Source organism: Streptomyces sp. NPDC002793, from assembly GCF_040295485.1.
Taxonomy (GTDB): Bacteria; Actinomycetota; Actinomycetes; order Streptomycetales; family Streptomycetaceae; genus Streptomyces.
This window is the reverse complement of the sequence record NZ_JBEOVL010000009.1, coordinates 173015-230685: the sequence shown is the minus strand read 5'-3', so window position 1 is coordinate 230685 and position 57671 is coordinate 173015. Positions and strand designations below refer to the sequence as shown.

General features: G+C 69.6%; 51 protein-coding genes, 1 tRNA gene and 5 pseudogenes (2 of these 57 running past the window's edge). 46 read left to right on the top strand and 11 right to left on the bottom strand.

The genetic code is table 11. The features are described 5' to 3' along the window. Positions 1–14 carry the start of a hypothetical protein gene (locus ABT001_RS11820; protein WP_351275605.1) on the bottom strand. Its footprint begins 1651 nt before the window's first position, so only the first 14 of its 1665 coding nucleotides appear in the window; its start codon is at positions 12–14; its stop codon lies beyond the left edge, outside the window. Between the two features lie 325 nt (positions 15–339). On the opposite strand from ABT001_RS11820, the gene glyA (ABT001_RS11815) reads away from it, so the two are divergent. From glyA (ABT001_RS11815) to ABT001_RS11795, 5 genes are all read left to right on the top strand, one after another. After that, positions 340–1620 carry a serine hydroxymethyltransferase gene (glyA, locus tag ABT001_RS11815; protein WP_351275603.1) on the top strand — a complete coding sequence of 427 codons (1281 nt, stop codon included), beginning with the start codon at positions 340–342 and terminating at the stop codon, positions 1618–1620. A 157-nt stretch (positions 1621–1777) separates the two neighbouring features. After that, the gene (locus ABT001_RS11810; RefSeq protein ID WP_351275601.1) at positions 1778–2995 is read left to right on the top strand and encodes an NERD domain-containing protein; all 1218 of its coding nucleotides are present in this window, start codon (positions 1778–1780) and stop codon (positions 2993–2995) included. A gap of 61 nt (positions 2996–3056) precedes the next feature. Further along, positions 3057–4016: a D-2-hydroxyacid dehydrogenase family protein gene (locus ABT001_RS11805; RefSeq protein WP_351275599.1), complete on the top strand. Its 960-nt coding sequence runs from the start codon at positions 3057–3059 to the stop codon at positions 4014–4016. A gap of 22 nt (positions 4017–4038) precedes the next feature. After that, positions 4039–4788 (top strand): formylglycine-generating enzyme family protein, encoded by a 750-nt coding sequence (locus ABT001_RS11800; protein WP_351275597.1) that lies wholly within the window; start codon positions 4039–4041, stop codon positions 4786–4788. Positions 4789–4832: 44 nt separating this feature from the next. Further along, positions 4833–5564: a DUF7873 family protein gene (locus tag ABT001_RS11795; RefSeq protein WP_351275595.1), complete on the top strand. Its 732-nt coding sequence runs from the start codon at positions 4833–4835 to the stop codon at positions 5562–5564. A 490-nt stretch (positions 5565–6054) separates the two neighbouring features. Here ABT001_RS11795 and ABT001_RS11790 read toward each other — a convergent pair whose 3' ends face one another. After that, a complete protein-coding gene (locus ABT001_RS11790) occupies positions 6055–6684 on the bottom strand; it encodes a hypothetical protein (RefSeq protein WP_351275593.1) in 630 nt (209 codons plus the stop codon). 123 nt (positions 6685–6807) lie between these two features. Next, positions 6808–7014, bottom strand: a complete 207-nt coding sequence (locus ABT001_RS11785; RefSeq protein WP_351275591.1) for a hypothetical protein — start codon at positions 7012–7014, stop codon at positions 6808–6810. A 21-nt stretch (positions 7015–7035) separates the two neighbouring features. Between ABT001_RS11785 and ABT001_RS11780 the strand changes: the two genes are divergently transcribed. The 13 genes and pseudogenes from ABT001_RS11780 (at position 7036) to ABT001_RS11715 (ending at position 20438) form a co-directional block, all read left to right on the top strand. After that, positions 7036–10521, top strand: coding sequence for an MrfA Zn-binding domain-containing protein (locus tag ABT001_RS11780; RefSeq protein WP_351275590.1), 3486 nt, complete (start codon positions 7036–7038; stop codon positions 10519–10521). Further along, positions 10518–12884, top strand: a complete 2367-nt coding sequence (locus ABT001_RS11775) for a UvrD-helicase domain-containing protein (protein WP_351275588.1) — start codon at positions 10518–10520, stop codon at positions 12882–12884. Before ABT001_RS11780 ends, ABT001_RS11775 begins: the two co-directional genes overlap by 4 nt. A gap of 424 nt (positions 12885–13308) precedes the next feature. Further along, positions 13309–14208, top strand: coding sequence for a MarR family transcriptional regulator (locus ABT001_RS11770; RefSeq protein ID WP_351275586.1), 900 nt, complete (start codon positions 13309–13311; stop codon positions 14206–14208). A gap of 61 nt (positions 14209–14269) precedes the next feature. After that, positions 14270–14671 (top strand): WXG100 family type VII secretion target, encoded by a 402-nt coding sequence (locus ABT001_RS11765; RefSeq protein WP_351275584.1) that lies wholly within the window; start codon positions 14270–14272, stop codon positions 14669–14671. A gap of 12 nt (positions 14672–14683) precedes the next feature. Then, positions 14684–15027 (top strand): annotated as a pseudogene (locus tag ABT001_RS36065) (WXG100 family type VII secretion target). Continuing rightward, positions 15027–16703: an RNase A-like domain-containing protein gene (locus tag ABT001_RS11750; protein WP_351275580.1), complete on the top strand. Its 1677-nt coding sequence runs from the start codon at positions 15027–15029 to the stop codon at positions 16701–16703. Before ABT001_RS36065 ends, ABT001_RS11750 begins: the two are co-directional and overlap by 1 nt. A gap of 31 nt (positions 16704–16734) precedes the next feature. Beyond that, on the top strand, positions 16735–17292 hold the full coding sequence (locus ABT001_RS11745; protein ID WP_351275578.1) for a hypothetical protein: 558 nt from the start codon (positions 16735–16737) through the stop codon (positions 17290–17292). Between the two features lie 9 nt (positions 17293–17301). Continuing rightward, entirely contained in the window at positions 17302–17601 is a 300-nt protein-coding gene (locus tag ABT001_RS11740) for an RNase A-like domain-containing protein (RefSeq protein WP_277331940.1), read from the top strand. A gap of 10 nt (positions 17602–17611) precedes the next feature. Continuing rightward, the gene (locus ABT001_RS11735; protein ID WP_351275576.1) at positions 17612–18289 is read left to right on the top strand and encodes a contact-dependent growth inhibition system immunity protein; all 678 of its coding nucleotides are present in this window, start codon (positions 17612–17614) and stop codon (positions 18287–18289) included. 12 nt (positions 18290–18301) lie between these two features. Then, positions 18302–18623: pseudogene (locus ABT001_RS11730) on the top strand (DNA/RNA non-specific endonuclease); the annotation flags it as partial. A 22-nt stretch (positions 18624–18645) separates the two neighbouring features. Continuing rightward, a pseudogene (locus ABT001_RS11725) lies at positions 18646–18813 on the top strand (SMI1/KNR4 family protein); the annotation flags it as partial. A 238-nt stretch (positions 18814–19051) separates the two neighbouring features. Then, complete coding sequence (locus ABT001_RS11720) at positions 19052–19192, top strand: hypothetical protein (protein ID WP_351275574.1); 141 nt, start codon at positions 19052–19054, stop codon at positions 19190–19192. 256 nt (positions 19193–19448) lie between these two features. Further along, a complete protein-coding gene (locus tag ABT001_RS11715; RefSeq protein WP_351275572.1) occupies positions 19449–20438 on the top strand; it encodes a TauD/TfdA dioxygenase family protein in 990 nt (329 codons plus the stop codon). 70 nt (positions 20439–20508) lie between these two features. Here ABT001_RS11715 and ABT001_RS36060 read toward each other — a convergent pair. The 3 genes and pseudogenes from ABT001_RS36060 to ABT001_RS11705 all read right to left on the bottom strand — a co-directional run. Then, positions 20509–21231: pseudogene (locus tag ABT001_RS36060) on the bottom strand (glycine betaine ABC transporter substrate-binding protein); the annotation flags it as partial. Between the two features lie 276 nt (positions 21232–21507). Next, positions 21508–22014 (bottom strand): annotated as a pseudogene (locus ABT001_RS36055) (ABC transporter permease); the annotation flags it as partial. 690 nt (positions 22015–22704) lie between these two features. Further along, a tRNA-Arg gene (locus ABT001_RS11705) sits at positions 22705–22776 on the bottom strand. 173 nt (positions 22777–22949) lie between these two features. On the opposite strand from ABT001_RS11705, the gene ABT001_RS11700 reads away from it, so the two are divergent. From ABT001_RS11700 to ABT001_RS11570, 27 genes are all read left to right on the top strand, one after another. Then, positions 22950–23384, top strand: coding sequence for a response regulator (locus ABT001_RS11700; protein WP_351275568.1), 435 nt, complete (start codon positions 22950–22952; stop codon positions 23382–23384). A 112-nt stretch (positions 23385–23496) separates the two neighbouring features. Next, positions 23497–24561, top strand: coding sequence for an ArgS-related anticodon-binding protein NrtL (nrtL, locus tag ABT001_RS11695; protein ID WP_351275566.1), 1065 nt, complete (start codon positions 23497–23499; stop codon positions 24559–24561). A 24-nt stretch (positions 24562–24585) separates the two neighbouring features. Next, the gene (gene lysA / locus ABT001_RS11690) at positions 24586–25977 is read left to right on the top strand and encodes a diaminopimelate decarboxylase (protein WP_351275564.1); all 1392 of its coding nucleotides are present in this window, start codon (positions 24586–24588) and stop codon (positions 25975–25977) included. Positions 25978–26072: 95 nt separating this feature from the next. Then, positions 26073–27428, top strand: a complete 1356-nt coding sequence (locus ABT001_RS11685; protein WP_351275562.1) for a homoserine dehydrogenase — start codon at positions 26073–26075, stop codon at positions 27426–27428. Between the two features lie 6 nt (positions 27429–27434). Next, positions 27435–28505 (top strand): threonine synthase, encoded by a 1071-nt coding sequence (thrC, locus tag ABT001_RS11680; protein WP_351275560.1) that lies wholly within the window; start codon positions 27435–27437, stop codon positions 28503–28505. Between the two features lie 251 nt (positions 28506–28756). Further along, on the top strand, positions 28757–29674 hold the full coding sequence (thrB, locus tag ABT001_RS11675; RefSeq protein WP_351275558.1) for a homoserine kinase: 918 nt from the start codon (positions 28757–28759) through the stop codon (positions 29672–29674). A gap of 388 nt (positions 29675–30062) precedes the next feature. Further along, positions 30063–32135, top strand: coding sequence for a transcription termination factor Rho (gene rho / locus ABT001_RS11670; protein WP_351275556.1), 2073 nt, complete (start codon positions 30063–30065; stop codon positions 32133–32135). A gap of 208 nt (positions 32136–32343) precedes the next feature. Continuing rightward, positions 32344–34116: a trypsin-like serine protease gene (locus tag ABT001_RS11665; RefSeq protein ID WP_351275554.1), complete on the top strand. Its 1773-nt coding sequence runs from the start codon at positions 32344–32346 to the stop codon at positions 34114–34116. A gap of 320 nt (positions 34117–34436) precedes the next feature. Continuing rightward, positions 34437–35540 carry an LCP family protein gene (locus tag ABT001_RS11660; RefSeq protein ID WP_351275552.1) on the top strand — a complete coding sequence of 368 codons (1104 nt, stop codon included), beginning with the start codon at positions 34437–34439 and terminating at the stop codon, positions 35538–35540. Between the two features lie 193 nt (positions 35541–35733). Beyond that, a complete protein-coding gene (gene rpmE, locus ABT001_RS11655; RefSeq protein WP_351275551.1) occupies positions 35734–35958 on the top strand; it encodes a 50S ribosomal protein L31 in 225 nt (74 codons plus the stop codon). Between the two features lie 155 nt (positions 35959–36113). Continuing rightward, complete coding sequence (prfA, locus tag ABT001_RS11650; RefSeq protein ID WP_351275549.1) at positions 36114–37190, top strand: peptide chain release factor 1; 1077 nt, start codon at positions 36114–36116, stop codon at positions 37188–37190. 60 nt (positions 37191–37250) lie between these two features. Beyond that, complete coding sequence (gene prmC, locus ABT001_RS11645) at positions 37251–38096, top strand: peptide chain release factor N(5)-glutamine methyltransferase (protein ID WP_351275547.1); 846 nt, start codon at positions 37251–37253, stop codon at positions 38094–38096. 67 nt (positions 38097–38163) lie between these two features. After that, positions 38164–38811, top strand: coding sequence for an L-threonylcarbamoyladenylate synthase (locus tag ABT001_RS11640; protein WP_351275545.1), 648 nt, complete (start codon positions 38164–38166; stop codon positions 38809–38811). Further along, positions 38808–39449, top strand: a complete 642-nt coding sequence (locus tag ABT001_RS11635; RefSeq protein ID WP_351275543.1) for an arsenate reductase/protein-tyrosine-phosphatase family protein — start codon at positions 38808–38810, stop codon at positions 39447–39449. The genes ABT001_RS11640 and ABT001_RS11635 overlap by 4 nt, the downstream gene beginning before the upstream one ends. 134 nt (positions 39450–39583) lie before the next feature. After that, a complete protein-coding gene (glyA, locus tag ABT001_RS11630) occupies positions 39584–40873 on the top strand; it encodes a serine hydroxymethyltransferase (protein WP_351275541.1) in 1290 nt (429 codons plus the stop codon). Positions 40874–40966: 93 nt separating this feature from the next. Further along, the gene (locus tag ABT001_RS11625) at positions 40967–42334 is read left to right on the top strand and encodes an MraY family glycosyltransferase (RefSeq protein ID WP_351275539.1); all 1368 of its coding nucleotides are present in this window, start codon (positions 40967–40969) and stop codon (positions 42332–42334) included. A gap of 277 nt (positions 42335–42611) precedes the next feature. Continuing rightward, complete coding sequence (locus ABT001_RS11620) at positions 42612–43043, top strand: Cg1360 family ATP-synthase-associated protein (RefSeq protein ID WP_351275537.1); 432 nt, start codon at positions 42612–42614, stop codon at positions 43041–43043. Between the two features lie 249 nt (positions 43044–43292). Further along, positions 43293–44120, top strand: coding sequence for a F0F1 ATP synthase subunit A (gene atpB / locus ABT001_RS11615; RefSeq protein WP_351275625.1), 828 nt, complete (start codon positions 43293–43295; stop codon positions 44118–44120). 82 nt (positions 44121–44202) lie between these two features. Beyond that, the gene (gene atpE, locus ABT001_RS11610) at positions 44203–44436 is read left to right on the top strand and encodes an ATP synthase F0 subunit C (RefSeq protein ID WP_351275535.1); all 234 of its coding nucleotides are present in this window, start codon (positions 44203–44205) and stop codon (positions 44434–44436) included. 37 nt (positions 44437–44473) lie between these two features. Next, positions 44474–45010 carry a F0F1 ATP synthase subunit B gene (locus ABT001_RS11605; RefSeq protein WP_351275533.1) on the top strand — a complete coding sequence of 179 codons (537 nt, stop codon included), beginning with the start codon at positions 44474–44476 and terminating at the stop codon, positions 45008–45010. Next, positions 45007–45822 (top strand): F0F1 ATP synthase subunit delta, encoded by an 816-nt coding sequence (locus ABT001_RS11600; RefSeq protein WP_351275531.1) that lies wholly within the window; start codon positions 45007–45009, stop codon positions 45820–45822. Before ABT001_RS11605 ends, ABT001_RS11600 begins: the two co-directional genes overlap by 4 nt. 143 nt (positions 45823–45965) lie before the next feature. Continuing rightward, positions 45966–47537 carry a F0F1 ATP synthase subunit alpha gene (gene atpA, locus ABT001_RS11595; RefSeq protein ID WP_351275529.1) on the top strand — a complete coding sequence of 524 codons (1572 nt, stop codon included), beginning with the start codon at positions 45966–45968 and terminating at the stop codon, positions 47535–47537. A 3-nt stretch (positions 47538–47540) separates the two neighbouring features. Then, on the top strand, positions 47541–48470 hold the full coding sequence (locus ABT001_RS11590; protein ID WP_351275527.1) for a F0F1 ATP synthase subunit gamma: 930 nt from the start codon (positions 47541–47543) through the stop codon (positions 48468–48470). Next, the gene (gene atpD / locus ABT001_RS11585; protein ID WP_351275525.1) at positions 48470–49912 is read left to right on the top strand and encodes a F0F1 ATP synthase subunit beta; all 1443 of its coding nucleotides are present in this window, start codon (positions 48470–48472) and stop codon (positions 49910–49912) included. Before ABT001_RS11590 ends, atpD begins: the two co-directional genes overlap by 1 nt. 109 nt (positions 49913–50021) lie before the next feature. Next, on the top strand, positions 50022–50396 hold the full coding sequence (locus ABT001_RS11580) for a F0F1 ATP synthase subunit epsilon (protein ID WP_351275523.1): 375 nt from the start codon (positions 50022–50024) through the stop codon (positions 50394–50396). 142 nt (positions 50397–50538) lie between these two features. After that, positions 50539–50985, top strand: coding sequence for a DUF2550 domain-containing protein (locus tag ABT001_RS11575; protein WP_014154045.1), 447 nt, complete (start codon positions 50539–50541; stop codon positions 50983–50985). Between the two features lie 145 nt (positions 50986–51130). After that, complete coding sequence (locus ABT001_RS11570) at positions 51131–52180, top strand: LLM class flavin-dependent oxidoreductase (protein WP_351275521.1); 1050 nt, start codon at positions 51131–51133, stop codon at positions 52178–52180. 100 nt (positions 52181–52280) lie between these two features. Here the strand turns inward: ABT001_RS11570 and ABT001_RS11565 are convergent, their stop codons facing one another. The 3 genes from ABT001_RS11565 to ABT001_RS11555 all read right to left on the bottom strand — a co-directional run bounded on the left by ABT001_RS11565 (position 52281) and on the right by ABT001_RS11555 (position 56176). After that, on the bottom strand, positions 52281–54164 hold the full coding sequence (locus ABT001_RS11565; RefSeq protein ID WP_351275519.1) for a glycosyl hydrolase family 18 protein: 1884 nt from the start codon (positions 54162–54164) through the stop codon (positions 52281–52283). 168 nt (positions 54165–54332) lie between these two features. Next, entirely contained in the window at positions 54333–54983 is a 651-nt protein-coding gene (locus tag ABT001_RS11560; RefSeq protein ID WP_351275517.1) for a response regulator, read from the bottom strand. After that, positions 54980–56176: a sensor histidine kinase gene (locus ABT001_RS11555; RefSeq protein ID WP_351275515.1), complete on the bottom strand. Its 1197-nt coding sequence runs from the start codon at positions 56174–56176 to the stop codon at positions 54980–54982. The genes ABT001_RS11560 and ABT001_RS11555 overlap by 4 nt, the downstream gene beginning before the upstream one ends. Before the next feature lie 151 nt (positions 56177–56327). Between ABT001_RS11555 and ABT001_RS11550 the strand changes: the two genes are divergently transcribed. Next, complete coding sequence (locus ABT001_RS11550; RefSeq protein ID WP_351275513.1) at positions 56328–56885, top strand: hypothetical protein; 558 nt, start codon at positions 56328–56330, stop codon at positions 56883–56885. Here the strand turns inward: ABT001_RS11550 and ABT001_RS11545 are convergent, their stop codons facing one another. Together ABT001_RS11545 and ABT001_RS11540 are read right to left on the bottom strand one after the other, a co-directional pair. Next, positions 56886–57458, bottom strand: coding sequence for a cob(I)yrinic acid a,c-diamide adenosyltransferase (locus ABT001_RS11545; RefSeq protein ID WP_351275511.1), 573 nt, complete (start codon positions 57456–57458; stop codon positions 56886–56888). 13 nt (positions 57459–57471) lie between these two features. After that, on the bottom strand, positions 57472–57671 hold the 3' portion of the coding sequence (locus ABT001_RS11540) for an ABC transporter permease (RefSeq protein ID WP_351275509.1). 550 nt of this gene lie beyond the right edge of the window; 200 of the gene's 750 nt are visible here — the last part of the coding sequence; its start codon lies beyond the right edge, outside the window; its stop codon occupies positions 57472–57474.

The window sequence follows — 57671 nt, the reverse complement described above, 5'->3', positions numbered from 1 at the left end:
TCACGTGAATCCATCACGGCCCCCCACCGCCGAACCTCATCAGGTCCGGGGGAAACTGCCCTGTTTCATGCCTGTTCAACCGCCCTGAGGAGGTCCCGGTCGGAATGGCGTGAATATGCGCTGCGCCGCCCTTACGGGCCGCGCGTGCTGTCGGACCGCCCCGCAGCGCAGTAGAGTGCCGGACGCCGCGACTGGCGCGCGCCCGGCAGGGCGCTCCGTGGAAACGACCACGAGGGAGCGGCGCACCCCGGGCACGTCCCGGGGCGTCAACGCCGGAGGCCGTCCGCCTGGGCAGTCCGGGTCCATGTCGCCCCGTGCGACCGACCCGGGAGGAACCCCGTGGCCGTACATCCGTCAGACACCCGCCGTCCCGCTCTGGCAGCGGCCGATCCGGAGCTCGCCGCCCTGGTGCACGCCGAGGAGCGGCTCCAGGCGGACACCCTGCGCCTGATCCCCAGTGAGAACTACGTGTCCGCCGCCGTGCTGGAGGCCTCCGGCACCGTCCTGCAGAACAAGTACTCCGAGGGATACCCGGGCAAGCGGTACTACGAGGGCCAGCAGGTCATCGACCAGGTGGAGACGCTCGCCGTGGAGCGCGCCAAGGCGCTGTTCCGGATGGAGCACGCCAACGTCCAGCCGTACTCCGGCTCCCCGGCCAACCTCGCCGTCTACCTGGCGTTCCTGGAGCCCGGTGACACCGTCCTCGGGATGTCGCTGCCGATGGGCGGGCACCTCACCCACGGCTGGGGCGTCTCGGCCACCGGCACGTGGTTCCGTGGCGTGCGGTACGGAGTACGGCGCGACACCGGGCGCATCGACCTCGACGAGGTGCGCGACCTGGCGCGTGCCGAAAGGCCCAAGCTGATCTTCTGCGGCGGCACAGCCGTACCCCGTGTGATCGACTTCGCCGGCTTCGCGGAGATCGCCCGGGAGGTGGGGGCGGTGCTCGTGGCCGATGTCGCCCACATCGCCGGGCTGATCGCCGGCGGCGCACACCCCTCGCCGGCCCCGCACGCCGACGTGGTGTCCACGACCACCCACAAGACCCTGCGCGGCCCACGCGGGGCGATGCTGCTGACCCGGGCCGAGCACGCCAGGACCGTCGACCGCGCCGTCTTCCCCGGGCTCCAGGGCGGCCCGCACAACCAGACCACCGCCGCCATCGCGGTCGCGCTGAAGGAGGCGGCCGGGGCCGACTTCGCCGGGTACGCCCACCAGGTCGTCGCCAACGCCCGCGCGCTGGGGGAGGAGCTGGCGGCACGCGGTTTCGACCTCGTGTCCGGCGGCACCGACAACCACCTGCTGCTGGCCGACCTCACGGGCAAGGGCGTCTCCGGAAAGGTCGCGGCCAAGGCGCTCGACCGGGCCGGGATCGTCGTCAACTACAACACCGTCCCGTACGACCCCCGTAAGCCCTTCGACCCGTCAGGCATCCGTATCGGCACCCCCGCCCTGACCTCCCGGGGCATCCCCGCCTCCGAGATGGGGGCGGTCGCGCAGTGGATCGATCGCGTGGTCGATGCCGCTCGTACAGGTGATGAATCGACCGTTTCCAAGGTCAGGGACGACGTGCGGACCATGATGGATGCCTATCCGGCGCCGGGTCTCCCTCTGGTCTGACCGGGGTACGGAGCAGCCCGGGGCACACAGGGCCCCGGGCTGCTCCGAACGCCGTGTCCCCGACTCCGCGCGCCCGCTCTGCGCCCCTGTGCGGGGGCCGACCGCGGTGCAGGCTGGGAGAAAGGCTGGATGCCGGAGGGTGAACAGAGGGGGCACGATGCACGATCTCAAGGTCACGTCATGGCAGCTCTTCGGGCACGACCGGCTCTACGTGAACCTGCCGGACGGCACCGCGATCGGCTGGGCGGACCGGGGCAGCGGCACGATCACGGTCCTGCACCCGCGCTACCGCGACGCCGTGACCGACGCGCTCGCACGGCAGGTCCCGGACCTGCCGGCGCTCGTCGGCGAGGACGACGCCCCGGCCGGACCGCCGGACCGGCGGACCCCGCCGCAGGTCCCGCGGATCCCGCCCATGAGGGGGATGCGCAAACGGGGTTCCCCCGCGCGGGAGTCGGCCCCCGGGCAGGAGTCGGCACCCGAACCGGCGGAGGCCTCCGCAGCGGTGGAGGCTCCCGCACCGGCTAAGGCCCCTGAGCTGGTGGAGGCCCCCGCACCTGCGGAGCTCACGCCACCGGTCACGGAGGCCGTACCGGTCACGGAGCCCGAACCCGCCACGGAGGCCGTACCGGTCACGGAGCCCGAACCCGCCACGGAGGCCGTACCGGTCACGGAGCCCGAACCCGCCACGGAGGCCGCACCGGTCGTGGAGCCCGTACCGGAGCCGCGGCGGCGCCCGGCCGTCCTCCCCGCCCTGACCCCCGCGAGCGACCTCTCGTCACGGCGGCCGGGTGCCGGGCTCCGGGAGCAGCTCGGCGAGTCCGGGACCGGGGCGCTCGTACGGGCGGCCACCGGGGCGCTGCGGCGGCAGAAGGACGTGGACCCGCGGCGCGGCGCGCTCGCGGGCGAGCGGAGGGTCGGGGCCGAGCTCAAGCGGCTGACCCGGCACGGCTGGCGGGTCCTGCACTCCGTGCCCCTGCCGGACGGCACCGAGATCGGGCATCTGCTCATCGGGCCCGGCGGCGTGTTCGCCGTGACCACCGAGCACAAGCCGGGCGCATCGGTACGGGTCGGGGACGGCACGCTGCGGGTCGACGACGCCGACCCTCAGCCCTACGAGCTCGACGCCCACCCCGCTGCCCGACGGGCCCGGTCGGCGCTGGAGGCGTACTGCACCTTCGAGGTGGACGTGCAGACCGTGCTGGTGTTCACCGGCGTCACCGCGCTGGAGGTGGTCGCCACCCCGGCCGGCGTCCGCGTCTGCCGGGAGCGTCAGGTGGCCACCCTCGCCCCGCTGACCGGAGTCCTCACCGCCACCCAGGTGGAGCGGGTCTACGACGTCGCGCGCAACGGGGAGGCCTGGCTGGATGCGTGAGCCCCCGGGCGCGGCGGTAGATTCCCCGGTGCTGCCGCCGCGCCGTCGAAGGGGAAGACGCATGAAACTCCGCTGTGCCGTGCTCGACGACTACCAGTCCGTGGCGGCCACCGCCGCCGACTGGTCGCCCGTCGCCGATGACGTCGACGTGGTCAGCTTCGCCGAGCACTGCGCCACCGAGAACGAACTGGCCGAGCGTCTGGCCGAGTTCGACATCGTCGTCACCCTTCGGGAGCGGGTTCCGTTCCCCGCCACGCTGATCGAGCGGCTGCCCCGGCTCCGGCTCCTCGTGGCCTCCGGCATGCGCAACACGTCCATCGACTACGCCGCGGCCGAGCGGCACGGCGTCACCGTCTGCGGCACCGCCAGCACGCCCACCCCGCCGGTCGAGCTCACCTGGGCGCTGCTGCTCGGTCTGGCCCGCTCCATCGTGACCGAGACCGACGCCCTGCGCACCGGCGGCCCCTGGCAGTCCACCGTCGGGGCCGACCTGCACGGGCGCAGGCTCGGCATCCTCGGGCTGGGCAAGATCGGCAGCAGGGTCGCCCAGGTCGGCCGCGCCTTCGGCATGGACGTGGTGGCCTGGAGCCGGAACCTGACCCCGGAGCGGGCGGAGGAGGTCGGCGTGGGTCTCGCCGCGTCCAAGGAAGAGCTGCTCCGCACCAGCGACTTCGTCTCCGTGCACCTGGTGCTGAGTGAGCGCACACGTGGACTGCTGGGCGCGAAGGAGCTCGGGATGATGCGGCCGGGCAGCTATCTGGTCAACACCTCGCGCGCCGCGATCATCGACCAGGACGCGCTGCTCGACGTACTGCACCGGGGGGCCATCGCGGGCGCCGGCGTCGATGTGTTCGACATCGAGCCCCTCCCGGCCGACCACCCGATGCGCAGCGCGCCCCGCCTCCTGGCCACACCGCATCTGGGCTACGTCTCGCAGGCCAACTACGCGGCGTACTACGGGGACGCGGTCGAGGACATCCGCGCCCACCTCGACGGCGAGCCGATCCGCCGGCTCGGGTGAGCACCGAAGTAGCGTTCACACAATGGCACTTCTCCCCGAACCGACTGGACAGGCCCACCGCGTGCACTCGCTCACCGACGACTGCACGGCCTCCCGCATGCTCCCGATACCGGCCGGCACCGTCCACCTCCGCGACGACCGGCGCGGCGCCCGCTGGCAGGAGGAGATCGAACCCTTCCTGCTCGCCCGCCACCCCGTCACCGTAGGAGAGCACCGTGCCGTCACCGGGACGGACCCCGACCCGGCCGTGCCCGGTGCTCTGCCCCTGACGAACATCAGCTGGCTCGACGCCATCGACCTGTGCAACCGGTTCTCGGCCCACGCCGGCCTCGACCCGGTCTACTCCCGCGACCCACACGGCGACGAGGTGACCCGCGACCCGGCGTCCGACGGCTACCGCCTGCCCACGGAGGCGGAGTGGCAGTACGCCTGCAAGGCGGGAACCACCGGTTACCGCTACGGCGAGATCGACACCATCGCCTGGTACGAGGGCAACTCCGGCGGGCGGGTCCACGAGCCCGGCGGCAGGACACCCAACGCGTGGGGCCTGCACGACATGCTGGGCAACGTCTGGGAGTGGTGCTGGGACCTCTACGACGAGGAGGTCTACGGCGCCTACCGCACCTTCCGCGGCGGCGGCTGGGCCGAGTCGGAACGCGGCTGCGGCGCCACCGTACGCCGCCGCAGCCACCCCACCTTCGCGATCGACGACCTCGGCCTCCGGCTGGCCCGCAGTCGACCGGGGCGGGGTGACGGAAAACCACAGGGCTGATCGAAAGCGGGTGCGGTACGTTTCTGTCACTCGAAGGGGGCGAAGTGACCAAGCTCAACCAGATCATCGCCGTGGAGAAGGGTGTCAAGAGCAAGTCGCTCCAGGACATCACCGCGGCCCACCACAAGGTGCAGAAGACGGCACTGCTGGCAGGCATCTCGCGCACGTACCAGCCGAAGGACGAAGAGGGCGAGCAGCTTCCGCCCGAGTCCGCGCGGGTGCAGGTCAAGGCCGAGGAGGCGCTGCGTGAGATGTCCGCGTCGCTGACCCGCCTGTTCGACGTGACCGCGACGAAGGACTGGGCCAACTGCTCGGCGCGCGCGGACGTCACCGTCGACGGGCGCACGGTCGTCGCCGAAGTCCCGGTCAGCTACCTGCTCTTCCTGGAGAAGCAGCTCACCGACCTCCACACCTTCGTGAAGAAGCTCCCCGTCCTGGACGCGTCCGAGTCCTGGTCGCTGGACCCCTCGACGGACTGGTGGAAGACCGACCCGGTCCGCACGATCCGCACGAAGAAGGTCCCGCGCAACCACGTCAAGGCCGAGGCGACCGACAAGCACCCGGCGCAGGTCGACGTCTACTACGAGGACGTGCCCATCGGGTACTGGACGACCGTGAAGTTCTCCGGAGCGCTGCCGGCGCGACGGGTGAACGAGCTGCTGGAGCGGGTCGAGAAGCTGCAGCACGCGGTGAAGTTCGCCCGCGAGGAGGCCAACAGTGCCGAGGTCACCGACCAGCGGGTCGGAGACGCGGTGTTCGGCTACCTGTTCGGCTGACCTCGGACACGAGGCGGCACCCCCAGAACGCCCCCGCGCGCATGGCGTGGGGGTCGCGCACCCCGCACGGGACGGAATCGAGTTCCGCCCCCGTGTGACGAGCGCAAGCTGAAACTGAACGTTCAGCCTGAAGACGCGGTAACGGTGGAGGTTCGAGTCCTCCCCCCGGCACCACACGCCGGGGTGGCCCAACATGGCAGAGGCAGCCGCGATCAATCTCAGACTCTCGCTCCAGATTCAGTATCGCCGCCGATTGCCAGATCGACCGAGTACGGACGAACACCGTTGAATGCTGGTTCGAATCCGGCCTGCGCCTCTACGCGGCGCGGTAGTTCAATGGCAGAACGCGACGGTATGACGACTGATCCGCACTCTTAAACGCGCTGGCAAGCGCAATTGGGTGGCAACCCCAGGGGCCCGGGAGCTGGATACGACTCCCGGGCTCCGCCACGTCCGGCCGTCACCCGCTGCCGCTGGGAGCGGTGGCAACTTACGGAACCTTGCTCGCAGGAGGGGGCGTCACGGGCGGTTCGATGGTCGACCGGACGTAGATCCGCGTGGTGCCGGATGTGAACTCGTGGGCGAAGAGGTCGACGCAGCGTTGGAAGTACTTGCCTTCCGGGGGCGCGAGGTCGTCCGGGCACAGGCTGGTCTTCCGCAGGCTCCGGACGAACGTCTCCGGTTCGGGCAGTCCGAGGGGATCGAAGGCAGCCGCAGGACGGTAGTTTTTCGCCTTGGGACGGGAGTTGTCGATCATCTCGGTGCCGTCCTGAATCAGCCGGCTGGTGTACGTCTCCGCATCGTCGGCCGGGAGGACGAAGGACAGCAGACCGGTGCCATAACGCTCCCCGACCTTGTGACCCGCCCGACGGTCCGATGCCACCTCCGGGATGCGGATGCCTATCTGGCCGCTCATCCAGGCAGGCGTGGCTCCGCCTTCCCAGCAGCAGGTCATCTCCTTGTCCGACGAGTCCGAGGCGACTTCCTCCGCGGCGCAGGAGACCACACCGATAGCGGCAGCGGCGCAGGCGAGAAGCACCGACGCGACGATTACGGCGACAGGCAGGCGACGGCGGCGTACGAACGGCTCGCCGGACGCAATCTTGCTGCAGCTCTTCATCAGTTTTTCAGACCTCGCTGATGGACGTGCGCCAAAGAGTTGGCTGAAGTCGGTGACGGCGCAGGTGGGGTCGCGTGCTGTCGCGGATGGGAGCCTTCAGCGGCCGCCGCCGGTCAGAGCCGGTCAGTTGCGCGGGTCCAGTGACCGCATGAGTTCCAGGAGCCCCTGCACAGGTCGCAGCTGGTCCTCCGTGATCGGATCCGGGCTGAAGTGCATCAGACTGTTGCGGAAGGTGCGGCATTCCTCGAGTGCGGTCAGGAAGAGCTGCTGGTCGATGGCCCAGCCCAGTGAGGCCCAGTTCTCCTGCACCTTGAGCAGATAGCCGTACACCCCCAGGGTGAGGTCCGCACCGTGTCCCTCGCGGACACCAGTCCGCGAGCCCTCTACCACCTCGCCGAACCCCGCGACCTGATCGACGGCCCCATCCTGCCGCCCGGCTGCTTCCTTTCGGCAGGAGAACTGCTGAGCCGCCAGTACACGGCGCATCTGCTCGACCTCGCGGCACGCGGCGACCTCCCGGGTGTCCAACCGCTCCCGGACCGGGCCACCCAGCTCACCGGCCGGACCGGCTGGCTGCTGACCACAGCCGCCGCGGTCAGGGGACGGGACGACCTCGCCGAGAGATTCCTGCGGATGTTCGTCCCGATCGAGGGCGTACCCGACTCCGGCGTCTCCGAGGACGTACGCGCGGTCCTGCTCCAGCACGCCCGGACCGGACTCGCGGACAGACTGACCGAGGCGGAGAAGGCATGGGAGGCCGAGCGGGCCTCACTCGTCGACCGACGCGCCATGATGAACGCCGCCGCCGACGCGCTTCAGGACAACATCGAGGACGAGGCCCGCGAGAAGCGCAGCCTGCAGCGTGACGCCAAGGGGGTCATGAAGCGCCTCCAGGAGATCGCCAACGCCGGAGCCCAGGCGTTCCTCGTGGAGCAGGGCCTGCTGCCGAACTACACGCTCGTCGAGGACGGCGTACGGCTGGAAGCCATGCTCACGTACAAGGAACCCGACCGCAGGCGCCGCACCAGGGGACAGGACGGTGCGGGACAGCCCGGCCCCGACCGCTGGCAGAACGAACCGCGCGTCTACGACCGGCCGGCCGAGTCAGCCCTCACCGAGCTCGCCCCCGGTAACTCCTACTACGTGCGCGGCTACCGCCACGTGGTCGACGGCTTCGACCTCGGCCCGCGCCCCAAGGAAGCGGACGGGGACATCCCCGCGGCACTGCGGGTCTGGCGCGTCTGCAAGGAGTGCGGCCACGTCCGCACCGAGAACGCCGAGCAGGACACCTCCGCCTGCCTGCGCTGCGGCGGACGCGACATCGGCGGGCGCACCGCCCTCCACCACGTGATCGTCCCGGCCAAGGTCACCGCACGTGACAAGCGGGACGACGCCCGCATCATCGACGACAGCGAGAACCGGACCACCACGAACTACACCGTCGTCACAGCCGTGGACATCGACCCGCACGACATCAAGGAGAGCTGGCGTCACAAGGGGGCCACCTTCGGCGTGGACCACGTGCGCAAGGCGGTCATCCGCAGCTTCAACCTCGGCAAGGCCAAGCACGGGCGGCGCAAGGACACCACATTCGCGGGCGAAGAAGTGGCCATCACGGGCTTCACCCTCTGCCCGCTGTGCGGAGGCGCCACCGAGCGGGAGATGGGCAACGCCCCCGCAGCGGACACCGTCCCGGCCTCGGTCATGGGCAAACCCGAACTCGCCCACCACCGCCCCTGGTGCGCCACCCGCCGCCGGGCACGGGCCGCCCGGCCCCAGGACCAGCAGATCATCACCGCGACCGAACACACCACCGAAGCCCTGCGCATCCTGCTCCCCGCGGCCACCCTCAACGTCCCCGAGCGGCTCGCCTCCTTCTCCGCCGCCCTCCATCTCGGTCTCGCCCTCCGCTACGGCGGCGACCCCGACCACATCCGCTCCACCCCCGCCACCGAGCCGGACCGGGAGAGCGGGCTCACCCGCAACTACCTGGTGCTGTACGACTCCCTGCCCGGCGGTACCGGCTACCTCCAGCGGCTCGTCGTCGGCGACGGCGCCGAGTTCCGGGAGGTACTCGCAGCCGCGCAGAAGGCGCTCGGCGCGTGTGTCTGCAAGGACGGACCACGCCGCGCCTGCCACCGCTGCCTCCTCGCCCACGCCAAGCAGCGCGAATACCCGCTGGTCGACCGGCGGGAGGCGCTGTGGATGCTGGACGGGCTCCTCGGCAAGGACGGACACAGCGACTGGGACGTGACGAAGGACCAGGCAGGCGCCGAACTGCGCTTCGCCGAACAGGCCGAGAGCGACCTGGAGCGCCGCTTCATCGACTGCCTCGACCGATGGCTCGCCCAGCCGGGGAACGACGTCGCCCACGACCACGGCGACACCCCCAGCGGACGCCTCGGCAAGCAGATCCGGCTGCGTCGGCGGGACGGCACACCCAGCAATTGGGAACTCGTCGCGCAGAAGGACCTCACGGAGTACCGCACCCGGCCGGACCTGCTCCTGCGGCCCCTGGCCGAGGAGACGGACACCCCCCTGCCGCCGCCGGTCGCCGTCTACCTCGACGGATACCGCTGGCACGCCTCGTCCCGGACCAACCGGATCGCCGACGACGCCGCGAAGCGAGCCTGGCTGCGGGCCGACGGCATACTGGTGTGGCAGATCACCTGGGACGACGTGGCCGCGTGGGACCGCACCCTGAACGACTCCCAGCGACGCGAGGACACGGACGGCGCGGACCTGCCCGCCGACCCGCTCGCGCCGGTCCTCGCCGGGCCCGCCGCAGAAGCCGCCTGGCCGCCGTACGACGTGAAGAGCCCGACAGGGCCCGGCGGGCGGGCACGCGCCGGCTGGCAGAAGAAGGGGCGCGATCCGTCCGAGGTGGACGCTCTCCTTTACGCGGGAGCCGTGCCCTCGCTGCTGGGCTTCCTACGCGACCCGGACCTCGGACTCTGGCAGGGCCTGGCCGTTCTCGGTGTCGGGAGCATCCTCTCCCTTCACGGGCGTCAGGACCTGCTGGCGGCGGACGCCGCATCCGCCGTCCCGTGGATCGAAGCGACCGTGCGCGGTGAGCGGGCTCCCGAGGTCGACGGGCATGGTCTCAACCTGCTTGCGGCGAAGGATGGTTCGGGCCTGCCCCTCACCTTGCTGATCGACCGGCGTGGCGGCGGGCAGCGGTGGAGCGCGCTCGCCGTACTCGACGACCGGGCCGAGGCCGTGCACGGCGACCGGCCCGACCACCGCAGGCGCTGGAAAGCGTGGTTGTGCTGGGGCAACATCGTCCAGTTCCTCAACCCGACCGGCAGCGGCCGCGCCGACGGACTGCTGCTTGCGCGAACGGCGCTCGACTCGTTCGACGCGTCCCTTCTGGCTGCCGCGTCGGGCGCCCCCGGAGGAATGCTCACGGCCCTGCGGCAGGACCAGCCGGGCACGGGCCTGGCCGCCCCCTCCACGGAGACCGGCCCCTCGGCCGTACCCACCGCCGTCACGCCGGTGCGGCGGTCGGCCTGGGACGCGGTGCTGAGGGAGCTCTCCTACGTGGGAGACGCGGACATCGACCGCCTGGCCCGTGATCTGGCCGACCGGGGCGACGTGTCCGCCGGCACAGCGGGCTGGGAGGTCCAGGGCGTGGCGCGCACCATCGAGCTCGCCTGGCCCGAGCTGAGAGTCGGCGTCGTGCTGGCAGAGGACGTGGCCGACGAGGAGTACATGGCCCAGTGCGCAGCCGCCGGCTGGCACGTGCGGGCTCCGGGATCGTGGAGCCCTGCTGAGCTCGCCGAACTGCTGGCCGTCCAGAGGGACGCATCCGACTCCGGGGGAGGAGAGCGCCGGTGAGCGCAGCGGGACAGATCAGAACCAGGGTGGCCGTCGCACCGCAGGCCCACGAGGACATGCGGCGCCTGGGCGGGGGAGCCAAGGACGCGGTCGGTGACTTCGTCCACCGGCTGCGGGCCGACCGGACCAACCGGGCCCTGCGCATCAAGCAGCTGAGAACAGCTGGGGACAACGGGCAGTTGTCCCTCGCCGTCCTGGGCGGGCAGCACATGGCACTCCTCCTGGAGACGGAGGAGAACCGCTTCACCCTTCTCGCCGTCAGACACGGAGAGCGGGCCCCCGACCGACTGGCACGACTCACCGTGGCCATCAATACGGTCTCCGGCGCGATCGAGGTCGTCGACCAGAGCGAGGTCAGCGCCAACGTCGTGGCGCTGCGTGAGCCGTCATCCGCGGCCGGAACCGCCACCACCGGTGAAGGACCGACAGGATCTGCCCGGGATACGCCGACACCGGTGCCGCTCTTCGGTGGTCACGACGACGCGGCACTCATCCGCCTCGGCGTCGTACCCACGCTGCTCCCCGCCCTGCGGAAGATCACCACCGACGCACAGCTCGCCGCCTTCCTGAGCCACAACCTGCCCGAGCTGACCCGGGACGTTCTGCTCGCCCTGCACGGCGGCGCCGAGCGGGAGCAGGTCCGCCGGAACATCACCGAGCAGTGGGAGGCCGACGACATCGACGTCGTCGACCCCCAGGACTGGGTGCGCGCCGCTCGCCGGCCCGTCTCCCAGGTCAGTACCGAAGACGATGCCGTCCTCGGCGCACTCGGCGAGGGCTTCGACGCGTGGCGCCTCTTCCTCCACCCCGAGCAACGACGCCTGGCCACCACCGGCTTCAAGGGCTCTGCCAAGGTCACCGGAGGGCCGGGCACCGGCAAGACCGTCGTAGCCCTGCACCGGGTCCGGCACCTCGTCGACCGTCTGCCGCCCGGTCATGACAGGCCCGTCCTGCTCACGACGTACAACACCAACCTGGCGGAGGACCTCCGCCACCGGCTGTCGCAGCTGGGAGGCGAGGCGCTGCTGCGCAGAGTGGACATCAAGTCCGTCGACCGGCTCGCCCGCGAGGTCGTCGAGCAGGCGCCCGGGACCGATCTGGGGCGGCCGCTGGACGACGAGGCGGCGATGAACCTGTGGCACACCGTCCGTACGGAGACAGGCCTCCTCCAGTACGACGCGGACTTCCTGGACGCCGAGTTCAAGCACGTCATCCTTGCTCAGGGCTGCGGAACGCGGCATCTGTACATGCGCTTGTCCGACCGCAGAGGGCGCCCGCGCATCACCAGGGCGGAGCGCGCCGACGTCTGGACCCTGGTCGAGGCCTACCGTGACCACCTGTCCGTGTCCCGTCGCACCACGTACGCGATGATCGCGGACCAGGCAGCGCGTATCGAGCAGAGCCACGCTGCCCGCGTCGAGGAACAGGCCCACTACAAGGAGGAGATGGGCGGCCTCGACCTGATCCATCGCGAGGCGAGCCGGGGCATGTGGCTCACACCGCGCTACCGCCATGTCGTCGTGGACGAGGCGCAGGACCTGTCCGCCTCGCACTGGAGGATGCTGCGGGCCATGGTCCCGAGCGGCCCCGACGACATCTTCCTCGTCGGCGACGCCCACCAGCGCATCTACGCCCATCACGTCATCCTCGGCAGGCTGGGCATCGAGACACGGGGACGCGCCGCGCGCCGGCTCACCCTCAACTACCGGACCACACGTGAGATCCTCCGCAGTGCGGGCGGGCTTGTCACAGGTGAGACCTTCGACGACCTCGACGGAGGCGACGACAGCCTTCAAGGCTACCGATCGGTGCTGACGGGCCTGGCTCCCCAATTCTGGCGGGCTCCGGACTGGCAGACCGAGATGCGGGCAGTCGCCAGCCTGATCCAGGAGCGTCACGACACCTACGGCACGCCCTACCGGGCCATGGCGATCAGCGTGCCCGACGGCACGGCGGCCGCCCAGATGGCGGGCATTCTGGCCCGTGCCCCGTTCGGCATCCCGGCCGTGGAACTCGGCAGGGACGGTGTGCGCGGTGATCGGGACGCCGTACGCATCGGCACCATGTACCGCTTCAAGGGCCTGGAGTTCCAGCGCGTCTTCCTCACGTCGGTGAGCGACGGCCAGATCCCCCACCAGCGCATCGAGCAGCACCGCTTCGCCAACCCGGACAGGTACCGGCAGGAGGAGCAGCGGGCTCGTTCCCTCGTTTTCGTGGCCGCCACCCGCGCCCGCGATGAACTGGTCATCACTTGGAACGGCCGCCCGAGCCGCTTCCTCCCCGAGGACGCCGCACGCACAGCCCGCAATGCCACGACGCTCGTCTCACCCGACGGTCCGCCGTCAGGGTCGGCGGCAGCCTGAAACGGGGCCGTCTCCAAGAACGTCGCCGGATACCGCGGCACCGAGATCGCTGCGATCCCGCACGGGGTCCTGTGGTCGCCGCTCGGAACTCGGGTCTCGGGGTTCGAGTGCCGTGAAGTCCTCCCTCACTCGTTCGGGGGACCGGGCGGGGGTCCCGGGCTGACGCTTGAGCTTCGGGTTCCGAGGGTCGAGGTCCGGGCTCCGGGATTCGAGCCGTGTTGTTCATCCGGGGGGTAGGTAAGGGCTTTTGGGGAAACCTCCCCTTCCCCACCCCGCCACGGCCAGCAAGTATGACTAATGGTGATCAGGTTGCAGCGGAGAGTCGCGGCTGCTTACGGTGCCCACAACGAGACGACCCCGACGCGGTGTTAGGCGCACCGGCCGGGGTCTGACCCAAGATCGCACACCCAAGAAGGACGATCTCGTGGCTATCCAGCAGCCTAGCTCCGCCCCGCCCGCCCCCGCAGCCTCGCGCCCGTACCGCAAGGCCCGCACCGGCTACGGCAAGCACTCCATCCGTGCCCAAGGTCCCTCCGGCGCAAGCGCCTTCGCTCTCCTGCCGGAGCGCGAACGCTATGTCGCCGGGTATGTCGACCGCCTGCCCGACGGTGCCGCCATGGACATCAAGTCGCTGGCCAAGGACCTCCCCCTCTACGGCCAGATGGCCATCGGCACCGCGCTGCGCGCCCTCGCCGTGGCCGGGCATCTGCGTCGCGTGCGCTGCCGGGTGGAAGGGGACGGCCAGTGCCGATGGGTGACGCTCACCTACTGGTCACGCACCGCCCATGACAACGAGTGGTGGGCCGAAAGGCTCGCGGGCGAAGCCGCCGCACCGGAGCGCGCATCCGTACCCGCCGAACCGGTCGTACCCCGCCAGCGCACCGCGCAGCCGCCCCCGGACCGGCCGCTGGAACCAGGAACCACGGCGGTCCCTGACCCGAACCCGCTGGTCACCCCGGCGCCGGAATGCCGACCGGTCGCAGCCGCCCCTTCGGTTGCTGCGGCTCCTTCCCCGGCCTATATCGCCCTCGCCGAACTCGGCCGCCGCGAACCCCGCCTGGCGCTCTCCGCCGCCGACTGCGCCGCCCTGGAACCGCTTGCCGCTGCCTGGTTCGCGCGAGGCGTCAGCGCCGACTACCTGACCTCGGCGCTCACCGCCGGGCTCCCCGAGCCGATCGGATCACCCGTCGGCCTGATGCGCCGACGCCTCACCGACAAGATGCCGCCCCAGCTTCCTACCGCACCAGCACCTACCCAGGACCTGCCCGGCGCCCTGGTGCACAGCCTGAAGTTGCAGCTGCACGCTGTCGTTCCTGCTTGTTAAAGTGCATGGCGTTGAGCACATGTGATCATTTGAGCGGTCACGGGATGCGGGGGGCGGGCGCGTGACGACAGATCCCAACTTGCAGATGAACAGCGAGAATCTGACCAAGCTCGCTGACGACCTCGACGAAATGCAGCGCTATCTGGACCGTCAGGTCAGACGCATGGACGCGGTCGTCGACGCGATCGAAGCCCGCTGGCGGGGGCCTGCGGCCAAGGCCTACCGAAAGCAACATCGTGAAGCCGCCAAGGAAGCGGTTCGCATCCGGGAGCTCATGAAACTCCTCGAAGCAGCTGTGCGTATGAGCCGTGACGGGTTCACGGAGCAGGAGCTCGACACGCTGGCGGCCTTTAAGCGCATCCAGATGTCTGTGGACGTGGACAAGGAGGCTGCTGAGCTGTCGACGCCCAACACCGGGAGCCAGCCGGCCGTGCCGCGAACGAGCCGCTTGAATGATTTCTGACGAGGGGTACGCATGACTGACAGCGACGACAACATAGCGGTTGACTTCGCCACCCTGCAGCTCCTCTCCGGCCAGCTGGAAGGAATCCTCAAGGAGCTCAACGAGAGCGTCCACACCATGCATGACCGCGTCGAGAAGGTCGTTCTCACCTGACCATGCATGACCGCGTCGAGAAGGTCGTTCTCACCTGGGAAGGCGAGGCGCGCGAGGCATTCATCGACAAGCTTGACGAGTGGGACAGGTCAGCCCGGGACCTGCAGGCGACTCAGGAGTGGCTCCACGGCATCGTCACGACAGGACAGGCCAACTACGCGGCGGCACACGCCGCAGTACTGCGGGGATGGGGGGCGGCCTGATGACCATGCCGCCCCCTCCGCCTCCTTTGAGTAAGGGCGACATCGACGTCACCCCCAGTGCGCTGCACGCGCTCTCGGGCTACGTCGCGTACCTCCAGGACGGTCTACACAAGGGGGCCAACCAGCTCCTCGATGAGCTCGGCCGGTATCCGGATTGCGGGGGTTACGGAACCGCCGCATGGGAGTTCGCCACCGCGTACAAGAAGGTCGGTAACCGCTTCGTCGAGGTGTGGGCCAAGTCGGTAGCGAGCGTCGGAGGCGCCGCGGTCGGCTTCGCCCAGACCGCGAACAACTATGCGACAGCCGACGCGGCCACCGATCCTTCGGGCGCCCCGGCCCAGACCCAGCCGCCGCCGGCCGTCGTCGACAAGCCGCCGAACTATGGGTCCGTGACGGACCTCAAGTGGGCGGACATCGACCAGAGCCAGGACATGTTCCAGCTGGCACTGGAAGCAGTGGAAGCCGGAGTCCTGGCGATCATCAGACCTCTCCTGGAAGACGCCTATCGCATGGGCAAGGCGGCCGAGATCATGCCGCTGCCCGACTACCTGGGCCTGGACAACATGTCCGTCGCCTGGGTGTCCGCGAGCATGGTTGTCACTACGACGGACGGCAACCTCAGTAGCGCCCTGCACAACTACACCGATCGCTCGAACGGTGAGTGGGCTGGGGCAATGCGGCAGTTCTGCAGCGCTGTCTGGGGCACGAGCGCGTGGGGCAAGAGCCGCGAAGGCTATGAGTGGAAACATGACACGGCTCAGCCCGGGAAGGCCGGCAGCCACCCCGTCATGGACGTGATGGTCAAGACCTGTGACGTCATGAGTGACGCCTTGGGCGCCTGGGCGATTGCCGCGCAGGATGTGCGGGACGACATCCGTAGGCTCTACTACGAAGCCGTCATCAAGGCCCTGCCGCACATCGACACGAGCGACGGTCTGGGCTTGAAAGATCTCAAGAGTTTCGGGAAGGGGCTCCTCAACATAGGAAAGGGCTTCGCCGAGGGGTTCGCCCTCGAAGTGGACGAGGAAGCGATGAACTCGGCGGTCGAGGCATACAACAACCGCGTGCACCGACAGGTCGTCGAGCTCAACAAACTGCAGGAAGCTCTGGATGAGGCATACAACAGTGCCCCCACGTTCCGGGCTGAGTCGGCGCGTGCGGAGTCCTTCGGCGCCCGAGCTCTGACCGACTTCAAGGACGATCCGCTCTACACCGTGGCCGGGGACGACGAAAGCAATCACAAATACCCTCTCGACCTTGCGAACCAGGAGGGCATGCTCGGGTCCCACGTTGTGGACAAGCATGTAGGCAAGACTGATGAGCAATTGGAACAAAGGCTGAGGGACCAGCAAATCGTCAGGCCTTCCGGTATCCGACCCGAAGCCGTTTCGTCATTCGGGAGTCTCGCGGACGCGCAGCGGTATACGCAGGCGGCCCTTGACGAACCGTCGAATCAAAGAAAGATCGACAATTGGCTCGCAGGTAACCCCGGACCCAACTCGTCACGCTCACTTCTCCTGACGACGAACGACGCCGTAGGGAGATCGTGGGATCGAGGCGACGCCGCCGCGCGTGATGTGACCAATGTGTGGGTCGTCCTGAGACCCAACCCGGGGAGTAGTCCGCCGTTCGTCGTTCTTACTTCTATGCCCACCGACAAGACTCAGCACCCGTAGTGCGCACTCCTGGAAAATTGAGGTACGGGCCGTGATGCAGATTGACGACGTTTCGTGGAGCCGCTCCCTGCGGGCAATTTTCGGGGAAGGCATGTTCGCAGCCGTGGGGGCGCGGCGACGCGATGACTGGCGTCTGGATGCCCTCGATGTCATGCAACTCCGGACGGGCGACCCGCGTGGCTGGCCGAGGGTTGTCATGGCGCCAGCAGGGAGCAATTACGGTGCGGGCTTGGAAAACCCGTTCGGTGCTGTCACGCCGGGCGAATTCAATGCGGCCTTCCCTGTGGCCAGGAGTGGGGCCGAACAAATTATGGTCACCCTCCAGGGTGAGTGGTTCCAAACGGAGGACATTCAGGATTTTGATGCGCGAGAGGCTGAGCTGACCTCTCACGCACGAGTGATCCTGGAGAGGTTCGGAGTAGACGCGCTATTTTTCACCAATGCGGTATCGGCGCGCGAAAATCCGCATGCCGACATGTTCGGTCGAGAGGGTGTCTATGAGGGCTTCACCAGCCATGTAATGGACTGTGGTGTAATCGCTGTCTCCGCCACTGAAGTCGGCATCTTCTGGGGCTTCACGACTGACTGAGGATTTCCCGTGCGTACCCGTTCTGCCACCTACCCCGACCGCGCGACCGCACAGTGGTGTACCCAGCAGGTCGTCACGCGCAACGAGCAGGCCGTGCACCGCTGGCTGGCCCAGGGCACGCGACCGAGGCTCACCATCGAGGCCGCGTGGCCATCCCGTGAGGAGCCCGTCGGACGCGTGTTGCTGCAGGCGATGATGCTCGCCGGTCGCGAGCCCGTCGATGTGCGGGCCGCGCGGGTGACGTTGAGGCGTGAAGCGTCGAGCCCGCACGGTTTCGTCGTGCACGCCACCTACCCGATCTACCTCTGAAGGTGCCGCAGTGTCCATGAAGCCGCTTGAGTTCGACCGTCGGTACGGCGAACTCGACGTCGTCGTCGCAGCCTTCGCCGGACAGGAACCCGACAGCCCGGAAACGGACACAGTGCCGCTGGCCCTTCAGGCGTACCTCCGGCACACCTGGCACACCAGGCCCTGGGCGCTGTCCGTCGCCGAACAGCAACTCCGCGAGTACGCACGGAACCCGCCCGGCCGCCTGCGGCAGCGCCTCGGCGAGTTCTATTCGGTACCCGATCTCGGGCTGTCCGAGCCCCAGACGCAGGGCTGGCTGTCCAAGACGGCCGACCACATCAAGCGCAGCATCGAGTCCGGCGAGGTGCCTCCGCCGACCACGCCCCGCACGCATTGGGAGTGGCACGCCCGCTTCGGGGAGCTGGGGCAGTTCCTCGGCGGTTGGTTCTCGCAGGACATGCCCGACGAATTCGCCGACCACGATGCTGCGGTCCGCGACTACAGAGAAACGGTCGATCCCCAACTGACCGCCCGGCTGGTAGGTGAGATCCACGAATTGCTGGCCCTCGGACTGGAGGATCACGACTACGCCGTCGGCGTGAGCGAGCTCGGTATGGAGGTTGAGCCACCGGCCCAGTTCACGGTCGAAAGGTGGCTCCGGACGGTGGCGGAGCGCCTCGCGACGACCATGCCCGACTACGGAAAGTGACTGGCTCAGTCGAAGCTGAACAAGACCCGTCTGCTCGGTGCGCAGATCGGTGGATCGAACAAGGATCCGCATAACTTCGTCACGATGCACCGGTTCGCCAACTAGCCGGTCAAACGGAGCATCGGGGAACAGTTCAGGGAAGCCGTCGACAAACGAGGGGAAACTGTCGAGTGCGCCGTCACGCCCGTCTACCGGACGAACGCCCCCCGACGTCGTGCCGATCGGCCTGCCCCTCGAAGCCAAGGGGGGACAAGGGGTTTCAGCTTCACGCCCTACGAAGGCCGCAGCAACAGCAGCATCCGTGACTGTCCTGAACGCCCCGAGACGCGTCTGACCCGGCACAGGGAGAGGCCACCATGCACCCCGCCGTGGAACGCCTCACCGAACTCGCGGCGCCTACCGGTCCACGTCGCTCCCGGGACTGGCCGGCCGTCGAACGGGAACTCGGCACCACGCTGCCGACCGACTATCGGCAGCTCGTCGAGACGTACGGGGGAGGCGTCTTCGACGAGACGATCTGGCTCTCGTCCCAGTCGTAGCAGGCCCACGCTTCGGCCTGACAGTCGAGACCGACCGTGGGGCCGGCCACTCGCATCTGGTACGACAGTGACCACTCCAGGGCTGTTCTGCCCTGCTTCGGGCGAGCGAGACGCGGCTCTGCCACCGGCAGCACGCGTTCCTGTGGGAGGCACCCGGCGCGGGGCCACGCCTCCCGGAGGGTGGGCTTGACCGCGTCGGCGCGGGCGACACACAATGCGAGGCATGACCCTGTACTCGCTGACCACCGTCGCCCTGCGGATGACGGGGCCTTGCGGTGAGTGCGCTCCGCGGTCCACCACCTGTCTGCGCCGCCGCGGCCGTATCGGCTCGCCGCCCGCGCGCATCGGCGTTCACTCGGGCTGACCGGCCGTCAACCACTCGGCCACTTCCCAGGATGTAGCCGAGAACCCGGAAACGCCAGTGTCGTCTATCCCCGGCCCCTCACGGTCCCACCGTGTCCCGCACCTGCCCGGCAGGCATGCGGCGCGGGCGTGAACGGCCCACCTCATCGCACCGCCGGAGGCCTCGGCCGCTGTCGCGGGTCCCACCCGTCCCTTCGGGTACCGGGGCCCGTCCACCGCGGCCCACGGCGGTTCGCTCTCCGCCAAGGAGGAACCGTATGACCACCACTGCTTCCCCCCGTACGACCGCCGCGTCCGGCGCCGCCACGACCGCCGACCGGTCCTCCACCACCCCACCCGCCCTGCGTGAGGCACGCATACCGCAGGACGGGCTGTACGAAGGTCACCGCGTCCTGGACCGGCTGCCGGCCGGCGCGACGGCGCGCCCGTACACCCTCTTCGACGTCGTTCCTCAAGCCCGCACGATCGGCGCGGAGATCCGCGGACTCGACCTCTCCCGGCCGTTGGTTCCGGCCCTGCGCGAAGAGCTGAACCGTGCCCTGCTGGAGTGGAAGGTGCTCTTCTTCCGGGGGCAGCACCTCACCTCGGCCGCCCAGCGTGACTTCGCCCGCCACTGGGGCGAGTTGGAGGTCAACCCGTTGCTGGCCAGGGGAGACAGCGAGGACGTCGTGCGCTTCGACAAGTCGGCGGGGGCACCGAAGACGTTCGAGAACGTCTGGCACACGGATGTCACCTTCCGCGAGCGTCCTGCTCTCGGCGCTGTTCTGCAACTGCGCGAAGTCCCGCCGCTGGGGGGCGACACCATGTGGGCGGACATGGCTGCCGCGTACGACAACCTGCCGCAGGAGGTGAAGGACCGCATCGACGGGGCGAGCGCCGTCCACGACTTCATCCCCGGATTCGCACGCTTCTACGAACCCGAGCAACTCGCCGCCCACCAGGAGGCGTTCCCCCCGGTCGAGCATCCGGTCGTGCGCACGCACACGGAGTCGGGGCGGCGGATGCTGTTCGTGAACACCTCGTTCACGACCCGGATCGTCGGTGTCGACCGGGCGGAGAGTGACCGCCTGCTGCGCTTCCTCTTCCAGCAGGCGCACGTCCCCGAGTACCAGGTGCGTTTCCGCTGGCAGCCGGGAGACCTGGCCTTCTGGGACAACCGGGCGACCCAGCACTACGCCGTGAACGACTACGCCCCGCACCCGCGGGTCGCCGAGCGGGTCGCCATCGCGGGGGACCGCCCCTTCTGACCGGGCGACCGGTGACAACCGGACGGCGGGCGCGTCACCGCGCCCGCCGGGTCGTCAACGGACCTCCTGGTCAGGGGGAGAGCGGCGCCATCTCGTCGACCACGCCCGGGTTCTCGGCCACCCACTTCTCCACGGCCGCTTCCTCATGGCCGGTGCCCTCGTCCTGGATGGCCGCCTCCAGGTCCCCGAGCTGCTCCTCCGACATGTGCCAGTCCTTGAGCCAGCCGTGGAACTCGGGGAACTTCTCCGGGAACGACTCGTGGCCGAGCGAGCGGATCTCGTTCACCTCGCCCCACAACTTCTTCGGATCCTTGAGCTTGGTCAACTCGTACTTGCTGTAGGCCCAGTGCGGCGACCACAGCACGACCGCCACCGGTTCGCGCTTGCGCAGCGAACGCTGCAGCTCCAGGATCATGCTGGGGGAGCTGCCGTCGGTGACCTCGTACTCCTTGTCGAGCCCGTAGCCGGGCAGCACCTCGTTCTTGAGCAGGTTCATCTGGCCGGTTCCGGGCTCGATGCCGATGATCCTGCCGCCGAACTCCTCCGACCTGCCCTTGAGGTCCGCCATCGAGTCGATGCCCTTGACGTAGCTGGGCACCGTCACTTCCAGCGTGGTCTCGTCGTACCACGGGCCGATGTCGACCAGGTCGTCCTTGTACTTGTCCCAGTACTGCTTCTGGGCGTTGGGGAGCCAGGCGTCGAACTCCACATCGACCTGGCCGCCGGCCAGCGCCGTGAACATCGACCCGATGTCGAACTGGTGGATGCTGGGCTCGTATCCGCGCCGCTCCAGAACGTTCTTCCACAGGTAGGTGACGGCCACGTCCTCGTCCCACGGGAAGTAGCCGATGCGGGGAGCCGCGCCGGCCTCCTTCCCCAGGTTCTTCCTGTCCACGTCCTGGCCGTCGTCGTCCGGACCGGAGGCGAACTGCAGGCCGCCGGCGAGCAGTACGAGGACCAGCGCACCCGTACCCGCGAACGCCGTGCCGGGCCTCCACCTCAGGGCCTTGCCCGCCCGGAGGGAGGCCGCCCTGGCCAGGGCGCGGCGACCGAGAGGCGAGACACGCTCGTTCAGCGCACCGGTCATGCGGTCGAGGTACATGGCGAGGATGACCACGGCCAGACCCGCCTCGAAGCCGAGACCGATGTCCACCGAGCTGATGGCCTGGAAGACGGCGGTACCCAGACCGTCGGCACCGACCATGCCCGCGATGACCACCATGGACAGGGAGAGCATGATGATCTGGTTGATGCCGGCCATGATGGTCGGCAGGGCCAGCGGCAGTTGTACGCGCAGCAGAATGGCACGCGGAGGGGCTCCGAACGCCTCCGCGGCCTCCACCAGCTCCTCGTCCACCTGCCGGATGCCGAGCTCCGTCATCCGGATGCCCGGCGGCATCGCGAAGATGATGGTGGCGACGATGCCGGGCACCACGCCCACCCCGAAGAAGGTGATACCGGGGACCAGGTAGACGAAGGCCGGCATCGTCTGCATGAAGTCGAGAACCGGTCGGAGGGCGGAACTCACCGACTTGTTCCGGGCCGCCCAGATGCCCAGGGGGACGGCTATCACCATGGTGATCGTGGCCGCCACGACGAGAAGCGACAGCGTCTGCATCGCCTTCTCCCACAACTCGATCGAGTTGATCAGGAAGAAGCCCGCGGCAGCGAGAACGGCCGGCACGGCGCCCCGCAGCCACCAGGCGATCAGGGCGAGAATCGCCCCCATCACCAGCGCGTCGGGGACCGAAATGACGAAGTACACGCCGTCGTACAAGCCCTGCCCGACGGAGTGCAGGGAATCGAAAAGCCAGGGCAGCCGAGCTTCCAGGAACTCGACGGCACTGTTGACGCCGCCACCTATTTCGAGCCTAATCATGGCTTCCCGGCTCCATCTCTGTTGTCAGCCTGGTCACGTGTGCCTTTCGCGTCGACCCGCGACCCGGCGGAAGAGACATGGCGCCGCCCAGCCCCTCGGCGGCGTGGGACGTTCGGATGCGCGCGGCGCGTGGCCTTGCGGCGCTTCGGCCGGGCTTCATGTGTCCTGGCAGCCGGGTCCAGGCGTGCTGCCGTGCCGTCCGCGACGGCTGCCTGAAGGGCGTCCGCGCCCGGACGGCGTGATTCGGGCTGCGGCTACCCCATGATCAGGAAGGCAAACCGGAGGCGAGGCTTTCGTGCGGACGACCTCGCCGGCGCATTGCAGGAGGAGACATGAAAAAGACCCCCTGCTCAGCGTCTCCGCTGATCAGAAGGTCTTTCCGGAAAGTGCCCCCGGCAGGATTCGAACCTGCGCACCCGGCTCCGGAGGCCGATGCTCTATCCCCTGAGCTACGGGGGCGATGTCGCTGCGCTTGGCGGCGACGAGTGAAACCCTACCAGCTCCGGTGGGGTGCCCGGGAACAGGTATTTCCGCGTCGTCGGCACCTGTGTGCGGCGGTGACGGCGGCCTCTCCGGGGGCGGAAGTGGGCAAAACCCGGACGCAGCTCCTCCGTTCGACCTACCCTCGAAGCGTGTCAGGGGCGTACGGCCGCGTGCTTGTTGTCGACGACAACAAGGTCATCCGGCAGCTGATCAGGGTCAATCTCGAGCTGGAGGGCTTCGAGGTCGTGACCGCGGCTGATGGTGTCGAGTGCCTGGATCTGGTGCACGAGGTCTGCCCGGATGTGATCACCCTTGACGTCGTGATGCCCGGACTCGACGGAATCCAGACCGCTGCCAGGCTGCGCGCCGATCCGCGGACCGGGCACCTGCCCGTCGCCGTCATCAGCGCCTGCACGCCCCACGAAGTGGAATCGGGAGTGACGGCCGGGGTCGACGCGTTCCTGGCCAAGCCCTTCGAACCGAGCGAACTGGTACGCATGGTGCGCCGGCTCGCACACTGTGAGGAACGCGCGCCGTTCCGCGGCAGGCGCGGCGCGGACACGGCCGGGAGCGCCGCCGGCTGAGGCGCCGGCCGGCGCTGGTGACGCGTCGGCGGACCATACGGCTGACCGGGCCGCTGCCCGTATGGCGAAACCGGTTGGCGAAGTGCCCCCCTTCCTCCCATACGCTTGTCCCGTGACCCCCGCAGATCTCTCCAGGACCGTGCTGCACGCTGTGCGCCGCGCGGTCGACGAGGACGTCCTGCGCGCACCGGTGCCGGAGCGCGTGCGGGTCGAGCGGACACGGCCCGGCGGCAGCGGTGACTACGCCTGCGCCGTCGCCCTCCAGCTGGCCGGCCCCGCCGCGCTCCCCGCGCGGGACGTCGCCGCGCTGCTGAGGGACCGGATCGCCGGAGCGCCCGGGATCGGACGGGTCGAGATCACCGGGCCCGGCTTCCTGAACTTCACGCTCGACGCGGACTCCGACGGATCCGCGCGCGCGGCGCGCGTACGCCAGGTGCTGGAGCAGGGCCTCCGCTACGGATGGGGTGCCCGGTGCGACGGGCAGGTCCACCAGCTCCACCACCGGCGTGAGGTCCGGGCGGCGGTCGTGGCGGGCACGGTGATGAGGCTGCTGCGCGCGCAGGGCGCCCTGGGGCGTGTCACCTGCGAGGAGGCGTCCGACCCCGACTGGGCGCGTCTCGGCGTCACCGTCGACGCGCACGGCCGGCCTCCCGTCCCGCTCGTGGAGACCCGCCCCGTCCCCGCCGGGGCCGCGGCGGGGGAGCTGCTGGCCCGGCTGGGCGCCGACGCCACCCGCTGGGGGCTGCTGAGGCCCGCGGGGCACGACCGCGCGGCCCTCAGCGGCGAACTCCTCGTACAGGCGGAGGGGAATCCGCTCTTCCTGATCCGTTACGCCCATGCCCGCGCCCGCGCGCTGACCCGTGAGGCGGAGCGACTCGGTCTCACCGGTGCGTACGAGCGGGACGTCGAGGCGCCCGCACTGCACGCCGCGCTCGCCGACCACCCCGGCGTCCTCGCCGACGCCGCCCGCCACCAGGCACCCGACCGGCTCGCCCGGCACCTCGAAACGGTGGCCCACGCCTTCTTCGACCTCCACGACGCCTGCCCGCCTCTCCCCGTCGGCGACGAGAAACCCTCGGCCGCCCACCGCTCCCGGCTGGCCCTTGCCGAAGCCGCCGGGACGGTGCTCGCGGGTGGCCTGTCCCTGCTCGGCATCAGCGCGCCCGAACACCTCTGAGAACCGAGAGAGCAGAACAGAACGATGAGCCGATCCGCACACCCCGCCGGGCCCCGTCACGCCGATGTCCTTCCCGAGGGCCACTACACCGCCCCGGCCACCGACCTCAACGAGCTGGACGCGAAGGTCTGGTCCCGTACCGTCACCCGTGACGCGGAGGGCGCCCTCACCGTCGGCGGTATCGAAGTGGCCCGGCTGGCCGAGGAGTTCGGTACCCCGGCGTACTTCCTGGACGAAGCCGACTTCCGTGCGCGCTGCCGCGCCTGGTCGGACGCCTTCGGGCCCGGCGCCGACGTCTTCTACGCCGGGAAGGCCTTCCTGTCACGCGCCGTGGTGCGCTGGCTCCAGGAGGAGGGGCTGAACCTCGACGTGTGCTCCGGCGGTGAGCTGGTCACGGCGCTCGACGCGGGGATGCCCGCCGAGCGCATCGCCTTCCACGGCAACAACAAGACCGTCGCCGAGATCGAGCGGGCCGTCGAGGTGGGTGTCGGGCGGATCGTGCTCGACTCCTTCCAGGAGATCGTCCGCGTCTCGCACATCGCCCAGCGGCTCGGCGTCCGCCAGCGTGTGCAGATCCGTGTCACGGTCGGTGTCGAGGCCCACACCCACGAGTTCATCGCCACCGCGCACGAGGACCAGAAGTTCGGCATCGCGCTGGCGGACGGACAGGCGGCCGAGGCGGTCCGCAGGGCTCTCACCCTGGACGGCCTGGAGCTCATCGGCATCCACTCGCACATCGGTTCGCAGATCTTCGACATGGCAGGCTTCGAGGTCTCCGCACGGCGCGTCGTGCAGCTGCTCGCCGAGATCCGCGACGAGCACGGCGTCGAGCTCCCCGAGATCGACCTCGGCGGCGGCCTCGGCATCGCGTACACCTCCGACGACGACCCCCGCGAGCCGCACGAGATCGCCAAGGCGCTCTCCGACATCGTGACCCGGGAGTGCGAGTCGGCCGGTCTGCGGACCCCGCGCATCTCCGTCGAGCCGGGCCGCGCGATCGTCGGTCCCACCGCGTTCACGCTGTACGAGGTCGGCACCATCAAGCCCCTCGAAGGCCTGAGGACGTACGTGAGCGTCGACGGCGGCATGTCGGACAACATCCGCACCGCGCTGTACGACGCCGAGTACAGCGTCTCGCTCGTCTCGCGCAGCTCCGAGGCCGATCCCATGCTCGTACGCGTCGTCGGCAAGCACTGCGAGAGCGGTGACATCGTGGTCAAGGACGCGTTCCTGCCGTCCGACCTGGCCCCCGGTGACCTGATCGCGGTGCCGGCCACCGGCGCGTACTGCCGTTCCATGGCGAGCAACTACAACCACGCCCTGCGCCCGCCGGTCGTCGCCGTGCGCGACGGACAGGCGCGGGTCATCGTCCGGCGCGAGACAGAGGAAGATCTTCTGCGTCTCGATGTCGGCTGATGAAATTCACATCTCAAAATCCGGACGGGTGGCAGAAACCCCCGTCCGGTGAGTGAGACTGGTCCACACATCAGAAGTATGAGAAACGAGGTCGGATGATGCGTACGCGTCCGCTGAAGGTGGCGCTGCTGGGCTGTGGAGTGGTCGGCTCAGAGGTGGCGCGCATCATGACGACGCACGCCGACGACCTCGCCGCGCGCATCGGCGCGCCGGTCGAGCTCGCCGGTGTCGCCGTCCGCCGGCCCTCCAAGGTGCGGGAGGGCATCGACCCCGCACTGATCACCACCGATGCGACCGCCCTGGTCAAACGGGGCGACATCGACGTCGTCGTCGAGGTCATCGGTGGCATCGAGCCCGCCCGCACACTCATCACGACCGCCTTCGAGCACGGCGCGGGCGTCGTCTCGGCCAACAAGGCCCTGCTCGCCGAGGACGGCTCCGCGCTCCACGCCACCGCCGAGAAGTACGGCAGGGACCTGTACTACGAGGCGGCCGTGGCCGGTGCCATCCCGCTCGTACGGCCGCTTCGCGAGTCCCTCGCGGGGGACAAGGTCAACCGGGTGCTCGGCATCGTCAACGGCACGACCAACTTCATCCTCGACAGGATGGACACGAGCGGCGCCGGATATTCCGAGGCGCTCGACGAGGCCACCGCCCTCGGGTACGCCGAGGCCGACCCGACCGCCGACGTCGAGGGCTTCGACGCGGCGGCGAAGGCCGCCATCCTCGCCGGGATCGCCTTCCACACCCGGGTGAAGATCGGCGAGGTGCACCGCGAGGGCATCACCGAGGTCACCGCCGCCGACATCGCCTCCGCCCGGCGCATGGGCTGCACCGTCAAGCTCCTCGCCATCTGCGAGCGCGCCGCCGACGGCAGGTCCGTCACCGCCAGGGTGCACCCCGCGATGATCCCGCTCAGCCACCCTCTGGCCTCCGTCCGCGAGGCGTACAACGCGGTCTTCGTCGAGGCCGAGGCCGCCGGCCAGCTGATGTTCTACGGTCCCGGCGCCGGTGGCGCCCCGACCGCGTCCGCCGTGCTGGGCGACCTCGTCGCCGTGTGCCGCAACATCGTCAACGGGACCACCGGCCCCGGTGAGTCCGCCTACACGCGTCTGCCGGTCAGCCCCATGGGCGATGTCGTCACGCGCTACCACATCAGTCTCGACGTGGCCGACAAGCCTGGCGTACTCGCCCAGGTCGCGACGGTCTTCGCCGAACAGGGCGTATCCATCGATACGGTCCGCCAGCAGAGCCGACATTCGAGCAGCGGCGACGAAGTTGCCATCGAGCAGGGTGGCGTCGGTCGACGGGCGGGTGGAGACGGCGAGGCATCCCTCGTCGTCGTCACCCACCGTGCGCCCGACGCCGCCCTCTCCGGGACCGTCGAAGCCCTGCGCAAGCTGGACACCGTGCGCGGTGTCGCCAGCATCATGCGTGTTGAAGGGGAGTAAGGACCCATGACCAGCAAGGGCACCCACCAGTGGCGCGGCATCATCGAGGAGTACCGGGACCGTCTTCCGGTCACGGCCTCCACGCCGGTCGTCACGCTCCGTGAGGGCGGTACGCCGCTCGTTCCGGCGCAGGTCCTCTCCGAGCGCACGGGCTGCGAGGTGCACCTCAAGGTCGAGGGCGCCAACCCCACCGGTTCGTTCAAGGACCGCGGCATGACCATGGCGATCACCCGCGCCAAGGAGGAGGGTGCGCAGGCCGTGATCTGCGCCTCCACCGGCAACACCTCCGCCTCCGCCGCCGCGTACGCGGTGCGTGCGGGCATGGTCTGCGCCGTCCTCGTGCCGCAGGGCAAGATCGCGCTCGGCAAGATGGGACAGGCGCTCGTCCACGGCGCGAAGATCCTCCAGGTCGACGGCAACTTCGACGACTGCCTGACCCTGGCCCGCAGCCTCTCGGACAACTACCCGGTGGCGCTCGTCAATTCGGTCAACCCGGTGCGTATCGAGGGCCAGAAGACCGCGGCGTTCGAGATCGTCGACGCGCTCGGTGACGCCCCCGACATCCACGTCCTCCCGGTGGGCAACGCGGGCAACATCACGGCCTACTGGAAGGGCTACAAGGAGTACGCGGGGGACGGCATCTCCACGCACGCCCCGCGCATGTGGGGCTTCCAGGCCTCCGGTTCCGCGCCAATCGTGCGCGGCGAGATCGTGAAGGACCCGGCGACCATCGCCACCGCCATCCGTATCGGCAACCCGGCGTCCTGGCAGTTCGCGCTGGACGCGCGGGACGAGTCGGGCGGCTTCATCGACGAGGTGACGGATCGTCAGATCCTGTCCGCCTACCGCCTGCTGGCCTCCCAGGAGGGCGTCTTCGTCGAGCCCGCCTCGGCCGCCTCCGTGGCCGGTCTGCTCAAGGCCGCGGCGGAGGGCAAGGTCGACCCCGGCCAGAAGATCGTCTGCACCGTCACCGGCAACGGGCTCAAGGACCCCGACTGGGCCGTCGCCGGCGCCCCGCAGCCGGTCACCGTCCCGGTCGACGCGGCGGCCGCGGCCGAGAAGCTGGGCCTGGCGTAGTCCCGGCTCGACGCCCTTCCCGGGGCGAGAGCGCATGGGAGGTGTGCGACACGCATCGTGCGCCTCCTGTGCGCCCTATGTCGCCACGGAAGCATCCTTCGATAAGCTGTACACAACCCGCCCCGCCGCATCCGCCGCGGTGCGACAGCCGTCGCGACCGCCGGGCCCCGTCCCCGCGCAACGGCACCCCGCATACGTCGAAGTACTCTGCACAACATCCCCGCCGCCGTACAGGAAGAGTCGTCCAACCGATGGCCGGTCCCGCGTTCCGAGCCGCCGCCGTCCGGGTGCGCGTCCCCGCAACCAGCGCCAATCTCGGCCCGGGTTTCGACGCCCTCGGCCTCTCGCTGGGGCTCTACGACGACGTCGTCGTCCGGGTCGCCGATTCCGGACTGCACATCGACATCGCGGGTGAGGGCGCGGAGACGCTGCCCCGCGACGAGAACCACCTGCTCGTACGCTCCCTGCGCACGGCCTTCGACCTGCTCGGCGGTCAGCCCCACGGCCTGGAGATCGTCTGCGCCAACCGCATCCCGCACGGTCGTGGCCTCGGATCCTCGTCCGCCGCCATCTGCGCCGGGATCGTCGCCGCCCGTGCCGTGACGACGGGCGGCGAGGCCCGTCTCGACGATGCCGCCTTGCTGGAGCTGGCCACCGAGATCGAGGGACACCCCGACAACGTCGCCGCCTGTCTCCTCGGTGGGTTCACCCTCGCCTGGACGGACGGCGGAGCCGCCCGTGCGATCAGGATGGATCCCGCCGATTCCGTCGTTCCGGTGGTCTTCGTCCCGGCGACGCCGGTGCTCACCGAGACCGCCCGAGGTCTGCTGCCGCGCACCGTCCCCCATGTGGACGCCGCGGCCAACGCCGGTCGTGCCGCCCTGCTCGTCGAGGCCCTGACCAGGCGTCCGGAACTGCTCCTCGCGGCCACGGAGGACCGGATCCACCAGGAATACCGGGCTCCCGCGATGCCGCAGAGCGTGGAGCTGGTGAACCGGCTGCGCGCCGACGGCGTCCCTGCCGTCATCTCGGGGGCGGGACCGACCGTGCTCGCACTGGCGGACGAGGGTTCGGCCGACAAGATCGCCCGGCTGGCGGGTGAGGGATGGGCCGCGACCCGGCTCGCTCTCGACGCCAAGGGCGCGAGCGTGTTGCCGCTCGCCGCGTAATCGCACGTGATTGCCGGTGCATGAGAGGGGGAATGTTTGTTGGAGCCGGTAGTGTTAACCTCAAGTCAGCAATCGACGTCTTCGTGGCGCGTTGCTTCGTGTCCCCCTCCGGGACCACCACTCTTCCGGGAGCCTCCCCGACTGCCTGAGCAGCCTGCCTGAGCTTTCGAGCACGCTCCGGAACCGGCGCGACACCCTCTTGCTCGTCCAGGAGTGGGCCGAGCAGGGGGATCTCGCGCCGGAACCCCGCACATTCATCTCTCCGCCGTACCCGGCGGACCACCGCCCCGGCAAGGTCCGCGATCGACACGATCAAATGACCGCAGTCGGACAGCACAACCGGTCGCCGAGCCAGAAGGCCGACGTCCGCTCCAGGGAAGGACCCTTCGTGAGCGACACCACCGATCTGATGGGCGTGAGCGCCGACAAGAGCGTCGACAGCTCCGCGCCCGCCGAAGGTGCTGCCACTGGCACCACCGCACGGCGCCGCCGCTCCGGCACCGGCCTCGAGGGCATGGTCCTGGCCGAGCTGCAGCAGGTCGCGTCCGGCCTCGGCATCAGGGGAACCGCGCGCATGCGCAAGAGCCAGCTGATCGAGGTCATCAAGGAGGCGCAGGCCGGAAAATCCTCCGCGCCCGCCCCCAAGGCCGCCGCAGCCGCCGGTACGGAAACCGGGAGCAAGCCGAAGCGACGTGCCACGTCGAAGACGCGCACCGGTGACGAGACCGCTGCCGCTCCGGCCGCCGACGCCGCCCAGCAGCAGATCGACATCCCCGGGCAGCCGGCCAGCGACGACCAGCCCACGGGCGAGCGCCGCCGTCGCCGTGCGACCGCGCAGGCAGGCAGCCCGGACACCAAGGCCGAGCCGAAGACCGAGTCCAGGACGGAGGCGGAGCCCAAGGCCGAGCCGAGGGCCGAGGGCCGCCAGGACCGCGCCGAGGAGCGCGGCGAGGCGAAGGCCGACGCGAAGGCGGAGTCCGCCACGGACACCGCCGAGGGCCGCCGGGACCGCCAGGAAGGCCGCCGCGGTGACCGTGGCGACCGCCAGGACCGTGGCGACCGCCGGGACCGCCAGCGCGACCGCCGCGGCAAGGGCGACGACCAGGGCCAGCAGGGCGGCGGACGCCGTCAGGGCCAGCAGGGCGGCGGCCAGAACCAGGGCCAGGGCCAGAGCCAGGGCCAGGGCCCGCAGGGCGGCGGCAGCCAGCAGGACGACGGTTACGACGACGAGGGCGGCCGCCGCGGCCGCAGGGGCCGCTACCGAGACCGCCGTGGCCGTCGTGGCCGCGACGACTTCGCGACCGACGTCCAGGTGGCCGACGACGACGTCCTGATCCCCGTCGCGGGCATCCTCGACATCCTCGACAACTACGCGTTCATCCGGACCTCCGGCTACCTGCCGGGCCCGAACGACGTGTACGTCTCGCTCGCCCAGGTCCGCAAGAACGGCCTCCGCAAGGGTGACCACGTCACCGGCGCGGTGCGTCAGCCCAAGGACGGCGAGCGCCGCGAGAAGTTCAACGCGCTGGTCCGACTCGACTCGGTCAACGGCATGGCGCCGGAGAGCGGCCGCGGCCGTCCCGAGTTCCAGAAGCTGACCCCGCTGTACCCGCAGGACAGGCTCCGTCTGGAGACCGACTCCAACATCCTGACCACCCGGATCATCGACCTGGTCGCACCGATCGGCAAGGGCCAGCGAGGCCTGATCGTGGCCCCGCCGAAGACCGGTAAGACCATGATCCTGCAGGCCATCGCCAACGCGATCACGGTCAACAGCCCCGAGTGCCACCTGATGGTCGTCCTGGTCGACGAGCGTCCGGAAGAGGTCACCGACATGCAGCGGTCGGTGAAGGGCGAGGTCATCTCCTCGACCTTCGACCGCCCCGCCGAGGACCACACCACGGTCGCCGAGCTCGCCATCGAGCGTGCGAAGCGCCTCGTGGAGCTGGGCCACGACGTGGTCGTCCTGCTGGACTCGATCACCCGTCTGGGCCGCGCCTACAACCTGGCGGCGCCGGCCTCCGGCCGCATCCTGTCCGGTGGTGTCGACTCGACCGCGCTGTACCCGCCGAAGCGCTTCTTCGGTGCCGCGCGCAACATCGAGGACGGCGGCTCGCTGACCATCCTGGCCACCGCGCTCGTCGAGACCGGCTCGCGCATGGACGAGGTGATCTTCGAGGAGTTCAAGGGCACCGGCAACATGGAGCTCAAGCTCGACCGGAAGCTCTCGGACAAGCGCATCTTCCCGGCGGTGGACGTCGACGCGTCCAGCACCCGTAAGGAAGAGATCCTGCTCGGCACGGACGAGCTGGCCGTGGTCTGGAAGCTGCGCCGGGTGCTCCACGCCCTCGACCAGCAGCAGGCGATCGAGCTGCTGCTCGACCGCATGAAGAAGACGCAGTCCAACGCGGAGTTCCTGCTCCAGATCCAGAAGACGACGCCGGGCAACGGCAACGACTGACGGCATATCAGGAACCACGCGGAACTGCCCTCGTCACACCGGTGACGAGGGCAGTTTTGCGTTGTACTATCAGCGGGCTGTACGTGGGGGGGAACGTATTTTCTATACGCCCACTGTGTCTACCTCCAGTGGGGATTTCTCTCTCCTTCGAGGACAACTACCCGGCGCCGTAACTGCGTTGCGCCGCGTAATTCGAAGGGAGTCCTGAGTGACATCTGGCAGACGGAAGGGTTTCATCACCTTCCCCGCGGTGGTCGCCGCGCTCGCTCTGGGAACCGCGGCCCTGTCCGCCGTACCCGCGCAAGCCGCCGACGCACCCTCTCTTCCGGAGAAGAAACAGAGCGTGCAGAAGCGGGACACCGCCTCGCAGGCAGAACTGCTGAAGACGGTCGAGGGGTCCGCCGCGGAACTGGTACAGGGTGAATCCGGCGCCCCCGTGGCAGAACCACGGGCCACGGACGGTGCTGAGCGCACCGTGGATCCGAAGATCATCGGTGGTGTCGCCGCGCCGATCACCGAGGCGCCGTGGATGGTGCAGCTGCACTACTACGACGACAAGGGCACCGTCGACGAAGCCGACGACGAGGGCTACTTCTGCGGTGGCACACTCGTTGCCCCGGCGAAGGTCCTCACCGCCGCGCACTGTGTGGACGGACTCGACTGGGAGACGAACGGAGCCGTCCTCGGCGGCACCACCCAGCTTCCGGAGGCCGGTGACCTCCATGGGGGTACGGCGACCGGTGTCTGGCGGCAGTGGGTCCATCCCGACTACGACGACGCCGGATTCGACCACGACGTCGCCGTCCTGACCCTCGGCTCCGCCCTTCCGTACGAGACCCTGCAGCCTGCGGCTTCCGGCGACACGGCGCGCTACGGGGCCGGTACGCCGGCGACCGTCTACGGCTGGGGACGCACCAGTTCCACCAGCAACGACATCTCGCCTGTCCTGCTCAAGGCCTCGGTGCCGGTCCAGGCGGACTCGGCGTGCTCGGGCTACTTCGGCAGCGATTTCGTGCCGGGGAAGATGGTCTGCGCAGGCCAGGCGGCCAGCGGTCAGGACACAGGCACGGTTTCGCCCTGCAACGGCGACTCGGGCGGTCCCCTCGTGGTCAACGGCCGGATCGCCGGTGTCGTCTCCTGGGGTGTGACCGACTGCGTGGCATCGGGCGCGTACGGCGTGTATGCCAAGACCGCCACGTTCGCCGGTGAGGTCAACCCCCGTATCGACGACGCCAACCTCAACTTCGACGACAAGGCGGACCTGTTCGCACGAGCGTCGACGGGAGAGGGCTTCAACTACTACTCGCGGGGCACCTCCGTCGGCGACCGTGAGTCGGTGGGTGACTGGCAAGGCATCAACCTGGTCCGCCAGGCGGATGTCAACCGCGACTTCTACCAGGACTACGTGTACCGCACCACGAGTGGCGAACTCTGGTGGTGGGGCTACGACAGTGCGGCCGACGCGTACATGGACCACAAGATCGGTCCTGGCTGGGGCAGCCTGAGCAACATCACCCTGACCGGTGATGTCACGGGCGACGGCCTGGTGGACGTCACGGCGAACGACTCCTCCGGAACGCTGTGGATGTGGACGGGCCGGGGCAACGGCACGTTCGCGTCCAAGGTGCAGATCGGCGTCGGCTGGAGCACGTACCAGGTGTACGGCAAGGGCGACTACAACGGGGACGGCAAGCCGGACCTGATCGCCCGTGACGCGAGCGCGGTGCTCTGGATGTACAAGGGCACCGGCTCGGCCTCCGCACCGTTTTCCGGACGCGTCAAAGTCGGCAGCGGTTGGAACTTCACCGCGTACGCCACCACGGGTGACGTGACGGGTGACGGCCGGGCCGACTTCATCGTGCGTGACAGCGCGGGCGAGCTCTGGGCCTACAAGAGCACAGGTTCCGCCACGGTGCCGTTCGCCACTGCGGCCAGGGTCAAGCTCGGCGTGGGCTGGGCGTCGTACAGCCTGCTCGGCTAGTACGGACCACTGTCGGTGCAGGCCCCGGACCTCTAGCGGTCCGGGGCCTGCCCTCGTTCCGAGAGACCTTGCCCACAGCGACAAACGCGACGGAGCGCGGTCGTGCGAAGGGGTGCGGCTGCGGGAATTCGCAGGTGGGACGGGTGATCAGGGGCAGCGATCACAGCGGGGCAGGCGCTTGCGGACGCCTGGCCGCTCGTGTCGTCCCGCGGTCCGTCCGTGCCACTCTTTTCTTCGCTTCGGCTCCGGCGCAGCGCCGGCAAGCCACGACTGATTCTCCTGGCAGGGGACCAGGGAGCACCGCCGACCGAGGGAGCCGCATGAGCGAGCAGAGCAGGAGCACCGGCCGAATACGCGGCACCGGCAGTCGCCGGAGGAAGCCGTCGCGGGGGCGCCGGGTGAGGAGGGTCGCCCTCTGGGGCGCTGCCGCGCTGGTGGTCGTCGGGGGATCCGGCCTCGGTTACGCCTACTTCACGCTCGACGGGAACCTGCAGGGCGTCGACATCGACGCGGCCCTCGGAGCCGAGCGGCCCGACGACGTGGACAACGGCTCGCAGGACATCCTGGTGCTGGGGTCGGACTCCCGCTCCGGCGCCAACGCCGAGTACGGCACGGACGAGGGCTCCGCCCGGGCGGATACCGCGATGGTCGTCCACGTCGACGAGGGCCACACCTCCGCGAGCGTCGTCTCCGTCCCCCGGGACACCCTCGTCGACCGTCCCGCCTGCACGAGCGACACCACCGGTGAGCAGGTGGGCGCGGAGCACGAGGCGATGTTCAACACGGCGTACGCGGTCGGCGGGCCGGCCTGTGCCGTGAAGACGGTGGAGGCCATGTCCGGCATCCGCATGGACCACTACGTCGAGGTCGACTTCACCGGGTTCAAGAAGCTCGTCGACGAGCTGGGCGGCGTGCGGATCACCACCTCGCAGGCCATCGACGACCCCGACAGCCATCTCGCGCTGAAGGCCGGCACCCACACCCTGAGCGGGGAGCAGTCGCTCGGCCTCGTCCGCACGCGGGAGAGCGTCGGCGACGGCAGTGACCTGGGCCGGATCCAGCTCCAGCAGGCGTTCGTGAAGGCGCTGATGGACCAGGCGAAGAGCGTCGGGGTGTTCTCGAACCCGCAGAAGCTGTTCGGTCTCGCGGACGCCGCGACCAAGGCCGTCACCACCGACTCCGGGCTGGCCTCCGTCAAGGAGCTCACGGGCTTCGCCGGCGGACTCGAGGGCCTCGGCTCGAAGAACGTCGACATGGTCACCCTGCCCGTCGCGTACGACCGGAACGACCCGAACCGCGTACTGCCTCAGGAGAAGGCCGGCCGGCAGGTCTGGGCGGCGCTCAAGCAGGACAAGCCGATCCCGGCGTCCGCCACGGCGCAGTCGGCCGGCGACAAGGGCGGAGCGGGGAAGGTCGTGGGGTGATCCCGCGCCCCTCGACAGCACCTTCCGTCACCGCCCGGTCGCGGTATGTTCCCCGCCACGCGCGGGAATACACCCGGCCACGTCCTCGTTTTGGGAGATACGGCCGGTCCTGGCAGACTGGTACGTCGGCCCCGGTTCACGGACGCGCAATCCGCGCGAACGACCCGGAGCCCTCCCGAAACTAGGAGACACCTTGAAGCGCGAAATCCACCCCGAGTACGTCGAGACGCAGGTCAGCTGCACCTGCGGTGCGTCGTTCACCACCCGGAGCACCCTTGAGGGCGGCGCCATCCGCGCCGACGTCTGCTCCGAGTGCCACCCGTTCTACACGGGCAAGCAGAAGATCCTCGACACCGGCGGCCGCGTGGCCCGCTTCGAGGCCCGCTTCGGCAAGGCTGCCGGCTCCGCCAGCAAGTAGCGAGCCACTGCGCCGGTTCCCGACGCCCTCCAGCGGGGCGCCGGGACCGGCGTTTTTTCCGGCTGTGGGGCCGGACGCGCCTCCACGGCGCGGAACCGGCACCACACCGTCCAGCAGGCCCGCAGACGAATGACGCAGAAACCAGGAGCCCGAAGATGTTCGAGGCGGTCGAGGAACTGATCGGCGAGCACGCCGATCTCGAGAAGAAGCTCGCCGACCCGTCGGTCCACGCCGACCAGGCCAACGCGCGCAAGCTCAACAAGCGCTACGCGGAGCTGACCCCGATCGTCTCCACCTACCGGTCCTGGAAGCAGACCGGCGACGACATCGGGACCGCCCGCGAATTCGCGGCCGACGACCCGGACTTCGCCGCCGAGGTCAAGGTCCTGGAGAAGCAGCGCGAGGAGATCACCGAGAAGCTCCGGCTCCTCCTGGTCCCGCGCGACCCCAGCGACGACAAGGACGTGCTCCTGGAGATCAAGGCGGGCGCGGGCGGCGACGAGTCCGCCCTGTTCGCCGGCGACCTCCTGCGCATGTACCTGCGCTACGCCGAGCGCATCGGCTGGAAGACCGAGATCATCGACTCCACCGAGTCCGAGCTCGGCGGCTACAAGGACGTCCAGGTCGCCGTGAAGACCAAGGGCGGCAACGGCGCCACCGAGCCCGGCCAGGGCGTCTGGGCGCGGATGAAGTACGAGGGCGGGGTGCACCGCGTGCAGCGCGTCCCCTCCACCGAGTCCCAGGGCCGCATCCACACCTCCGCCGCCGGTGTGCTCGTCACGCCCGAGGCGGAGGAGGTCGACGTGGAGATCCACGCGAACGACCTGCGCATCGACGTCTACCGCTCCTCGGGCCCCGGCGGCCAGTCCGTCAACACCACGGACTCCGCCGTGCGCATCACGCACCTGCCGACCGGTGTCGTCGCCTCCTGCCAGAACGAGAAGAGCCAGCTCCAGAACAAGGAGCAGGCCATGCGCATCCTGCGGTCCAGGCTGCTGGCCGCCGCGCAGGAGGCCGCCGAGCAGGAAGCGTCCGACGTCCGCCGCAGCCAGGTGCGCACCGTGGACCGCTCCGAGAAGATCAGGACGTACAACTTCCCGGAAAACCGGATCTCGGACCACCGCGTCGGCTTCAAGGCGTACAACTTGGACCAGGTCCTCGACGGTGACCTCGACGCCGTCATCCAGGCCTGCGTCGACGCCGACTCGGCCGCCAAGCTCGCCGCCGCGTAAACCGCGCACGGCGTGTACGACCCGCCCCGCCCCGCTCGTGAACCCGTACGGAGAACCGCGATGAACCTGCTGCTCGCCGAGGTGGCCCAGGCCACCCAGCGGCTGGCCGACGCCGGTGTCCCCTCGCCGCGCTTCGACGCCGAGGAACTCGCCGCGTTCGTGCACGGAGTCAAGCGGGGCGAGCTGCACCTGGTGCCGGACGCCGATTTCGACGCCCGCTACTGGGAGACGATCGCCCGCCGCGAGGCCCGTGAGCCGCTCCAGCACATCACCGGCCGCACCTTCTTCCGCTATCTGGAGCTCCAGGTCGGCCCCGGTGTCTTCGTGCCGCGCCCGGAGACCGAGTCGGTCGTCGGCTGGGCGATAGACGCGGTGCGCGCGATGGACGTCGTCGAACCGCTGATCGTCGACCTCTGCACCGGATCGGGCGCGATCGCGCTCGCCATGGCGCAGGAGGTGCCGCGCTCGCGCGTGCACGGCGTGGAGCTGTCCGAGGACGCCCTGCGGTGGACGCGGAAGAACGCCGAGGGGTCCAGGGTCACCGTCCACCGCGGAGACGCCCTGAGCGCCCTTCCCGAGCTCGACGGACAGGTCGACCTGGTCATCTCCAACCCGCCCTACATCCCGCTCACCGAGTGGGAGTACGTGGCGCCCGAGGCCCGCGACCACGACCCGCAGATGGCGCTCTTCTCCGGCGAGGACGGCCTCGACACCATCCGCGGCATCGAACGCACCGCGCACCGGCTGCTCCGCCCCGGCGGGCTCGTCGTCATCGAGCACGCCGACACACAGGGCGGCCAGGTGCCGTGGATCTTCACCGAGGAACGGGGCTGGGCCGACGCGGCCGACCACCCCGACCTGAACAACCGGCCCCGGTTCGCGACGGCCCGCAAGGCCATGCCGTGACCGCCGGGACACCGGCACCGCACGATCCCCACCCGACAGACCCGCACATGTCCGAGGAGGCCGGCTGATGGCACGGCGATACGACTGCAACGACGCGACCGACCGTACGACCGGCCTGCGTGAAGCCGCGTCCGCAGTCCGCCGCGGAGAACTGGTCGTGCTGCCCACCGACACCGTGTACGGCATCGGTGCGGACGCCTTCAGCTCGGAGGGTGTCGCCGACCTGCTCGACGCCAAGGGCCGCGGCCGGAACATGCCGACCCCGGTCCTGATCGGCTCCCCGAACACCCTGCACGGCCTGGTCACCGACTTCTCCGAGCAGGCGTGGGAGCTCGTCGACGCGTTCTGGCCCGGCGCCCTCACCCTCGTCGCCAAGCACCAGCCGTCGCTCCAGTGGGACCTCGGCGACACCCGGGGCACCGTCGCCATCCGGATGCCCCTGCACCCGGTCGCCATCGAGCTCCTCACGGAGGTCGGCCCGATGGCCGTCTCCAGTGCCAACCTCACCGGACACCCCTCGCCCGAGGACTGCGACGCCGCCCAGAACATGCTCGGCGACAGCGTCTCCGTCTACCTCGACGGCGGCCCGACGCCCGGGATCGTCCCGTCCTCCATCGTCGACGTCACCGGCAAGATCCCGGTCCTGCTGCGGGCGGGCGCTCTCTCGGTCGAGGAGCTCCGCAAGGTGGTACCCGACCTCGAGGTGGCCAATTGACCGCCCCTGAGGGGCGTGGCATAGCGGGGCAGTACGACACCTTCCGCATCCTCCACGTCAGCACCGGCAACGTCTGCCGCTCGCCCATCACCGAGCGGCTGACCCGTCACGCCCTCGTGGACCGCCTCGGGGACCCCCTCAGCGGCGGCCTCATCGTGGAGAGCGCGGGCACCTGGGGGCACGAGGGCGCGCCCATGGAGGCCAACGCCGAGGTCGTCCTCGCCGACTTCGGCGCCGACGCCACCGGCTTCGTCGGCCGTGAACTCCTGGACGAGCACGTGATCCGTGCAGACCTGGTGCTCACCGCCACCCGGGACCATCGCGCCCAGGTGATCTCCATGGGCCACTCGGCGGGCCTGCGGACCTTCACGCTCAAGGAGTTCACCCGGCTGGTGCGGGCCATAGACCCCGCCACGCTGCCCGACGCCCGCGAGGAGGGTGTCGTCGAGCGTGCGAGGGCACTCGTCCGCGCCGCTGCCGCCCTGCGCGGCTGGCTGCTGGCCCCGACCGCCGACGCCGACGAGGTCTACGACCCGTACGGCGCCCCGATCACCTTCTTCCGCTCCATCGGCGACGAGATCAGCCAGGCGCTCGATCCCGTCATGACGGCACTGACCGGAGTGAACGCCCCGCACTGAACGCCCCACCCCGGGGCACCGCACTCCCGGTGCGCCGACCGGCGTAGAGGTGCGCCCGGCAGCGGGCAGGCGGCCCGGGGCGGGCCTACATTGGATCTGACGCCACGCACCCCCTCCAGGCCCGGAGCCGTCAGATGCCGGTCACCACCCCCGCCGCACGAGCGGCCGCGCCAGCACCCTCACCGTCCGACAGCGCGCTGCCGCAGGACTTCGGCGCCCTGCTCCGCCAGGACCCGGAGGTCGGCTCCATCCTGCTGGCCGAGGCGGGCCGGCAGGCCGGCACGCTCCAGCTCATCGCCGCGGAGAACTTCACCTCGCCCGCGGTCCTCGCGGCCCTCGGCTCCCCGCTCGCCAACAAGTACGCCGAGGGCTACCCCGGGGCCCGGCACCACGGCGGCTGCGAGCAGGCCGACGCCGCGGAACGCCTCGCGGTCCGGCGGGCCATGGCGCTGTTCGGCGCCGAACACGCCAACGTCCAGCCGCACTCCGGCTCCTCGGCCGTCCTCGCCGCGTACGCCGCGCTGCTGCGCCCCGGCGACACGGTGCTGGCCATGAGTCTGCCGGCCGGCGGACACCTCACCCACGGAGCTCCGGGCAACTTCTCCGGACGCTGGTTCGAGTTCGTCGGTTACGGCGTCGACCCCGACAGCGGAATCGTCGACTACACGCAGGTGCGTGCCCTCGCCCGGGCCCGGCGCCCCAAGGCGATCGTCTGCGGCTCGATCTCGTACCCCCGGCACCCCGACTACGAGCGGTTCCGGGAGATCGCCGACGAGGTGGGCGCGTACCTCGTCGCGGACGCCGCCCACCCGATGGGGCTGATCGCCGGGGGAGCGGCCCCCAGCCCGGTGCCGTACGCGCACGTGGTGTGCGCGACGACGCACAAGGTGCTGCGCGGACCGCGCGGCGGCATGATCCTGTGCGGAGTCGAACTGTCGGAGCGGATCGACCGCGCCGTGTTCCCGTTCACCCAGGGCGGCGCCCAGATGCACACGGTCGCGGCGAAGGCCGTCGCGTTCGGTGAGGCCGCGACCCCGGCGTACGCGCTCTACGCCCACCGGGTCGTCGCGCACGCCCGCGTCCTGGCGGCCGCTCTGGAGTCCGAGGGGTTCGAGGTCACCACGGGCGGTACGGACACCCACATCGTCGTCGTGGACCCCGGCCCGCTCGGCGTGGACGGCCGTGCCGCCCGTGAGCGGCTCATGGCCGCGGGAATCGTCCTGGACACGTGTGCCCTGCCGTACGGGGACGCCCGCGGGATCCGGCTCGGCACGGCGGCCGTCACCACGCAGGGCATGGACGAGGACGACATGGTGCGGATCGCCGGGATGTTCGGCGCGGCCGTGCGCGAGGAGCGTGACCCGGGTCTGCTGCGGGCCGAGGTGCGTGGACTCACCGAGCGCAATCCGCCGTATCCGGGGTAGACGGTGTGAACGACCCCTGTGCAACCAACACCCGTGGCTCGGTGTCCTCGTTCTTGAGACTAGGGTGTGGGGCTGAGATGGCCGGCGAAATCTGTGGGGCAGCCCGTGCGTGATTACCTGCTGACGCTCTGTGTCACGGCAGCGGTTACCTATCTGCTGACCGGACCGGTGCGGAAGTTCGCCATCGCGGTCGGGGCGATGCCCGCGATCCGTGCGCGTGACGTACACCGGGAACCGACACCTCGGCTCGGTGGCATCGCCATGTTCGGCGGACTGTGCGCGGGGCTGATCGTCGCGGACCACCTGTTCAACCTGAACGGTGTCTTCGAACTCTCCAACGAGCCCAGGGCCCTGCTGTCCGGTGCCGCCCTGATCTGGCTGATCGGTGTCCTGGACGACAAGTTCGAGATCGACGCGCTGATCAAGCTCGGCGGGCAGATGATCGCCGCCGCCGTCATGGTCATCCAGGGTCTGACGATCCTGTGGCTGCCCATCCCCGGTCTGGGGACCGTCGCGCTCACCCAGTGGCAGGGGACGCTGCTGACGGTCGCGCTGGTCGTCATCACCATCAACGCGGTCAACTTCGTGGACGGCCTGGACGGTCTCGCGGCCGGCATGGTCTGCATCGCGTCCGCGGCGTTCTTCCTGTACACCTACCGCCTCTGGTACGGGTACGGGATCGAGGCGGCGGCCCCCGCCACGCTCTTCGCGGCGATCCTCATGGGCATGTGCCTCGGCTTCCTGCCGCACAACATGCACCCGGCCCGGATCTTCATGGGCGACTCGGGGTCGATGCTCATCGGCCTGGTGCTGGCGGCGGGCGCGATCTCGGTCACCGGCCAGGTGGACCCGGACGCGATGAAGCTCTTCGAGGGCAGTGAGCGGCAGGCGACCCACGCGATGCTGCCGGTCTTCATCCCGCTGCTGCTGCCCCTGACGATCATCGCGATCCCGGCCGCCGACCTGATCCTCGCGATCGTGCGGCGCACCTGGAACGGCCAGTCGCCCTTCGCGGCCGACCGGGGACACCTGCACCACAGGCTGCTGGAGATCGGCCATTCGCACAGCAGGTCGGTGCTGATCATGTACTTCTGGTCCGCGCTGATCGCGTTCGGCGCCGTCGGCTACTCCGTGCACTCCGCGTCGCTGTGGATCGTGCTGGTGATCGTGGGACTGAGCGCCGTGGGCCTGGTCCTGCTGCTCCTGCCGCGCTTCACCCCGAGGGCCCCGAGGTGGGCCCAGAGGATCGTGCCGCCGCGCTACCGGCGCAGGACCGTCGAGAGCGTCTCAACGGCCTCCGAGGCCCCGGGAGAGTCCCAACGGGGGCCTGTGGGCGGGGAGGTGGGGCCCGGCGCCGACGAGGGCTCCAGGGCCCCGGTCGCCGCGGGTGTCCCGGGACTCAACGGCGCCACGGCGATCGGCGGGCATCCGGACCGGCGCAAGGCGGGCTCGCGCCGCTGAGCGCGAGACGTCTTCGGGCGTCTCGTCGCCTACTGCATGAAACCCGCAGAAAAGACATCGACATGCGATCAGTTAGCCCTTACGTGTGACAGTGAGCACCCTTTCGGGTAAAGACCTCATCAAATAGTTTGTGATAGCGTTCACGAGAGCCTGGCGGAGAGTCGGCAGCGAGTCGGCAGTCCGCACTGTGATCGCCTGCACCAGTGCATACGGCACCTCCGGATACGCTCACCTTTGAACGAACTTCCGTCTCGTCCCCCCTGCTGGAGAAGCATCCATGCCGTCGAACGACGCCCGAATCCTCCGAGGCGCCGCGATTCCCACCGCATGCGCCGGCTTGATCGGTGTTGTGGTGGGAGCGTTGACGGCCGGTGTGTCCGGCGCCGTCGGTGCCGCCATCGGCACCGTCGTGGTGCTCGCCTTCTTCGCGGGCGGTCTGTACGGGATCGGAGTCGTGGGGAAGCGCTGGCCCGAGCTGTTCCTCGGCGCGGGCCTTCTGCTGTACACGACACAGATCCTGCTGCTCGTGATCCTGCTGGTGATCTTCCGCGATGCGACGTTCATGGACGGCAGGGTGTTCGGACTGACGGCGCTCGGCTGCGTGCTCGTCTGGATCGCCGGCCAGGCCTGGTCGAACGTCCGGGCCAAGACCCCTTATGTGGTGCCTGAATCCGACAAGTCGTCGACCGGACCGGAGAGTCGCCCGTGACTTCGCGGTGTACGTCCTCTCGACGTAGGGGTGGCATAAATCCCCGATTCGAGGGCTGCTATCGTCCGACCCCAAGGGTGCGTCGAGTGAGGCAGCGGGTGCTGTGCGGGACAGCGCCGCGTGTTCACCACCCTTCCGCAGGCGGCCCCGGCTCACAGCCGGCCGCCCAGACTTCCCGCGTATCCAGTCCAGTGCCGCCTTGTGGCCTCGTACCACGCCGACACATCGAGGAAGCCGTACCTATGCGTCATATCGAAGGAGCTCGCGGTGAGTGCTGACCAGTTGCTCGCCTTCGAGACCGATTGCCACCTCTTCAAGGGGTGCGGCTTCCCGGCTCCCAGCGTGTGGTCGTTCATCTTCGAACCCATCGCCACGGTCGGTTCGGTCGAGATCAACAAGCCCATGCTGCTCGCGGCGATCGGCACCATCGTCATCATCGGTTTCTTCTGGGCCGCCTTCTCCAAGCCGAAGCTGGTCCCGGGCAAGCTCCAGATGGTGGCGGAGACCCTCTACGACTTCGTGCGCCGCGGGATCGCCCGCGAGGTGATCGGTAAGAAGGGGGAGCCGTTCGTCCCCTTCCTGGTCTCCTTGTTCTTCTTCGTCTGGATGCTGAACCTGTGGGCGATCATCCCGCTGGGCCAGTTCCCGGTGAGCTCGTCCATCGCCTACCCTGCGGGCCTGGCGCTCGTCGTCTGGGTCGTCTACATGACGGTCACCTTCAAGACGAACGGGTTCGTCGGAGGCATCCGTAACCTCTGCGTGCCGAGCGGCCTGCCGAAGCCGATCTACGTCATCCTGACGCCGATCGAGTTCGTCTCGAACATCTTCGTGCGGCCCTTCACGCTGGCGGTGCGACTCTTCGCCAACATGTTCGCCGGACACGTCCTGATCCTGATCTTCACGATCGCGACCTGGTACATGCTCGGCACCGTGCTCGGCACGGTCTACGCGGGCGCCTCGTTCGCCCTGACCCTGATCCTCACGGTCTTCGAGCTGTTCATCCAGGCGCTCCAGGCGTACGTCTTCACGGTGCTGACCGCCACGTACCTCTCCCAGGCGCTCGAAGAAGCGCACTGAGAGCCCGAAGCCACTTACCGCTCCATCCCAAGACGTCCGGTGGACACAGCCCACCGGCCCATTTAGAGAAGGAACCAAGGACATGTCTGCTCTTGAGACCCTTGCGGCCGTCGAAGGCAACATCGGCACCATCGGCTACGGCCTCGCGGCGATCGGCCCCGGTATCGGCGTCGGCATCATCTTCGGTAACGGTGTGCAGGCCATCGCCCGCCAGCCCGAGGCGGCCGGCCTCATCCGCCAGAACATGCTGCTCGGCTTCGCCGTCGTCGAGGCCCTGGCCCTGATCGGCTTCGTCGTCCCGTTCATCCTCACCTGATGTACCGGCAGTAGCCCGATTCGACGGAAGGTCCACCATGATGTACCTGGCTGCCGAGGAACCGCAGAATCCTCTGCTCCCGGTCCTGCCCGAGGTCGTCATCGGCCTGATCTGTTTCGCCATCGTCTTCTTCGTCTTCTCGAAGAAGCTCCTCCCGAACATGAACAAGGTTCTGGAAGAGCGCCGAGAGGCCATCGAAGGCGGTATCGAGAAGGCCGACGCGGCACAGGTCGAGGCCCAGAGCGTGCTCGAGCAGTACAAGGCTCAGCTCGCCGAAGCCCGGCACGAAGCGGCGCGTCTCCGTCAGGAGGCCACCGAGCAGGGCTCCGTGATCATCGCGGAGATGCGCGCCGAAGGGCAGCGTCAGCGCGAGGAGATCATCGCCGCCGGCCACGCCCAGATCGAGGCCGACCGCAAGGCCGCGGCGTCCGCGCTGCGTCAGGACGTCGGCTCCCTCGCCACCGCCCTGGCCGGCAAGCTCGTCGGCGAGTCCCTCGAGGACCACGCCCGGCAGAGCGGCACCGTCGACCGCTTCCTCGACGAGCTCGAGGCGAAGGCCGAGGCCGTCCGATGAACGGAGCGAGCCGCGAGGCGCTGGCCTCCGCACGCGAGCGTCTCGACGCGCTGACCGACTCCACGTCGGTCGACGCGGCGAAGCTCGCCGAGGAGCTGGCAGCCGTCACCGCGCTGCTCCACCGCGAGGTGTCGTTGCGCCGGGTCCTCACCGACCCGTCGCAGGGCGGCGAGGCCAAGGCCGAGCTGGCCGGACGACTGCTGAGCGGTCAGGTGGGCGGCGAAGCCGTGGACCTGGTCTCCGGCATGGTCCGCTCCCGCTGGTCGCAGTCGCGTGACCTGGTCGACTCGGTCGAGGAGCTGGCGAACACCGCAGACCTCACCGCGGCCGAGCGCGCGGGCGTCCTCGACGACGTCGAGGACGAACTGTTCCGCTTCGGCCGGATCGTCGGGTCCGACGTGGCCCTGCGGGCGGCTCTGACCGACAAGTCGGCTCCGGCCACCGCCAAGGGCGAGCTGCTGCGCAGCCTGCTCGGCGGCAAGGCGCAGCCCGTCACCGAGCGTGTGATCACGCGCCTCGTGACGCAGCCGCGTGGACGTAGCCTGGAAGCGGGACTCGAGTCCCTCTCCACGCTCGCCGCCGAGCGCCGCAACCGTACGGTCGCCGTCGTCACCTCGGCGGTACCGCTGTCCGATCGGCAGAAGCAGCGCCTCGGCGCCGCCCTGGCGAAGATCTACGGCCGTGAGATGCACCTGAACCTGGACGTGGACCCCGAGGTCCTCGGCGGGATCTCGGTGCGCGTCGGTGACGAGGTCATCAACGGCACGATCGCGGAGCGCCTCGAAGAGGTCACCCGCAGGATGGCCGGCTGACAGCGCGCAGCGCCACCGCACCAACTGAACGAGCAAGAACAGCGGCCCGGTTGGGCCGTGCAGAAATTGCAGAAGATTCCTGGGGGTCGCCCCCAGACCCCACTGAGAAACTTCGGGCCCAACAAGGAGAGCAGGGAACCCAGATGGCGGAGCTCACGATCCGGCCGGAGGAGATCCGGGACGCACTGGATAACTTCGTCCAGTCGTACCAGCCGGACGCGGCCTCGCGCGAGGAGGTCGGTACGGTCAGCGTTGCCGGTGACGGCATCGCGAAGGTCGAGGGTCTTCCCTCGGCCATGGCGAACGAGCTGCTGAAGTTCGAGGACGGCACCCTCGGTCTCGCCCTCAACCTCGAGGAGCGGGAGATCGGTGCGATCGTCCTCGGCGAGTTCAGCGGAATCGAGGAGGGCCAGCCGGTGCAGCGCACCGGTGAGGTGCTCTCCGTCGGTGTGGGCGAGGGTTACCTCGGCCGCGTCGTCGACCCGCTCGGCAACCCGATCGACGGTCTCGGCGAGATCGCGACCGAAAGCCGTCGCGCCCTCGAGCTGCAGGCGCCTGGCGTCATGGTCCGTAAGTCGGTGCACGAGCCGATGCAGACCGGCTACAAGGCCGTCGACGCCATGGTGCCGATCGGCCGTGGCCAGCGTCAGCTGATCATCGGTGACCGTCAGACGGGTAAGACCGCTCTGGCCGTCGACACGATCATCAACCAGCGCGACAACTGGCGCTCGGGCGACGTGAACAAGCAGGTGCGCTGCATCTACGTCGCCATCGGTCAGAAGGGCTCCACCATCGCCTCCGTGCGCGGTGCCCTCGAAGAGGCCGGCGCGCTCGAGTACACGACCATCGTCGCCGCCCCGGCGTCCGACCCGGCCGGCTTCAAGTACCTAGCGCCGTACACCGGTTCGGCCATCGGCCAGCACTGGATGTACGACGGCAAGCACGTCCTCATCATCTTCGACGACCTCTCGAAGCAGGCCGACGCCTACCGCGCCGTGTCGCTTCTGCTGCGCCGTCCGCCGGGCCGTGAGGCCTACCCGGGCGACGTCTTCTACCTGCACTCGCGTCTGCTGGAGCGCTGCGCCAAGCTCTCCGACGACCTGGGTGCCGGTTCGATGACGGGTCTGCCCATCGTCGAGACCAAGGCGAACGACGTGTCGGCGTTCATCCCGACCAACGTCATCTCCATCACCGACGGCCAGTGCTTCCTGGAGTCCGACCTGTTCAACGCGGGTCAGCGTCCGGCGCTCAACGTCGGTATCTCGGTCTCCCGAGTCGGTGGCTCCGCCCAGCACAAGGCCATGAAGCAGGTCTCCGGCCGACTGCGCGTGGACCTCGCCCAGTACCGCGAGCTGGAGGCGTTCGCCGCCTTCGGTTCCGACCTGGACGCGGCCTCCAAGGCGTCGCTGGAGCGCGGTAAGCGCATGGTCGAGCTGCTGAAGCAGCCGCAGTACGCCCCGTTCCCGATGGAGGAGCAGGTCGTCTCCGTCTGGGCCGGCACCACGGGCAAGATGGACGACGTCCCGGTCGAGGACATCCGCCGCTTCGAGGGTGAGCTGCTGGAGTACCTGCGCCGCGAGCGCAAGGACCTCCTGACCAGCATCGCCGAGGGCGGCAAGATGTCCGACGACACGCTGCAGTCGATCGCCGACGCGATCGCCTCGTTCAAGCAGCAGTTCGAGACCTCGGACGGCAAGCTCCTGGGCGAGGGCTGATCGATGGGCGCTCAGCTTCGCGTTTACAAGCGCCGCATCCAAGCCGTCACCGCGACCAAGAAGATCACCAAGGCGATGGAGATGATCGCCGCCTCGCGCATCGTCAAGGCGCAGCGCAAGGTGGCGGCGTCGATGCCGTACGCGACCGAGCTCACCCGTGCGGTGACCGCGGTCGCCACCGGCTCCAACACCAAGCACTCGCTCACCACCGAGGTCGAGTCCCCGACCCGGGCGGCGGTCCTGCTCCTCACGAGCGACCGCGGTCTGGCCGGCGGCTACTCCTCCAACGCCATCAAGGCGGCGGAGCGGCTGCGGGAGCGGCTGTCGGCCGAGGGCAAGGAGGTCGACACGTACATCGTCGGCCGCAAGGGTGTCGCGTACTACGGCTTCCGTGAGCGCAAGGTCTCGGAGTCGTGGACCGGCTTCACCGACAGCCCGGAGTACTCGGACGCCAAGAAGATCGCCGCGCCCCTGATCGAGTCCATCCAGAAGGACACGGCCGAGGGCGGGGTGGACGAGCTGCACATCGTCTTCACGGAATTCGTGTCGATGATGACGCAGAACGCGGTCGACGGCCGGATGCTGCCGCTGTCGCTCGACGAGGTGGCCGAGGCCGATTCCGCCGAGGGTACCCAGAAGAGCGTGGTCCGTCCGCTGTTCGACTTCGAGCCGTCGGCCGAGGACGTCCTCGACGCCCTTCTGCCGCGCTACGTCGAGAGCCGTATCTACAACGCACTGCTGCAGGCCGCCGCTTCCGAGCACGCCGCCCGCCGCCGTGCGATGAAGTCGGCGACCGACAACGCCGGGGATCTGATCAAGAGCCTCTCCAGGCTTGCCAATGCGGCCCGCCAGGCCGAAATCACCCAGGAAATCAGCGAGATCGTCGGCGGTGCAGGTGCGCTGGCCGACGCGTCCGCGGGGAGTGACAAGTAATGACGACGACAGTTGAGACGGCCGCTGCCACGGGCCGCGTCGCCCGGGTCATCGGCCCGGTCGTCGACGTGGAGTTCCCCGTCGACGCGATGCCGGAGATCTACAACGCCCTGCACGTCGAGGTCGACGACCCGGCCGAGGCCGGCGCTCGTAAGACGCTGACCCTCGAGGTCGCCCAGCACCTGGGTGACGGCGTGGTCCGCGCGATCTCGATGCAGCCCACCGACGGCCTGGTCCGCCAGGCCCCGGTGACCGACACGGGTTCGGGCATCACCGTCCCGGTCGGTGACATCACCAAGGGCAAGGTGTTCAACACCCTCGGTCAGATCCTGAACGAGCCGGAGGCCGAGGCGCAGATCACCGAGCGCTGGCCGATCCACCGCAAGGCCCCGGCCTTCGACCAGCTCGAGTCCAAGACCGAGATGTTCGAGACCGGCCTGAAGGTCGTCGACCTGCTGACCCCGTACGTCAAGGGCGGCAAGATCGGTCTGTTCGGTGGTGCGGGCGTCGGCAAGACGGTCCTCATCCAGGAAATGATCATGCGTGTGGCGAAGCTGCACGACGGTGTGTCGGTGTTCGCCGGTGTCGGCGAGCGCACCCGTGAGGGCAACGACCTCATCGACGAGATGACCGACTCGGGCGTCCTGGAGAAGACCGCACTGGTCTTCGGCCAGATGGACGAGCCGCCGGGCACCCGTCTGCGGGTCGCGCTGTCCGCCCTGACCATGGCGGAGTACTTCCGCGATGTGCAGAAGCAGGACGTGCTGCTCTTCATCGACAACATCTTCCGCTTCACGCAGGCCGGTTCCGAGGTCTCCACGCTGCTCGGCCGCATGCCGTCCGCAGTGGGTTACCAGCCGACCCTGGCCGACGAGATGGGTGTGCTCCAGGAGCGCATCACCTCGACGCGTGGTCACTCGATCACCTCGATGCAGGCGATCTACGTCCCCGCGGACGACCTGACCGACCCGGCCCCGGCCACCACGTTCGCCCACCTCGACGCGACGACGGTTCTCTCCCGTCCGATCTCCGAGAAGGGCATCTACCCGGCCGTGGACCCGCTGGACTCCACGTCCCGCATCCTGGACCCGCGCTACATCGCGCAGGAGCACTACGACGCGGCCAGCCGTGTCAAGGGGATCCTGCAGAAGTACAAGGACCTCCAGGACATCATCGCGATCCTCGGTATCGACGAGCTGGGCGAGGAGGACAAGCTCGTCGTCCACCGTGCCCGTCGCGTCGAGCGCTTCCTGTCGCAGAACACCCACGCCGCCAAGCAGTTCACCGGCCTGGACGGTTCGGACGTTCCGCTCGACGAGTCGATCGCCGCGTTCAACGCGATCTGCGACGGGGAGTACGACCACTTCCCCGAGCAGGCGTTCTTCATGTGCGGTGGCATCGAGGACCTCAAGGCGAACGCCAAGGAGCTCGGCGTCTCCTGAGCCTCCGGCTCACCGAGGGGGGTGGGTGTGTCCCGCCCCCCTCACCACGCCCCGTAGAATCGAAACGACACCCGGCACGACCGCCGGGTGGTGACCCGAGGAGCCACCCTTGGCTGCTGAGCTGCATGTCGAGCTGGTCGCCGCGGACCGTAGTGTCTGGTCCGGCGAGGCCACCCTCGTCGTCGCACGTACCACGTCCGGTGACATCGGCGTCATGCCCGGTCACCAGCCGCTCCTGGGTGTGCTGGAATCGGGCCCCGTGACGATCCGTACGAGTGACGGCGGCACCGTCGTCGCCGCTGTGCACGGCGGATTCATCTCTTTCGCGGACAACAAGCTCTCGCTGCTGGCGGAGATCGCCGAACTCGCGGTCGAGATCGATGTCCAGCGCGCCGAGCGCGCGCTGGAGCGTGCGAAGTCGGACACGGACGCCGCCGCCGAGCGGCGCGCCGACGTACGACTGCGTGCGGTGGCGGCGCACTGAGCGTCCCCACGAGGAGTTCTTGACTCAGCCGCGGCCCGTGCTGGAGAGATCCAGACCGTGTCGCGGCTGAGGCGATGCAGGTGCGGTCCGGTATGGCTCGGTGCGGTATCCGTTACTCGACGATGCGAGGAGGTCGGTGGAGATGGTCCTCGCGTTGTGGGTGGGCGGCCTGGTCGTCGTACTGGTCGCGGTGGGACTGTTCGTCTTCGGCCTCCGCAGGCGGCTGATCCAGCGCTCCGGAGGAACCTTCGACTGCAGTCTGCGCTGGGACGTGTCCGAGGAACCCGATCCGTCCGGCAAGGGCTGGGTGTACGGGGTCGCCCGCTACAGCGGCGACCGCGTCGACTGGTTCCGGGTCTTCTCCTACTCGCCGCGCCCGCGCCGCGGCCTGGAGCGCTCCGCCATCGAGGTGGTCGCGCGCCGGCTGCCCGAGGGCGAGGAGGAGCTGGCGCTCCTGTCCGATTCCGTCGTGCTCGGCTGTCTCCACCGGGGGACACGCCTGGAGCTGGCGATGAGCGAGGACGCCCTGACCGGTTTCCTTGCCTGGCTGGAGGCGGCTCCGCCCGGCCAGAGGGTGAACGTGGCTTAAGGGCTCCTCGTTCGGAGCAGGCCCGGCGGGCGGTCTGGACGGCCCGGCGGTTTTCCGGCATTCTCGCGACCGGCCCGGAAACAGGCGGTGACCCGGGCGCCTCGGCCCCTCCGCACCCCGGCTCCACCCGGCCCCAGGCGGTCCTGTGAAGTTCAGCTACGCCATGCTTCCCGACTACCCCGTCCAGGAATCCCTCGCCTCGATCCGGCTCGCCGACGAGCTCGGTTTCCACGCCTGCTACGCGGCCGACGAGACCTGGCACAAGGACCTGTGGCAGCTGTTCGCCGCGGCGGCCGGCGGGACGAGCCGCATCCGTCTCGGCCCCAGCGTGTCGGCGGTCACCCTCCGGGAGCCGAGCCTGATCGCCCAGTCGCTGGCCACCCTCGACGAGCTGTCCGGAGGGCGTGCCGAAGGGGTTCTGTCCAGCGGGAACTTCGGCCTGCTGGCCCAGTACCGGATGGACTGGACCCGCACCCGGCCGCTGTCCCGGGTCAAGGAGGGGCTCCATGTGGTCCGCACCCTCCTGGACGAAGGGACGATCACCTACGACGGCGAGTTCTTCCGCTACGACGGGCTGTTCACATTCGCCCGCCCGGTCCAGGAACGGCTCCCCGTGATGCTGGGGGCCATGCGCGGCCCCAGGTCCTTCGAAGCGGCCGGCGAGCTGTCCGACGGATGCCACCACGCGCTGAGCTACACCCGCGAGGCCTACGACTACGCGGTCCACCACATCCGGGCGGGCGCCGAGCGGGCCGGGAAGGACTGGCGGACCCTGGACATCGGCGCCTGGGTGGTCTTCGCCACCGGGCCCGACTCCGCCCGGGCCAAGGAGGCGGCCCGCAGCATGGTCGGCATCTACGCCTCCTCGATGCCGGAGGAGCAGCTGCGCCGCAACGGGGTCGACCCGGCGGAGCTGCGGCCCGTCATCGAGGCGATCGCCGGTGGAGACCTGGCGCGCGGGATCGAGCTGACGAGCCCGGAGCTCGCGGACCGGCTGTCCGTCTCGGGCACGCCGGAGGAGTGCGCGGAGAAGATCCGGCGGGAGATCGCACCGGCCGGCGTCAATCACGTGATCTGCGCGATCACCGACCGCAGCCTGGTGCGGACCTTCACCGGCCGGGACATCGAGGGCGTCGCGGACGTGGACACGCAGCTGCGCCTCATCCACGACGAGATCATGCCGGCGTTCGTCTGACCGCGGCCGTCCGACCGCGGTCCGCACGGCCGAAAACCGGGGAGACAGGGGGCGGACCTGTCTCCCCGGCGCTTCTTCGGGGTGCGGCTGCCTCGCGGGGTTAGTTGAGGCCGCTGTCCATCGCGCTCACGAGCTCGCCGTTCGCGGTGTCACCGCTGAACTCCCAGAAGAACGCCCCGCCCAGGCCCTGGCTGTTGGCCCAGGCCATCTTGGACGTGATCGTCGCCGGGGTGTCGTAGCTCCACCAGTTGGTGCCGCAGTGGGCGTAGGCGGTGCCGGCGATCGTGCCGGTGGCCGGGCAGCTGTTCTTCAGGACCTTGTAGTCCTCGATGCCCGCTTCGTACGTGCCCGGGGCCGCCCCGGTCGCCGTGCCGCCGGGAGCCGCCTGGGTGACGCCCGTCCAGCCGCGGCCGTAGAAGCCGATGCCCAGCAGCAGCTTCGAGGCGGGTACGCCCTTGGCCTTCAGCTTGGCGATGGCGGCCGCGCTGTTGAAGCCCTCCTGGGGAACGCCGCTGTAGGAGGTCAGCGGGGAGTGCGGGGCCGTCGGACCCTTGGCCTCCCAGGCGCCGAAGAAGTCGTACGTCATCACGTTGTACCAGTCGAAGGACTGCGCGGCGCCGGCGTAGTCGGCGGCGTCGATCTTGCCGCCCTCCGTGCCGTCCGCGGTGATGGCCGCGGTGACCAGGTAGTCCGAGCCGAATTCGGTGCGCAGCGCCGAGGAGAGGTTCTTCAGCGCGCCGGGCCCGCTGGTGTCACAGGTGAGACCGCAGGCGTTGGGGTACTCCCAGTCGATGTCGATGCCGTCGAAGACATCGGCCCAGCGGGGGTCCTCCACCAGGTCGTGGCAGGACTGGGCGAACGCGGCCGGGTTCTGGGCCGCGGCGCCGAAGCCGCCTGACCAGGTCCAGCCACCGAAGGACCAGAGGATCTTGATGTGCGGGTACGCGGCCTTGAGCTTGCGCAGCTGGTTGAAGTTGCCGCGCAGCGGCTGGTCCCAGGTGTCGGCGACGCCGTCGACCGACTGGTCGGCGGTGTAGGCCTTGTCGTAGTCGGCGTAGGCGTCACCGATGGTGCACTTGCCGCCCTGGACGTTGCCGAACGCGTAGTTGATGTGGGTGATCTTCTCGGCGGAGCCCGAGGTCACGAGGTTCTTGACGTGGTAGTTGCGCCCGTAGACGCCCCATTCGGTGAAGTAGCCGAGGTTGACCTTCTCACCGGTGCCGGGGCCGCCGGGGTCGGTGGTGCCGGTGGTGCGGACGGCGACCGAGGTGCTGACCGGGCCGGTCTGGTCGGCGGTGTCACGGGCCCGCACGGTGTACGAGTAGTCGGTGCCCTTGGTGAGGCCGGTGTCCGTGTACGTCGTCGTGGTGACGGTGGCGACCTTGGCGCCGTCGCGCAGGACGTCGTAGTTCTTGATGCCCTTGTCGTCGGTCGCGGCGCTCCAGGTGAGCTTCGCCGAGGTGTCCGTCACGTTGCTCGCGGTCGGGGTGCCGGGCTTGGACGGGGCGTTGTCGCCTGGGACGCTGCCGCCGTCGCAGGAGGCGCCGTTCAGCTTGCAGCCGGTGGGGGAGCCGGAGCCGGTGCCGTTGAAGCCGAAACTGATGCTGGCGCCCGGGGCGACCGTACCGTTCCAGCCGAGGTTCTTGGCGGTCCAGTGGGTTCCGGAGCCGGTGACGGTGGCGTCCCAGGCGGAGCCGACCGCGGTGCCTGAGGGGAAGTCCCACTCGATGGCCCAGGAGGAGAGGGCGGTCGTGCCGGTGTTCTTGACCGTCCACTGGCCCTCGAAGCCGCTGCCCCAGTCGGACTTCTTGACGTAGGTGGCTGTCGCGGAGGTGGCCGCCGCGGCGGGGGAGGCCAGGCCGACCATCGCGGCAAGGGGCAGCAACAGCGCGGTGAGGCCCGCGACCGTCCTGGTCCTGGTGGATGTGCCGGCCGCGCGTCTCCATCTGAGCCGGGAGAGGCGTACGGGGTTGTCAGTGCTCAACGGTGCTCCTCGGGTGAGGTCCGGCAAACGGGGATGATCCGTAACCTGCGAAGCCTGCGTCGCCCTGAGCCCGCTGTGTCATCGCGTACTCACCGCAGTGTGTTCGGTGAGATTAGGAAGGTCTGGACCAATCGTCAAGAGGTCCAGACCAAAGTTCCGGGAACGGTCTCAGAGGCCCAACTCCTGAGCGAGTACCGCCGCTTGCACCCGGCTGCGCAGCTCCAGCTTTCCGAGGAGCCTGCTGACGTGCGTCTTCACCGTGGCCTCCGCCATCGACAGACGTCCCGCGATCTCGGCGTTCGACAGCCCCTCACCGAGACAGGCCAGCACCTCCCGCTCCCGGCGGGTGAGCGTGTCGAGGGCCTCCGGGGCGGGCGTGGCCGTCCTGCGCGCCGAGGAGGAACCGGCGAACTCCGCGATCAGCCGCCGCGTCACGGCCGGGGCGATCATGCCCTCACCGCGTGCCACCGTGCGGACCGCTTCGAGCAGGTCCTTGGCGTCGGTGTTCTTCAGCAGGAAACCCGACGCACCCGCGCGCAGCGCGCCGAAGACGTACTCGTCCAGGTCGAAGGTCGTCAGCACCAGCACGTCCGCCAGCCGCTCCGCCACGACCTGCCGTGTCGCGGACACCCCGTCGAGCCGGGGCATCTGCACGTCCATCAGCACCAGATCCGGGCGGAGTTCACGGGCCAGGCGCACGGCCGCCTCGCCATCGGCCGCCTCGCCCACCACCTCGATGTCGGGCGCGCTGCCCAGGATCAGCACCAGCCCCGCGCGCACCGCCGACTGGTCCTCGGCGACCAGTACCCGGATCGTCATGACCTCTCCGTTCCTTCCTCGACGGGCAGTTCGGCCCGCACCAGCCAGACCCGTACTCCGTCGCCCCGGGGTTCCGGGCCCGCCTCGATGGTCCCGCCCAGCAGGGCGACCCGTTCCCGCATCCCGATCAGACCGGCCCCCGAGCCGGGCGCGCGCGGCCCCGGCCGCTCGCCGAGGACGCTGCCCACCTCCACCGTCAGCAGCTTGCGCGACCCGCGGAGCCGAACCGTCACCGGGCCTGGCGCCGCGTGCTTGAGCGCGTTCGTCAGCGACTCCTGGACGATGCGGTACGCCGCCAGCTCCACCGGCGCCGGCAGGGGCCCGGTCTCCCCCCGGCCGTCGTCCAGGGTGACCGTGAGCCCGCTGGACGCGGAGCTCGCCCCGGCCTGTTCGACGAGGGCGTCCAGGGAGGCGAGGGTCGGCGCGGCGCTCGGCGGGCCGGCCACGCCGTTCTCCCGCAGCAGCCCGATCAGACGGCGCATCTCGGCGAGGCCGTCGACACTGTTCCGCCGGATCACCCCGAGGGCGTCACGGGAGGTGTCCGGATCGTCGATGGAGAGCGCGGCGGTGGAGTGGATGGCGATCGCGGAGAGGTGGTTGGCGACCATGTCGTGCAGTTCGCGGGCCATCCGCGACCGCTCGGCGGTCACCGCCTGGACCCGGTCCCTCTCGGCCAGCAGCGCCGTCTGATCGGCGCGCAGCCTGGCCGCGTCGGCGGCCTCCCGGTGGTTGCGGACACTGACGCCGGTGAGGGCGGGGGCGAAGAGGACCAGCCCGGTCGCCACGGCGATCAGCAGGGCCTCAGGGTCACGGACCCAGGCGAAGAACCCGATGGTGACGGCGACGGTCACCAGGAACGTGGCCACCGGGATCCGCCGGGCGGCGGCCGGGGTCCCGTAGACCACCGCCGCGTACATGAGGTCCGTGTACATCAGGATGGTCGCCACGCTGCCCGTCGTGAACTGGTCGGCGATCAGCGCGAGCGTCCCGAGGGCGACCGCCGCCTGCGGCCGGCTCCGGCGCAGCAGCTCCAGGCCGGCCGTCACCGCGAGCGGTACGAGAGCCACCCAGTGGGCGGCGAAGAGCCGCCCGCCCTGGGTGTGCAGCCCGGCGGCCCAGAGCATCAGCCCGCCCGCCAGCCCGGTCACCGCGATCAGTACGTCGTGGCGGTGCGGTCGCAGTGAGGTGAACACACGCCCATCCAACACGGCGCGGGCCGGCTCCACGTCCGTACGCCGGGGGAGCCGCGGCTACATCGAAGGATGCAGTCGCGTTTCGTCACTGCCGACGACGATCCGGCGCCGGACGGAAGGGAGCCTGGAAGGGACCGGAAGGAGAAGGACCGTGATCGTCACACTGATCGTGCTCTGCGAGGTCGGCTTCTGGGTCCTGCTGGCCGCCGGCCTCGCGCTGCGGTACGTCGCGAAGAAGCCCCGGCTGGGTGCGGCCGTGCTCCTGTGCGAGCCGCTGCTGGAGGCCGTCCTGCTGGTGGCGACGGCCATCGACCTGAAGAACGGCGCCGAGCCGGGCCTGAAGCACGGCATCGCGGCCGTCTACATCGGCTACACCGTGGGGCTCGGCCACGCCACCGTCAAGTGGGTCGACGCCAGGGTCGCCCACCGCTTCGCGGGCGGTCCGCCGCCGGTGAGGCCCCCGAAGTACGGAATGGCGCGGGCCGCCCACGAGTGGCGCACCGCCGCCCGCTGGATCGTGGCCGCGCTGACCGCCATGGCCCTGCTCCAGGCGGCGGTCTGGTACGTCGGCGGGGACGGCGACACCGGCTCGCTGCAGATGTGGCAGCAGAAGATGCTCTGGGTGATCGGGATCAACCTGGTCATCGCCGGGGGTTACACGGTGTTCCCCAAGCAGGAGCCCAAGGACCGGGTCGGGGCGGGCCGCTGATCAGCGCTCGCCGCCCGGCACCCACAGCACGTCACCGACCTCCTTGTTCGCCGTCCTGGCCAGGATGAACAGGAGGTCGGAGAGGCGGTTGAGGTAGGTCGCGGTCAGGGCGTTCATCACGTCCCCGTGCACCTCCAGCGCTGCCCAGGTGGACCGCTCCGCCCGCCGGACGACCGTGCAGGCCTGGTGCAGCAGCGCCGCCCCGGGGGTGCCGCCCGGAAGGATGAAGCTCCGGAGCTTCTCCAGCTCCTCCAGGAAGGTGTCGCAGTCCGCCTCCAGTTTGTCGACGTAGGACTGTTCGACCCGCAACGGCGGGTACTCCGGGTTCTCCACCACCGGCGTGGACAGGTCCGCACCCACGTCGAACAGGTCGTTCTGCACACGGACGAGGACCTTCACGACGTCCTCGGAGAGGTTCCCGAGCGCGACGGCCGTGCCGATCACGGCGTTGGCCTCGTTGGCGTCGGCGTACGCCGAGATCCGCAGATCGGTCTTGGCGGTCCGGCTCATGTCGCCGAGGGCGGTGGTGCCCTTGTCGCCGGTACGGGTGTAGATGCGCGTCAGATTGACCATGGGGTCAGCGTAGTTACGCACCGGCCCTGCGGAAGACGCGTGTGCCGACCGTCACGGCCAGAAGGGCGAACGCGAGCGCCACCAGCACCCCGTACAGCATGTGCGCCGTGGCGTACGAGCCGATGTAGGCGTCCCGCACCGCGTCCACGAGGTAGCGGAAGGGCGTGAAGTGCGACAGCACGTCCAGCCACGCGGGCCCGAGTGTCATCGGCA

Bases quoted from the DNA above. Each gene is read 5' to 3' on its own strand.
- ABT001_RS11810 (WP_351275601.1), top strand. From the start codon at position 1,778: ATGCACGATCTCAAGGTCACGTCATGGCAGCTCTTCGGGCACGACCGG.
- ABT001_RS11805 (WP_351275599.1), top strand. From the start codon at position 3,057: ATGAAACTCCGCTGTGCCGTGCTCGACGACTACCAGTCCGTGGCGGCC.
- ABT001_RS11800 (WP_351275597.1), top strand. From the start codon at position 4,039: ATGGCACTTCTCCCCGAACCGACTGGACAGGCCCACCGCGTGCACTCG.
- ABT001_RS11790 (WP_351275593.1), bottom strand. From the start codon at position 6,684: ATGAAGAGCTGCAGCAAGATTGCGTCCGGCGAGCCGTTCGTACGCCGC.
- ABT001_RS11750 (WP_351275580.1), top strand. From the start codon at position 15,027: ATGACCATGCCGCCCCCTCCGCCTCCTTTGAGTAAGGGCGACATCGAC.
- ABT001_RS11720 (WP_351275574.1), top strand. From the start codon at position 19,052: ATGACCCTGTACTCGCTGACCACCGTCGCCCTGCGGATGACGGGGCCT.
- ABT001_RS11715 (WP_351275572.1), top strand. From the start codon at position 19,449: ATGACCACCACTGCTTCCCCCCGTACGACCGCCGCGTCCGGCGCCGCC.
- lysA (WP_351275564.1), top strand. From the start codon at position 24,586: ATGAGCCGATCCGCACACCCCGCCGGGCCCCGTCACGCCGATGTCCTT.
- ABT001_RS11685 (WP_351275562.1), top strand. From the start codon at position 26,073: ATGATGCGTACGCGTCCGCTGAAGGTGGCGCTGCTGGGCTGTGGAGTG.
- thrC (WP_351275560.1), top strand. From the start codon at position 27,435: ATGACCAGCAAGGGCACCCACCAGTGGCGCGGCATCATCGAGGAGTAC.
- thrB (WP_351275558.1), top strand. From the start codon at position 28,757: ATGGCCGGTCCCGCGTTCCGAGCCGCCGCCGTCCGGGTGCGCGTCCCC.
- ABT001_RS11660 (WP_351275552.1), top strand. From the start codon at position 34,437: ATGAGCGAGCAGAGCAGGAGCACCGGCCGAATACGCGGCACCGGCAGT.
- prfA (WP_351275549.1), top strand. From the start codon at position 36,114: ATGTTCGAGGCGGTCGAGGAACTGATCGGCGAGCACGCCGATCTCGAG.
- prmC (WP_351275547.1), top strand. From the start codon at position 37,251: ATGAACCTGCTGCTCGCCGAGGTGGCCCAGGCCACCCAGCGGCTGGCC.
- ABT001_RS11640 (WP_351275545.1), top strand. From the start codon at position 38,164: ATGGCACGGCGATACGACTGCAACGACGCGACCGACCGTACGACCGGC.
- glyA (WP_351275541.1), top strand. From the start codon at position 39,584: ATGCCGGTCACCACCCCCGCCGCACGAGCGGCCGCGCCAGCACCCTCA.
- ABT001_RS11620 (WP_351275537.1), top strand. From the start codon at position 42,612: ATGCCGTCGAACGACGCCCGAATCCTCCGAGGCGCCGCGATTCCCACC.
- atpE (WP_351275535.1), top strand. From the start codon at position 44,203: ATGTCTGCTCTTGAGACCCTTGCGGCCGTCGAAGGCAACATCGGCACC.
- ABT001_RS11605 (WP_351275533.1), top strand. From the start codon at position 44,474: ATGATGTACCTGGCTGCCGAGGAACCGCAGAATCCTCTGCTCCCGGTC.
- ABT001_RS11600 (WP_351275531.1), top strand. From the start codon at position 45,007: ATGAACGGAGCGAGCCGCGAGGCGCTGGCCTCCGCACGCGAGCGTCTC.
- atpA (WP_351275529.1), top strand. From the start codon at position 45,966: ATGGCGGAGCTCACGATCCGGCCGGAGGAGATCCGGGACGCACTGGAT.
- ABT001_RS11590 (WP_351275527.1), top strand. From the start codon at position 47,541: ATGGGCGCTCAGCTTCGCGTTTACAAGCGCCGCATCCAAGCCGTCACC.
- atpD (WP_351275525.1), top strand. From the start codon at position 48,470: ATGACGACGACAGTTGAGACGGCCGCTGCCACGGGCCGCGTCGCCCGG.
- ABT001_RS11575 (WP_014154045.1), top strand. From the start codon at position 50,539: ATGGTCCTCGCGTTGTGGGTGGGCGGCCTGGTCGTCGTACTGGTCGCG.
- ABT001_RS11560 (WP_351275517.1), bottom strand. From the start codon at position 54,983: ATGACGATCCGGGTACTGGTCGCCGAGGACCAGTCGGCGGTGCGCGCG.
- ABT001_RS11545 (WP_351275511.1), bottom strand. From the start codon at position 57,458: ATGGTCAATCTGACGCGCATCTACACCCGTACCGGCGACAAGGGCACC.